The following is a 57,671-nucleotide window of genomic DNA, read 5'->3' on the forward strand; positions in this document are numbered from 1 at the left end:
GGTCTGACCAGTTTTTTTTCAACAATTCTCTAAAAGCCTCTTGACAAAAGACTTACAGTCTTAACTTGTCACCAATGGCCTGGACACGGCAGAGCTGTGTCCCTACAATTAATCCGTGTAGGGACACAGCACTGCTGTGTCCTCTATATAATTCCGGTGCAACCGGAAACGAGATCATAGGATTGTGGGGATAAAGAAGCAACCAAATTTATTGCCCACCGATTTTAATTAGCTACATTACTCAAAGAAATTTCTTCTTGTCGTTGAAATAATTTAATCGATTGCAGACTATCTGAAGCAGCGTCCCAAAGAATGAATTGGAAGCAGTCAGGAATATCGCGAATTGTCAGTGATTTTGAATTAACCAGCAGGTGAATATTAGCATTGTGACAAGCCCGAAGATTATAGTTAGGTATTCGCTCAGAGAGATGATGAATATTGTGGTAAGCAATATCAGCCGAAAACCAATTAAGAATAGTTGGTAGTTTCAGATAACTGCTGCCTTCTATTGCGCCCAGCAGATAGTCCCAGCCCTCTGTTTTGTGGGCGTAGGAACCGTCAAAATTATGCTGAACAAAGAAAATACAGATAAATATCGCTGCAGAACAAGTCATGACAATTGAGTAAACACTCCAGAAAAAGCCAAACCCCAGTAAGTTGCTCAGATAAATCCAGCTACCAACAACACAAATATTGTTGAACAGTAAATCCCAAAATTCAGCCGTCGTATACCAATGTTTGGATTTATAAGAAGCAAGGATTGCAGATAAACCCATGCCAAAATCTTGCTTGAGACAAGCAAAAATATGTCGGATAAAACCCGTAATTCCCAAGATGAGCGCGAGTCTTGGCTTAATAATTAGATAGAAAAAACCACCGGGAAACAGCATCAATGGGTGTCTGAGTAACTGATAAATCTTTTGACTAAATGGGCTTAGCGCCGCAAATTTTTCGGTGGATATCAACGCCGAAGGGCCTCGGTACATATCCCAATTACCATTATGTTTGTGGTGATAAGCGTGTCCCCTCGACCAGGGGTACTGAGGAATCGCATTGATGATACCTAGCATAAAACCCATAATGCGATTGACTTTTTTGGAGCTAAAAAGAGAATAGTGTCCGCAATCGTGCATCAAAGAGAAACAACGTCCTGAAAAAAGTGTCATCAACACCATTATCGGCGGCAGCAGGAATACAGAAATGGCAGCCGCTTTAAAGGCTAAAAACCATAAAAATGTATAAGGAATCACTGTATTGAATATTTGGCAACTAGCTTTCAAGTTGTTGCTCTTCATATAAGGAGCTAGCACAAAATCCGACTTTTTGATCGCGTTTTTCATTCAGTATGTCTATGGTGTGTGGATCAGTGCTTAGCTTACCATCAGGAGATGCTGGCTATTTTTGGAATTGTTTTCTTGCAGGTAATTGGGTGAATCGCGGTTGAAAATTGACCCAGAGTTTACAAAACTGCTGATAATATTTAGTTCATTAGCTCGTCCTTTTGGTGGTTTCGCTAAGCTAAAATTAATCCCAGCATTGACGTAGTTCCTCATAACAAACGGCCAGAGTAATTTCTAATTGTTGCAGAAAATCGATTTCTATTTGACCGTCATTTGTTAGCAGAATAATTTCTTGGGTGGGATGGTATGTCGCAATGATTTGAAGCAAAATTGAGATAGCGGATGGCTCTCTTGACAGTCGTTACAGATAATCTGTTAGCGATAATTCAGTTAGGAATTGCAAGTGATGCGGAACCGTAGAGACTGTATAATCTCATTACATTTGCGGGACAGGGGCGGATTTACGCCGAACTTTCCCCGTTTCTTCCAAAGGTTTTTTTGTTGGAACCGATTTTTGCACATTTATGAGGTTATCACAACTCTGCTTTGTTTACAGAAAAAACTGTGAAGCCTGTCAACAGCCGAACAAATCGCTGCACCGGAAGGCATGAATATCATTGGTTGGTTGCACGCCATTCAGTAATTTATGCCACTATTTTTGCTTGCATCGTCTGTGCCACACTTTACTGTACCGGGTTCTAGCCCAACTCGATCGCACGCTCAAAAGTTGGGAGACTGGCGAAAAATTTGTATTGGCGGGCTATAAGGGCGATCGACAAACCGCCCGCCCCGGAAACCAAAGCTGACACAACATCCACAACCGCAGAGGATTTTGGCTAAAGTCCTTGAGAACAGAATTTAAGGAGCGATCGCAATTGCCTGCGTTTTTTGTGCTCGGAGATAGCTCGGATTTGCTACAATCTAATCGCACACGCGACTAGAAGGGATTATGACCGAACTATTAGATGAGGCACTTTCTATTGAAATGGCCGCTCGCATCAAAAGCAACCGTAAAAACTGCTTTGACAACGCTTGTAAAGCAGCGTTAGCCACCGAGGGCGCGATTTATGTTCAAGGCTTTTTAGCCGTGCCGGGAGTGCCATATAAACCCATCGAATATAGCTGGATTGAACTCGACGAGCGAATTATTGACCCCACATTTCCCCATCTCGGTTTCATCGCTCAAGACATTCATTACTTCCCAGTCCAGCGCTTCAGCGTCAAGAAACTCAAAGCAATCCTAGAAGAATCAAAAGAAGATTATCCTGAAGACGACCCGCTGCCGATTTATGGCAATCAACCTTATGAATATTACGGCGATTTGATGTTAGGCGGTAGCGATTACCAAAATGCTTACGATTTAGCTGCAGCTAAATGCCGGGAATTAAACCAACCCAAAAAACAGGATGCAAACTAATTCAACACTTACAAAAAAATGGTTAGGCGCGCTACTTACAGCGGTACTTTAGCCACTGTTGTGTTGATTAATATACTTCATCATGACTTTCCAAATCTACAAACACGGCTTTTCCGTCTTCTGTAAAGTAGAAAAGTACCCTTTCGTCGTAATCTACGCTAAAGCTCCAAAAATCCTTGAGCCTACCGGACAATTTATGAGTTTTTAAGCTTGGTTCAAACGGCTCTCTGATGAACTGTTCCAGCTTTTGCCAAAACCTAGCCTCCAAATCAGCATCGCCTTTGATCCGCTTTTTGAAAGCACGCTTGAATGAAGAACTGAAACTGACTTCCACGATTATTCCTCTATCATTACTCTAAGTTCATTGATGTTAGCGGAAAATTTCAGTTCACCTTTTTGTTGTTCAATCTGCGCTGACTTAAAGTTTTGATATATCTCTTCGCGACGTTCTTCCCGGAGATATTGCTTCAACAACAGTTGAAGCTCTTGCTTTTCGTCAGTAGAAAGATTCTTGATCGTCTCGACCACATCACTGAAAGTCATAACTTACAAAACCCTATTGTGCTGATTAGATTATAGCAAAAAATATCCTTTTGGTTGACTTTCGTTTCTCGTTATGCGCCTCTGCCTAGTCTTAAAAAAAGCAACAAATCTCACTATTTACCATTCTCAACCTTCCAAGATTCAGGAAACCTCGAATAATGAAAAGCAGCCAATAACGGATCTAACTTTTGCTCCCACATCAAATCCGCCAATAATTTAGCCGTCACCGGAGCCAACAAAATGCCGTTGCGGTAATGCCCCGTAGCCCATGTCAAATTCTCCCAAGCACTACCACCCAAAATCGGCAACTCATCAGGAGTAGCCGGCCGAAATCCCCACCAAAACTCCAAAATCGGATAATTTTGTAATTCGGGATATAACTTAATCGCTCCTGCTAGCAAAGTTTGGATTCCCGCAGGGGTATTTCCCGGCGTGAAATCCACATTTTCGCTAGTTGCACCAATAATAATTCGGCCATCTTGACGCGGCACAATATAAATGCCCGTCCCGAATAGAACGGTTTGCAGGGGCTGGATAACTCCCCAATCTTCTGGTACACATACTGACAGCATTTGTCCCTTTCTTGGAAAAACCGGAACATTCAATAACTGCTCAGACCAAGCACCCGCAGCCAAAACATAACGGTCTGCTTGCAATTTTCCTGCTGTTGTTTCAATGCCAAAAACTCGGTTTCCCTGCCGAATAATTTCCCCTGCATTGCCTTGAATAATCTCAATCTTTAATTCTTTAGTTGCGGCCTGAAGCGTCCGAAATAAAGCGCGGTTGTCAACTTGAGCGTCGTCAGGATACCACCAACCGCCAATTACTTCTTTACCTAATCCAAACTGGTGCTGGCGAACTGCATCTCTGTCCAACCATTGATAATTAAGGTTTGACAAAAGTGGCTTTTCTTGAAGCTCATTTTGACAAACTGGTGCGAGAATTCCCGATCGCCAATATCCCGTTTTCAATCCGGTAATATCTTCTAGCTGTTCCACCCAGGCGGGATACAGTGCGCGGCTTTGCAAGCACAAATCCAGCATCGGACTGGGGGGAATTCGTTCGGCTTGCGGGGCAAGCATTCCAGCAGCAGCCCGCGCCGTCGGTTGTTTAGAATCGGCGGTGATAACCGCGACAGATGCCCCTCGCAATTTCAGTTCTACTGCTAGCGAAAGGCCGATTATTCCGCCGCCAATAATCAGAATATCTTTAGATGAATTCATTAACTTTTATATGGACTTTCTGGGTTTTTTAACCGAAAGCATCTAGGATACAAGCCCCCGGATTCATCCGTGGAGAAATAAATAAAAAACGTGTATCCGAGAAACTTGCCCCCCGAATTTATCCGTGGGGTCAATGCTTCAATCTAAAATCTAAAATCTAAAATCTAAAATCGATAGATCTCTCGGATTTCTTTATGGTAAGATGCCGCGTGTGCACCTTACAGTTAGAATTCTTGCACAAGTCTTACAGATTATCTGGCAAGGCGATCGTCCTATCTGCCTTCCTTAACAAAAAATCTATGCTTGGGGTTTCCAGACAGTTTCAGAACCTTGACCCCAGAAACCGTCATATTTTGTCACCTTAATATCGCCTAAAACCTTGGTTTGGCAGGACAAACGGCGGTTGGAGGTGGAAGAATGGGGAGGAACCGAAAGTCGGGCTTTTTCGCGCCACTGGGGCTCGGAAACTTCGCCCTCGACGGTGACGGCGCAGGTGCCGCAAGTGCCGAGGCCGTGGCAGTTGATGACTTTGGCATTGCCGTTGTAGAGATCAATGCCGTTTTTGAGCAAAACTTCACGGAGATTGGCTCCGCGATCGCACTCAAATGTTTTTCCTTGCGCTTGTACCTTGACCACAGTAATTTACCCCAGTTAGATTTATGTTAATTTTCCTATATATTATCGCATTAAATTCAAATAAATTCATCTAATATGGTAAGTGATATATTACCAATTTCTCGATCGCAATTTCCCATGACAAATCGGCTCTGGATCTACGATACCACGCTGCGAGACGGTGCTCAGTGCGAGGGACTCTCCTTATCTCTCGAAGACAAACTGCGAATTGCTCGACAGTTAGACAGTTTAGGAATTCCCTTTATTGAAGGCGGCTGGCCGGGGGCGAATCCTAAAGACGTACAATTTTTTTGGCGTCTCAAAGAACAGCCCCTAACTCAAGCAGAAGTTGTAGCTTTTTGTTCGACTAGGCGGCCGGGAACTACGGCAGCTAATGATGAAATGTTGCAGGCTATTTTGTCCGCCGGTACTCGCTGGGTGACGCTGTTTGGCAAGTCGTGGGATTTGCACGTTATTGAAAGTTTGAAGACCACGCTAGAAGAAAATCTGGCGATGATTCGAGATACAATTGAATATTTGCGGAGTCAGGGCAGGCGCGTTATTTACGATGCCGAACACTGGTTTGACGGCTACAAACACAATCGAGATTATGCTATTAAAACTTTAGAAGTAGCCGCGGATGCCGGTGCAGAATGGCTGGTGCTTTGCGATACTAACGGCGGTACTTTGCCTCACGAAGTCAGTCAGGTTGTTCGCGATGTTTTAGAATCTTTAGGAACTAATCGACAAAAATTTTTACAATTAGGAATTCACACTCACAACGACTCCGGAGTTGCGGTTGCTAATGCTTTGGCTGCTGTGCGGGAAGGAGTGAGGATGGTACAGGGAACTATTAACGGTTACGGCGAACGCTGCGGCAATGCCGATTTATGTTCCTTGATTCCTAATTTTCAGCTAAAGCTGGGTCATAATTGCATTGAAGACGAGCAATTAGTTAAATTAACTCAAGTAAGTCGATCAATTAGTGAAATTGTCAATCTAGCTCCCGATGATCATGCTCCTTTTGTCGGTCTTTCGGCTTTTGCTCACAAAGGCGGAATTCACGTATCGGCTGTTGAAAAAAATCCGTTAACTTACGAACATTTGGAACCGGAAAAAATTGGCAACAGGCGGCGAATTGTGATTTCCGATCAAGCGGGTTTGAGCAATGTTTTGGCGAAGGCGCGCACTTTTGGCATGGATCTCGATCGCAAAAATCCTGCTTGCCGCCAAATTCTGGAAAAATTGAAAGATTTAGAAAGCCAGGGATATCAATTTGAGGGGGCTGAGGCTTCTTTTGAATTGTTAATGCGGGAGGCTTTGGGAAAGCGCAAGCGTTTATTTGAAATCAAAGGTTTTCAAGTTCACTGCGATAAAGGTAGGGAGGAAACAGTTAATTCTTTAGCAACGGTGAAAGTGACTGTTAACGGTCAAGATATTCTGGAATGCGCGGAAGGAAACGGGCCTGTTTCGGCACTTGATGCGGCTTTGCGGAAGGCTTTGCGGAATTTTTACCCGGCAATTACTGATTTTAACTTAACCGATTATAAGGTGCGAATTCTGGACGGATGTGCGGGAACTTCTGCTAAAACTCGCGTGTTGGTTGAGTTTAGCAACGGTCAAGACCGCTGGACGACTGTTGGGGTTTCTGGTAATATTTTGGATGCTTCTTATCAGGCGGTTGTTGAGGGTTTGGAGTATGGTTTGGTGTTGGGAGATAGGGAGGCGATCGTTTTAACTGTGTCGAGTTATTAGGTTGACGGCGAAGAGAAGTTGCCTGAATATCGATGTTTAAATAGATATCAGGCGATTTCAAGAGAGGGTTAGCCAATTTAAAAAAGGTGAAACCTAAAATTTTGCATCATTCTTAATAAGGATTTTATGGGCTGTGAGTTATCCTAGTTGTTTAACCCAATTCATAATTGTCGTATGATGTACACCTTTGACTCTTTCAATCTCCCTAAAACCCATGCCATTAACATACATTTGTAGGCATTCGTCTTTCACTTCTTGAGCATAACCTCTGTGCTGTTCATAGCAGTCTATAAATTGTCTACCACAGGTAACACACAGGTAGTTCTGCTTGCCTTTTTTTCGCCCATTTTTATTGATATGAGTTGACTTACATTCAGGACATTTCATAGAATATAACTTGTGTTAAATTGTTTTTTGTGAATTGCTCTCATAATCAATTATATCTTAATTCAGCAACGCCGATTATTTAATAATGTGGTGCGTGATGACACAATCATTTTTGCTATTCATGGTAACTCTGTATGAGGAGTTTCATCCCTCATACAGAGTTACCAGTCTCTTTCAATGGCTCATTCTAGCTAAGACTGCTTTTTCACGTCATTATTATTACCTTCCCCAACGATTGATCGCATTCCTTCGAGCGTAGCGGGAATGCTGCGCGGGTCCATAAACATCACCTTGCTGCTGCCACTGGTGCCAATTTTTAGACCCATATCCAGATAGTTTTGAGCTAACAAAAATTGTAAAGCTTCCCGCGCAGTGGGGTCATTTTGCAGAGTTTTGGCGATAATTTGCAAGGCCTCAGAAGTAGCTTGAGCTTTCAAAACCTGACTTTGGCGTTCTGCTTGAGCTTTCAAGACGATCGCCTTTTGTTGAGCTTCCGCTTCTAAAATAGTCGCTTTTTGGCGCGCTTCTGCATCCAAAACTTGCGCTTCTGCTTTACCTTTGGCGCTGTTAACTGCTGACTCGCGTTCGCCCTCGGATGTCAGAATTGCCGCCCGCTTGCGTCGATCGGCTGCCATCTGCAATTCCATCGATTCCTGTACAGTTTTAGAAGGGATAATATCCCGCAATTCTACCCGTGTTACTTTCACTCCCCAAGGATCGGTAACAATATCTAAATCTCTGAGCAATATTTCATTAATTTGAGAACGAGCAGTAAAGGTTTGTTCGAGATCCAGTTGACCCATTTCGGCGCGAATTTGAGTCAGCACCATATTTACCATTGCAGACTGGAGATTTTCTACTTTGTAACAAGCTTTTTCCAAGTCTACAATGCGCCAGTAAACCACAGCATCAACGGTGATGGAAACGTTATCGCGGGTAATACAAGCTTGCGGAGGAATATCTAAGACTTTTTCCCGAATTGTTTGTTCGTAAACGACCCGATCGAGAAACGGCTTGACAAAATTCAAACCTGGTTCGAGTCTCCTGCCACTGTATTTACCTAAAGTTTCCACCAGCGCTTCATTTCCCTGATTGATAATCTTGACGGAACCTGCGAGGGCTGAGCCGCCAAGTGCTAAAAATACAAGTAAAAAAAATTGTTCCACGGTTGCCTCCTATAAATGTTGACTTTTGACTAAAAACTAATGACTGATGACTTTTGACTAAAAACTGATGACTGATGACTAATGACTGATGACTAACTACTAATTGTCTGTGATTAATTCCACATTTTGTTTAAGAATGCAAGAGATTTTCGGGCAAAACTATCAGAGTAGTGCCTTTCCGTCCGACGACAATTACGTTTTGGTTGGGGGGGATAGTGGCCTTCGTGTCTTCGCAGCGAGCTTGCCAAGAATTCCCCTCATAAATGACTCGGCCGGCTTCTCCGGGGGGAATTTCTGTTAAAGTTTTGGCTTCCTGAGAATCTGCGATCGCCCTTGCGGTGCCTTTTGGTATCAACCGCCGAGACACCAGCACAAAAACTGTCGAAAATACCATCCACAGGAATATTTGTAAATTAACGTAAGGTAGAACTAGAGAGCATCCAGCTACCGCGAAGGCGCTCAGTCCCATCATAAAAGCGACAAAAGCAGTCGGGAGAAATAGCTCTGCCAAACAGAGCAAAGACCCAGCTATCAGCCAAAGGAGCGTAGGAGTCAAGATCATAAAAAGAATAGGTGATACTATTTAGATCTTAGATTGGAAATTTAAGATTTAAGAATTGCCAACAACTGACTATGCAAGGGTTTGCGACTTGCAGCCCCTCAGAGCGATTTTTCGCGCAGCAGTACCAGGTTGAGGCTTCCATCGTACTCCAAGTCTGAGTTTAGTAACTTAAATTACAATTTAAGCCGGTGCAGACTGGCAGAAACTACAATTTCTAGGGGCCCAAAGGCAGTTAAGAAATTGATAGGGGCTAAAATCAGTTTATTCTCAAGCTCATGAATTTGGGCTGGCGAATCATATATCTTCAGAATCTTTTTACACAAACTATTTCGATATGATCAGCAGTTTCTCCGAACCCATTTATTGCCCGAATCTTAGCTGTCCCGATCCCCGCAATACCTTTGGCCGCCAGCACTGTGCAGCGTGCGAAACGGATTTAATTTATCGCTATGTGTGGGTGGTGGGGCAAGCAGCCGAGGAAGTGCCGACGGGTAAGGTAATAGCCGATCGATACTTTGTCATTGCACCCCAAATCTGGCTCGACAGCCGTCCAGCTTTGCCTCCGAGCGTCCCGGAACAACTGCCGGATACGATTATGCCTTACCTGCATTTGTATCCCCAACGGCTGCATACGCCGGAAGTATACGGTTTTTGTTCCCTAGGGGAAGCACCGGAAGCGACAGAGGTGCTGTTGTTGGAAAATGTGCCCATCAATAATTTCGGTCGCCTGTATCCTTCTATTTTAGAAGCTTGGTCTGGGACAACCGCCGCGCGCCAAGTTTACTGGCTGTGGCAAATGCTCCAACTGTGGGCGCGACTATCGGAACAGGGAGTCGCTTCGAGTTTGCTGGTACCGGAAAATTTGCGGGTGGAAGGTTGGCGGGTACGCCTGCTGGAACTGCACCGGGGCAATTTTGTACCGACGCTACGGGATTTGGGAGATGTGTGGTCAGGCTTGGTGGAATCAGCGCAACCCGAGGTGCAGTCGAAACTCGGAGAAATTTGTCAGTTTATGCGCCGCAGCAGCATGAATTTCGACGCGATCGCCCTGGAACTAAACGATTTACTATTAGAACAAGCCGCTCAATTGCCTCTGCACTTAGAAGTAGTCGGCATGACTGATACCGGGCCACAGCGCTCCCAAAATGAAGACAGTTGCTATCCGGTTGCTGCTGATTTTCAATTTAGCAAAACTTCAGGGGGCGAGAAATTAATTCCTTACTTAACAATGGTTTGCGACGGGGTTGGAGGCCACGAAGGAGGAGAAGTTGCCAGTCAATTAGCCGTGCAATCCCTGAAAGCTTTAATCCAAAATTTGCTCGCAGAAATTGCTCAACAAGAAGAGTTGATGACGCCAACAATGGTGATCAAGCAACTCGAAGAAATAGTCCGAGTTGTGAATAATGTGATTTCTGCTCAAAATAATGAGCAGGGAAAAGAGTTGCGGCAACGGATGGGGACGACTTTGGTGATGGCCCTCCAGTTGCCTCAAAAAGTGAAAAATTCCGAGGATTTGCCCTCAAATAACAGCCACGAACTTTATTTAGTCAATGTTGGAGACAGCCGCGCTTATTGGATTGGCAGAAATTACTGTCACCGGCTGACTGTGGACGACGACGTAGCCTCAAGGGAAGTCCAGCTAGGACATTGTTTATATTGGGAGACTCAACTGCGATCGGATGCAGGAGCCCTGACTCAAGCTTTGGGCACGCGGGATGCCGATTTCCTGCGCCCGACGATTCAGCGATTTATTGTCGAAGAGGAAGGCTTACTGCTGCTGTGTTCCGACGGTTTGAGCGACAACGACTGGGTAGAGAAATCTTGGGAGAATTATGGCCCAGAGGTGCTTGAGGGCAAAATGTCTTTGGAAGCGGCAGTTCAGTCTTGGATTCGTCTCGCCAACGAGAAAAATGGTTATGACAACACCTCCGTGGTAGCGACTCACTGTCGGATGTCGCCGGAGAGATTGGTACTGTTTGATCCGGCGGTGGCCTCAGCGCCGGCGTCAGCGCCAGTGTCAGCCTCGGTGTCGCTGCCGCCTTCCCTCGTCGCTGCGTCCCTCCAGAAGTCCGGGAGGGTTCCAGAATCTCAGCTTTCAGAATCGTCCAAACAGTTGTTGTACCCCGAAACTTCCCCCGCCCCGGAACCAGTTCAAAAACGGCGCTCCAAGCTGCCGCTGCCCCTACTGGGGGTGTTGGGGCTGATATTAGCCGGCGGCGGTTTAGGTTTGTGGGTGCAAAGCCTCCAAAGCCCGCAGCCAGATCCCGCACAACTTCCACCACCGCCGGAAACTCCCGCCCCAAGTCCTTCGGAGAGTCCCTCGCCCGGGGCCGAGAGTCCCTCGCCGTCGCCGGAATCGACTCCTGCGGAAATTCCGCCGCCCGGGGCCGAGAGTCCCTCGCCGTCGCCGGAATCGACTCCTGCGGAAATTCCGCCGCCCGATAGCGAGAGTCTCTCGCCGTCGCCGGAATCGACTCCTGCGGAAATTCCGCCGGAAGAAGCGGAAACTCCTTTGCCATCAGCAGAGTAAGCGAGAGTCTCTCGCCGTCGCCCGAATCCACTTTGAGCTTACAAAACAATGCTTCGAGAGTCGCAGCTCTCTACTATCCAAATTCGGGAAAACTTTCCCAGTGTAAATGGAATGATTTCTGCTAGAGGTCGTTGATTTACAGCATATTCCATGTAGATGTAGATCGCGAGAAACCGGGTTTTTTGAACAGAATCAGTAAGGATGCGAGAACTGTAAAGAAACCTGGTTTTGCGCGGTGTGCTTTATAAACCTGGAATACGCTGTATATAAATCACACTTCATACCAATTTAATGTGAAGTTGCACATATCTCGATCCCCCTAAATCCTCCTGGTTGTTGGGGGACTTTGAGAACAATCTTGTCCCCCCCTTATTAAGGGGGGCGCCAGGGTGATCGGATTCTATGCAACCTCATAAAAAATTGGTATCACAGGGGAGCATCTCACTTTTGCAGCCAAGCTAGAAATTGGAGTTTTGAGCCAGAAGAAGTGTTTTTACAAATATGAGATGCTTCCATCACAGTTAATGATTTTGTATCATAGTCCGCTTGCAGAAACAAGATGGCTAAAAAGTCAGCCATCACTACAAAAAGTAGTTAAAAATGCTTAATAATTTCCGTGCAGCTAACAATTAGCGATTAGCAACTAACAAGATAAGCTTTTTTTATCTTGACGGCGCACAATTTATTAACTATAATTACCAGGCTAAAAATAACAAAAATCTTACGCCTAACAGTTTTTCTCAAATAACCGTTAAACTATTCTAACGTTTGCGCGTACCCAACCTCGCAGGCACAACCTATATCTGTTAAGGATTCGTCCTGATTCACAGGAGCAAGATTTTAAAATATGCATCTCAGCGAACTGACTCACCCAAACCAATTACACGGCCTCTCGATTCATCAACTCGAACAAATTGCCCGACAAATTCGAGAAAAGCATTTAGAAACTGTAGCCGCTAGCGGCGGCCACCTCGGCCCAGGATTGGGTGTAGTCGAACTGACCTTAGCACTCTACCAAACACTCGACCTCGATCGCGACAAAGTTACTTGGGATGTCGGCCACCAAGCTTATCCTCACAAATTAATCACCGGCCGCTACAACCAATTCCACACCCTACGCCAAAAAGACGGCGTTGCAGGCTATCTCAAGCGCTGCGAGAGCAAATTTGACCACTTCGGCGCAGGTCACGCTTCCACAAGCATTTCCGCAGCGTTAGGAATGGCAATGGCGCGCGACCTCAAGGGGGAAAACTTTAAAACTGTAGCAGTCATCGGCGACGGCGCATTGACTGGCGGCATGGCACTCGAAGCCATCAACCACGCGGGCCATATGCCGAAAACCAATTTGTTAGTTGTGCTCAACGACAACGAGATGTCAATCTCGCCCAACGTCGGTGCAATTACGCGGTATTTGAACAAGATGCGATTGTCGCCACCGGTGCAGTTTCTCAAAGATAACTTAGAGGAACAATTCAAACACATTCCCTTTGTCGGTGAAACTTTTACTCCAGAAATGGAGCGCCTCAAAGAAGGAATGAAACGCTTGGCTGTCTCGAAAGTTGGAGCAGTAATTGAAGAATTGGGCTTTACTTACATGGGCCCGGTAGATGGACACAATTTGGAAGAGTTAATTGCCACTTTCAAACAAGCTCATACCATCCAAGGGCCGGTGTTGGTTCACGTTGTGACGGTGAAAGGCAAAGGATATGCGATCGCCGAAAAAGACCAAGTAGGATATCACGCCCAAAATCCCTTTAACTTAGCCACCGGCAAAGGCATTCCATCCACTAAACCCAAGCCTCCAGCTTACTCGAAAGTCTTTGCCCACGCCCTGGTCAAGCTAGCAGAAGATAATCCCAAAATTGTCGGCATTACTGCTGCAATGGCAACCGGAACAGGCCTGGATAAACTTCATGAAAAACTGCCTAAACAGTACATTGATGTCGGGATTGCTGAACAGCACGCCGTGACTTTATCCGCTGGTTTAGCCTGCGAAGGAATGCGCCCGGTTGTGGCAATTTACTCGACATTTGTGCAGCGAGGCTATGACCAAATAATTCACGATGTTTGCATCCAAAATTTGCCAGTTTTCTTCTGTTTGGATCGCGCAGGCATTGTCGGTGCTGACGGCCCCACTCACCAAGGAATGTACGACATTGCCTTCTTGCGCTGCCTGCCAAATATGGTAGTTATGGCACCAAAAGATGAGGCAGAATTGCAGCGGATGATAGTCACGGGAATCAACCACACCAGCGGCCCGATCACGATGCGTTACCCGCGTGGCAACGGTTACGGCGTACCTTTGATGGAGGAAGGTTGGGAAGAATTGCCGATCGGCAAAGCCGAAATTCTCCGCAACGGCGACGATGTGCTGATCTTGGGTTACGGTTCAATGGTTTATCCGGCAATGCAAACTGCCGAGATGCTGAGCGAACACGGTATTGAAGCAACTGTGATCAATGCGCGTTTTGTCAAGCCTTTGGACACCGAATTAATCTTGCCTTTAGCACAGCGAATCGGCAAAGTTGTCACAATGGAAGAAGGCTGTTTGATGGGTGGCTTCGGTTCCGCAGTTGCTGAATCTTTGCTCGACAATAATGTTCTCGTGCCACTGATGCGGCTGGGCGTACCGGATACATTAGTAGATCATGCAACACCAGAGCAATCATTTGCAAGTTTAGGATTAACTCCATCGCAAATGTGCGATCGTATCTTAGCAACATTCAGCCGCAAACAGGCTCCTGTTAGCGTGTAAATAGCTAGAATTGTAGGGTGTGCCTAGCGCACCTTACTCTTCGACATCCGATCTATGACAGTGAAAGAGGAGCATGATTGAAGGAAGATTTGAGGATAAGGGAGAAAAAACAATGACTAACGTGAAACCAAATCGTACCGTGCGGCGGGGAAGATTGTTCCCCGAAATTCAGTGGTCAGAAGAAAAAAAAGCCCAGTGGCGAGCTGAAAGAGAAGCATTTTATCAGCGCTGCAAACCAATTTTCGATCGCCTCAAACCAGAATTGATTAAAACCCACTACAACTGGTACATGGCGGTTGAACCTGATAGCGGGGAATATTTTATCGACAAGGATGATATGCAAGTTGCAAACATAGCCCATGAAAAATACCCGAAAGCTAAATTGCAGGTTTTTCGGATCAATGAAACCGGAGTTTGTGGCACAATATGATTCAAGGAAGATTTGGTGATGAGGACGAGCTATTTTTTGAACTTGAACTGATTGCTGATAACGGCTTAGAATTACCTGTTGATGCTCTGCTTGATACAGGTTTTTCTGGCTGGTTAGCAATGGACAGTCAGGATTTAGATGGACTGGATTGGACATATGTGAAACAAGAAAAAATGCGAACAGCCAAGGGAGAATTTGATTTTGAACTTTATGTAGGAAAAGTGCGTATTGATTACCTAGAATTTGACATTCCCGTTCATGTGGGTGACGGAGTACCGGAAATTTTAATAGGTCGCCAGTGGCTGAAAACTCGGCGGTTAGTAGTTGATATGCCTGCGGGTATTTTGACATTGGAAGCGAGTTAAAAGCAAAATGAATTTAAAAAGTTTTGACATAGTAATAGTCGGAGCAGGCCCAGCAGGCGGTCACTGCGCGAGAATCCTAGCCCAATCCGGTCACAAAGTCTTGCTGGCAGAGCAAAACGACAATTTTTATAAAAATGACTTTTCTAGCGCCGCTACACCTCTAGAAACTCTCTCTAAATTCGATTTACCTAAATCCGTTATCGGCAGTTTTTGGCACAAACTTACTATTGAAACTAGCAAAGTCAGTCAAACTTGGGAGTCTCCCGAAAGCTTGGGAGTTGTTCTCAATTTTGCTAAATTTAGAGCATTTTTGGCCAGCGAAGTTGAGCGATTTGGCGGTGAAGTTTGGCTTGGTTATCGCTACACCGGACATTCACAAAGCAAGAGCGAAACAACAGTCGAGTTTAAACAGTTATCCGACGGTCAACTTATCAAAGTTAGCACTAAAGTATTGGTTGATGCTACTGGCTTTGCTAGGGCGATCATGTACGAAAAAGAGAATGATAAGCCTGATTTTTTGTCGGGAACCGGCATCGAATATTTGATTGAAGTAGAGCCAGAAGTTTACAATAAATACAGCGGTGATTTAATCTTATTTGTGGGCGATAAATGGATGCCTAAAGGTTATTCTTGGATATTTCCCATGGAACAAAATAGGCTGAAAGTTGGTGCTGCCCGCATTTTTTTAGATCAGAAAACACTGAGGCATTTGTCACCGCTGAAAAAATATATTGATTTACTGATTGATGAATATCTAAAGTCTAAAAATTATAAAATTCTTGACAAACACGGTTCCATGCTGAAGTATAGTCGTGGTTTGAAGGATATTTATTGCAAGCATAATATAATTGCGATCGGCGATAGTGTTTCGACAGTAAATTTTTTGGGTGGCGAAGGGATTAGACACGGGATGGATGGTGCCCAAATCGCGGGGAAATATATTCAAAGGTATTTGGAGGGGAAAATCTCAGATTTTCGGGATTATGAGACGGAAATGCACCGCAAGTTTGATCGGAAATGGAATATTTCGGAACGGTTGGCGGTGAGAAAGTATATCGATGATGTTAATGATGAACTGACCGATAAAATAATTTCTTATTTAAAGTATATGAAAACTGAAGATGTGATGGATATTTTATTTTATTATAAATTTGAGAAAATTTCCAGAGGGTTAGGCGGTTATTTGCAGAGAAAAATCAAGGAATTGATTAATAAATTTCACTTGTAAGGTGCGTCCGTTGAGAGATTGTTAGTTGAGGGAAAAATCTCGCTGATTGACTAAGCTAATTTTAAGGCATTTTCTGCGGTGACTTGAATGCGCGGCAGCGACAATAAAGAATCTTCAAAACTGCTCAAATTTAATGTATATGATACACCAAAAGTATATCCACTCGCTCCAATTAAATGCGCTACAATTGGATCAACATCGCCGTAAGGATAGGCAAAACATTTAACAGGTTTCTCTAATTCCCGTTCCAAGATAGCACGGGATTTGCCTGCCTCCCGCACAATTTCTGTCGGCGACAATGGAGTCAAAGGTTGATGAGTGGCAGACATAGAACCAAATTCAATCCCTGCATCCCTCAGTTGCAAAATTTCCGACCATCCCATTAACGGCACTTCTTCAAATTCCGCTTTTTCCCAACTATTTGTCTTTCCTATTGACTCCGCTACGAGAAAAACAGTTGCTGTAAAATCAAACCGTTTTAGTAGAGGCCAAGCATATTGGAAAAAGTCGAGATAGCCGCCGTCAAATGTCATCAATACAGCTTTACCGGGTAAAGGAGTTTTAGCCAGTTTCGCGCTTCGCCAATTTTCCCAACTCGCACTGTAATAACCCAGATTTTTGAGATTGTGTAACTGTTGTTCAAAAATTTGGGGAGTAACTGCGTCTAAACCGTCAGGAGAAATGTGGCGGTAGGAGAGAATCGGGAGTTTTTGTGTAACGCTATGGTTGTCCAAAAGTTGAGGTTTCACGGAGTGAGAAACTTCCCGATAAGAAGATTTTGAGCCAATGATTTCCGGTGCGTAAAATACTTGCTTTGGAAACTTATTTTCTTGGGGAATTTGCATTGTCGGTTCCCCAGCGATTGCTGCGACTGACTCGATTTCCGGCAGCGCCGCCGCCGGGAGTGAGGCGCGGCGGCTGACACTCGTCCCGATCGCACCCGATCGCCTGCCGAACATCACCGCATTTTGGGGGTAAATGCCCCCTGCACCCGGTGCATTCAACCAGTCGGGCAAATTAGACCTTTGTTGAGCACAAGAGGCTAAGCGCGATCGTAGCCATTGCTTGCCGTTGAGTGGTTTTCCCAGCAAAGCTTCTCGCACGGTGGCGATGCACAACTCAAAACCCATATTTCGATTAATTGTCGATCGCAATTTTTGAGCCGAAACAAAATTATTTTCCACCGCAACAGTGACAATACCGACAGCAACGCCGCCTACTTTCACCAGCACATTTATTTCAGAAAGCTCAACTTTTATATTAGCAAATTCCTCGCTAACTTCTACAGAAATCAAATCTTTTTCGAGGGTAATTGTTGGGACTTTCTCAGCTATTTCAGGCTTGTAGAAATCCTCCAAATGCCAATGCGGACGCCCCCATAATTCTTGCATAAATAGCGTCCAGTCATGTTTAGGGTGCAATGGTTCCAGCAAATTTTCCCACAATTTATTGCCTTTTTCGCAGCGATTGCGTTGAAAGAAGCGATCGAGAATTTGCCAAGCAAACTGGGCTGCAACCGCATCCGCCAAAACCGCAGCCGCCACCATGCCATCGCAAATAGGCAATTCAATAATACCGAGTTGAATTCCTTCTAGTTGGATCGTACAGCACAGGCGATCGCATATTTGCAAAGCGTAAATATCCGAAATTGGTTCGCTCACTTCCACCGTAACTTTCCACGCCATTTCACCCTGGACTCGCTGAATTTTCTCTAAAATATATCTAATTTCATTTCGCGTGAAAATTTTATGATATTTGTGAACGTTACTACTTTTGACATCTCTCTCAATTCCTTTATGCCAAGGTAGATTTAAACTTAGCTTGGCTGCTTTTTCTTGATAATTAACGAGCATTGTATCGTCATATTCAATGCCCATAAAATTACAAATTTGTCCTAAAATTAGTGTTTTGTTATCTAAAAGTTCCTCATATTTAACTAATATATGATTGGATTTATTAATGTATTTGTGGCTAGTTAACATCGCGTGTTCCCACCGATAGATACAGTGGTTTAAATCCCAACCAGCGCCCCACAATTCGTTAAAACTCCTAGTAGCATCATACATAGAAGCTATTGTATCCATACCGTTTCGCAAAATATGTATAAATTTCGCATCCGGCAAAAAGCGCTCTATGTCATCAATAAAATATATGTGTTCCGGCGTTTTTTCCAACCAAATGCTTTTTTTTTGTTCAGCAGCCAAACCATCCAAAACTCTCACAAACCAACTAGCTTTAGCTTCCACAGTTTGGCTGTCATCAAAATCTTTCAAAAGTTCAGGACGTTTAATCTCATCCTTAAAAAAAGCTTCCATTCTACCTGGCAACTTTCCCGCAAACTGATCGTATAGCAAATAGTGAAAAAACTTAGATTCTGGAAAAGAAATAACTTCGGGATGAGCAGCTAATAAGCTTTGAAGAATTGTCGTGCCACTGCGAGGCGAGCCTAGGAGAAATATGCGTTTCATAACATTTTGCAATTATTATAATTAACTCTAGATTTTGAGGTGGGTTGGGTTTCGTTCTCGGAACCCAACCTGCCAATTCTAACTCCAAGTAAAATCCTGTTTTAACAAATCAGATAGTTCCTGATTATAAGGCTTGAAATAATCTGTTAGTTGTTGTTCGATTGCTGCTGGTATTTTGCTGTACTCCTCGATCGCATTAATCTCATATTGTTTACTTGCGATCGCACTAATATCCAAGAAATCTAACACTTCCGAAAAAACTTTATCGGTATTTGCCTCAAAATCTTCGCTTTTGAGAATTAGCAACTGTTCCCTCGGAAAATAATCAAGCCAATTCCTGATTTGTTCAACATAAATTCCTCGCGACAAATACGAATAATGTTGGTGGTTGAAACTGTAATAACTTTGATCGGTTTTAATTTTTTCAATTTCACCTTTTAGGCGATCGGGTTCGGAAGTAATCGCCTTTTCAAAATCCAGCTTTTCGCAGCCGATCGCCACTTCTAAATGATAGTGCAGCCAAGCTCGTTTGACCGGGTTTCGCAGCATTACAATCAGCTTAACATCCGGGAAACACTTGTAAACCCGCTCTGCCACCAACGGATGATAAATATAGTAAGGAGTCATTTCCCACAGCAACACCTTTTCATCCGCCACACTGCGCGTCAACTGCTTGCTGTACCAATCAACGCCCCGCTCAAAATTCAAATCAAAAAAGTGAATGTTGCGGGAACCATCTTTGATAATTTGCAAGTGATTTGCGAGATAGCCGGATAGAGGTTCCGTGCCGCACTTTTGAGCGCCAATAATTAAAAAGTCTGGTTCCTGCTTATTTTTCAACTGAGTCGAAATCTTGGCATAGGCGGGATTATCCTTATTCAATGCGTGAACTTTCTCGGCTGGTTCTGGTAAATCCGCAACCTGCATTTTGCCATCAAATTCCCAGCGGTAGGGCGGACAAAGAATCGTTTTTTGGTTGACAGTCGATCGCACATACAGCGGATAAAGGTGCCAATGATAATCGTAGGCGTAAGCAAAACTCTTCTCGTAAACCCCAGGATTCACATAATACTGACCGTTGCCTAAATCCAGCCTGTCTACGTGCAGGCGGATTGTGCCTTTCCCTTCCGCCAGTGGCAGCAATCTGCCCATTTGATTAGTATTAGTTTCAAAACAACTTTGACCGTCTTCCCGGCTAATTGTCACGCCAAAAATAGCAGCCGAAATTGGCTTCGGTACAGAATAATGAATTTCCACAGTAATAGAATCGCCACTGTTTATCTCATCATCCGGCAACACTTTAACATCCGTAATTTCTACTTCCAAAGAACCGAAGCGATTGTCATTGATTCGCAGTTGTGAACCCATACTCGTCACTTCAGGAGGACGCATGGGAGTGCGTTGTTCGGTTGCTGGGCGCATTTCCGACAAATACTGACCGACTACCACTTCCGGTTCCCCGTAAGCCACGATTTCACCTGATTTCAGCCACAAAGCCCGATCGCACAGTTTATGAATTTGCGCCGCGTTGTGAGAAATCAAAACAATCGCACATCCTTGATTCTTAAACTCGGTGATTCTGTTCAAACATTTATTTTGAAAAGCCACATCACCAACCGACAAATGTTCATCAACTAACAGCACTTCTGGATCGGTGTGAACCGCCACCGAAAAAGCCAGCCGCATTTGCATCCCGGTACTGTAAGTCCGCATCGGACTATCAATAAACTGTTGCAATTCCGCAAATTCAACAATATCATCAAACCGGCGCGCAGCTTCCCGACGAGTCAAACCGGCCACCACTGCACCCACAAACACATTTTCTCTGCCCGTTAAATCCGAGTGAAAACCCGCACCCAAATCCAACAAACCGCCAATTCTGCCATTAACTTCAATAGTTCCTTCTTGAGCATGGCCGATACCGCCAACAAGTTGCAGCAGCGTCGATTTTCCCGCGCCATTCTTGCCGAGAATTCCCAGCATTTCGCCGGGAGAAACAGTGAAATTGATATCCCGCAGTGCCCAAAAACGCGCCTGCGGTTTCATCTGCCGAAAACCCGCCAAAGCGGCCTGCATAATCGTATAAGGTCGATCGGCAGAGTAGCGGTTGAAACGTTTCCCCAAACCCTTGACAACAATAGCTTGACGCATTTACAATTCCTCCACAAAAGTATTGCTTTGCCGTCTAAAAATTCCCAGTCCGATCGGCAAAAGAGCAGCCACAACCAAGCTAACAATTAACAGCGCCAGCCAATCCGGCTGCGTACCTTTGAGCAGTATGGCGCGGTAAGCTCCAAGCAGTGGCACCATAGGATTTAACTGATACAAAGGCTGAAATTGTTTCGGGACGCTGTTGAGGTCGTAGAAAATCGGAGTCAGGTAAAACAGCATCTGCAAAACTACGCCCAAAGTATGCTGAGTATCGCGAAAAGTGACATTCAAAGCGGCGAGGGGATAAGCCAAACTGACTGTCAAAATAAACTGAATAACCATCAGCAGCGGCAACACAAACAGCACAGCACTCGGCTGAACGCCATCAATTGCCAGAAAGATAATTAACACCGGCAAAGCTAACAGAAAGTGAATTAGCCCAGTCATAGTAGTGACTACCGGCAAAATTGCCGTGGGAAAATTAGGCTGTCTGATTAGCGCTTTATTGTTGGTAATTAATCCCGTTGCTTGAAATAATGCGGTTTGAGACCAACTCCAGATTAACAAACCGCTGAAAGCAAAGGAAGAAAATTGCGGAATGTTAATCGGTATAACAGAACGAAACACAAAGGAAAATACAGCTAACTGCAACAGCGGATTGATTAAAGTCCAAGCAATCCCCAAAGCCGATCGCTTGTAAAGTAATTTCATATCGCGATCGACCAACACCCGCAGCAAATCGAAGAAATGAGCAATTTTGCGCCTGTCAATCAGCTTTGGAACACTTCTCATCGCACACCTCCGGCAACTTCCTGCGGTTCAGATTGTAGTTGCTCTTCCGGCTCAATCTCAGCTAACTGCTGCGCCTGCAACTGCGCTTTTCTGTAAGCAAAAGGACTGTCGAGAGCTCCCAGCAACTCGCTGACTACCAACTTGCGCGGCAGCCAACCCGGAGACCCCAAGCGGCGCACCAGCCACCAACCAAGCCACTGAAACATAGCAAATTTCCAAATTTCCCAGCGCGGCACAGTCCGGTTGCGATAGCACGTGAGTACATAAGCCCCAAAACCGCGCCCGTTATCCTGCAACTGTCGGCTCAAAGCATCGGCGCTGCGCCGGTGCAAGTGCCACACAAAAGCTCTCGGCTCATAAAAAGTCGAGTATCCCTTAGCCAAAATCCGATGAAACATCTCAATATCCCCACCACCGCGAGTCGCAGTCCCCACATCGAGAGCAACATCAAAATTGCCCACAGCCTCGAAAACTTGCCGCCGGAAAGCCATATTCGCTCCCACGCCGTATTTGCTAGCCCACAGCAACTCCCGCACAGAAAGTTTGCTACCGTCGGTTTTGTGGCGGTCGAGGTTTTGCAGCATTCCGCCATATATCAGTTCAAATTGCTGTTGTGGCAAGGTTTCCAGTTCGGCTGCCGCCACTAAACCGCTCACGGCCATAATTTCTGGGTCAGCAAACGCCGAAGCAATACCCCGCAGCCAACCGCGATCGGGCCGCACGTCGTCGTCAGTAAAAGCAATAATCTCATGCCGCGCTTCCGCGATCCCGCGATTGCGCGCCCAGTCCAATCCTGGCCGTTCTTCCTTGACGTAGCGTACCGGCAATCGCGCGACTAATTCAGCGGTGCTGCTGCTTGCAGGAGCGTTGTCTATAACGATAATTTCGCGCTGGGGATAGTCGAGGGCGAGCAGAGCTTCCAGAGCGCCTTTGAGCAAATCTGTGCGATCGCGCGTGCAGATGACAACACTAATTGACGGCAGGTCGCCATCCGCCACTGCTTCAGAAACAGCGCCGAACTGCTCTCCTAAAGTCGATCGCACCAACTCTTTTCCTAACTGATCCACAATTGTTTGTCGCACTCGCTCAGCGGAAATTGTTTGTTCCCAGGGATTGTTACTAACATAAGCCCAGCCCAGAGGCCGTCCCCGGTAGCGAACTAAAATCCGAACTCCTTCGTATTGTTCGAGTTGCCTAATCGGATTAATCTGTTCGGCAAACTCAATCTCCATAACTTTTATTGCCATAACTTGCTCCTGAAAATTTTGCAGCGGGCACTAGATAGAAAAGTTTTCACTTGGGGCTTTTAAGTTTGGGGTGGCAATTTTCCAATTTCCCAACTTTTGAGGTTTGAGTTTTTGGTTTAACTTCCCCGAATTCAGTAGATATGCACGAAAAAAAATATCTTCTAGGGGCTAGTTTAGCTAAGCATAACGAGATATAAGCGAGAAGATGAAGGCACTCACCTGCCCGAATCCTGTAATCTTTATTTGCACCTATTTACTTAGCTATTAATGGCTAACTCGTAAGTTTCAAAAGCAACTAAAGATTTTTCTTCAAGCGTTTCAGCACTGCGGGGCATACCGTTAACCGCGATCGCCCCAGCCAGCGGTTGAGCAAAGTGAAGCGCCAGAATCGATCGCAAGTGAGCGCCCCGCAGCGGTTCCGCCCCCGCTTGCGGAAAAATATGGCCGACTGTTAGTTGGTCGTAATACAGGTAAACCCCAGCCGGTCGTTCCGCGTCCAGTAGACTTTCTGCCGCTTCCCAACCTTGCTGCAAATCAATGTTAATTTCATGTCCGCCCAAATCAGAACGGGCCGGGCCCCCTTGCATAAAACTAGAAATAGCAGAGCGACTTTTTAGCTCATCAATCACACCCCGCAAATACCAATAACCGCGCAATTTTGCCCGCAACCACCGCCAAGTTTCCCGCATCCCCAAGCTTTCGAGCAAATCCAGAGATTTCCTGCCTCCCACAGCCAGCCAATCCATAACCGCCGGCCAGAAAAACGTGAGCGCCACCACAATCTTATCTACCAAAAAATAAGGAGTTTCGTAGTCTTTTATGTGCAGCGTCGGTCTGAGTTCCGGGTGTCGGCGGCCGATCAAAACATCCGATCGCCCTTCCTGACGAGACCGGCGGAAAGAGCGATCGAGATTGTTTGTTTCGTGTTCGTAATGATAGCCCACAGCATCCTGCGCTAAAGCAAAAGGTACATCAGCTTTCAGCAAACGCAGCCCAAACTCGTAATCTTCCCCGCCGCAGTTCCCGAAAGCCGAATCAAAGCCTTCGAGACGAGCAAACAGTTCTGCATCCAAAGAAATGTTGCCGCTGAGCAAATCTTGATAAGTAAATCGGTGACCAGGTTGGCTCATCTGATAAAACTTCTCTTCCCACCACGATCGCACTTCCACGTCAAAAAACCTAGTTGCTCCGTGCAACTTAGGCGGATAGGGCCCCATGACAGCCGCTCCTGGACGCTCTCGGTGAACCCGTGCGTGGCTTTCCACCAAAGGCGGCAGCGCTTCGATATCGTCGTCGAGAAACAGCAGCAATTTCCCGGTAGCCGAAGCCGCTCCTGTATTGCGGGCGATGGCAGCACTTCGGCAATTTACCTCGATCACCTGCAGTTTAAACGGAGGTTTGTAGTCTTGTAGCATTGCCAAAGTATCGTCAATGCAGCTATCTGCCACTACAATAACTTCCAGCAGGTCGAGCGGATAAGTCTGCGAGTGCACAGCATCAAGAGCGCGCCGCAGCGAAGAACTGCGATTGTGGCTCGGAATAATTATGCTAATTGTTGGATTTTCCCTATTCATATTAGATTGGTATGTGGTAATTAGTAGTTGTTCTTTGGGATTGGGGAATTAATATTTGGTATTTGGTATTTGGGGATTTATAAGTTGTGATTAAAATTTCAAACACTCTTACTTCTTCCCTATCCCCTCAATATCCATCTGTTAAATCCCTTAAATCCATTACACAATCCGTTGCCGGACTTCCCTTTTCCTCCTGACTAATGACTAATCCCCAAAGCTTAGAACTTAGTTTCATTTCCCAGATTCATCATGTGAGTAAATCTAAAATCTAAAATCTAAAATCTAAAATCGATTGACTTCCCCTTTAACTTCCTGCAACCGCTTGCGAGAAGAAAAATAAGCCATCGGCCCGCTAATGCACCCCCGCATTTGAGCCAAAAGTAAATCACTAGGAATACAGTCCGGTTGCTTTCGCAAAGAAGCAAATAACTCAGGAATTTGCTTGTAATACAGCCATCCCCAAGCTAATAGAGGTACACTAAATTCTTTGTTGATTACAAACATCCGCGTCCAGAAAGCATAGACTCCGATTCCGTAGCATCGGAGCAAGTTGCGTAGTTCTTCCCAGGTGCGTCGGTGGCGGTGCCAACTCAAGGCCCTCGGTTCGTAGACGATGCGGTAGCCCGATCGCAAAATGCGGGCAAACTGTGCGCTGTCTGAACCGGCCTTAGCAGGCGTACCCACGCCCAAAGCTTCGTCAAACAGCCCGATGCAGTCGATCGAACTTTTCCGCAAAGCCATACTCCCCGAAACCCCCAGTGGAGCTACAATCAGCGGATTGCAGTGCGCCCCGTCAAAAACTCGGCGCTCGAAGCCCTGCCCGTAGGGGCTGTAGAACTCAAACAATTCTTGCGCTTCGGTTTCCAGTTCTAGGGGCATCAGTAGCCCCGTGACACACATAACTCGCGGATCTCTGAAATTTCGCAACAGCGATCGCAGCCAGTTCGGATCGGGCGCAGCATCGTCATCTGTAAATGCTACGAATTCATGTTTAGCTTCGCGTAAAGCTCGGTTGCGGGCGGCGCTTTCGCCTGCTACATCTTCGCGCACATAGCGGATTTTTGGGTAATTTTTGACCAATTCACTGCTGGCCTCGGTGGCGGGACAATTGTCAATTACCAGGTATTCCTGACCATCATCAGGCAGCAGCATCAGCGCGTCTAGACAGCGCCGCAAATCTTCCGGGCGATCGCGCGTGCAAACTGCTACTGTGGCGATCGGCAATGCCTCCACCGGCCCCCGCTCATCCCATTCTAGAGTGTCGTAGAGCCAGTTTTTCCACAAGTTGTCACCCGCAGCATTCATCAGTTTTTCCCGTAATTCGTCACCGCCAAAGCGGCCTCCGACTACGGGCAAAAGAGCTTGACCGATCGGTTTTCCGTGCAGTCGAATTAAAATCAAGGCTTTACTGTAACGCTCCTCAACCGTAATTTCTGGCGGGAGTTTGGATATTTCCAGGTCAAGAATAGCTGTTGCCATTTTAGATTTTAGATTTTAGATTGGGAAAAAATCCTAGATACTCCCTATATTACCGGAGGTATTTTAGCAGAAATTGTTTTAGGGGATAGCAACTTCTCAATGCCATACTTGCCGATTGCTGATCGCGAATCAAAGATAAAGCCTCATTGTTTTTATTGCTTTTATTTATTTTTACTTTCAATTACCCGCTGATGTCAAGTTTTTTCCCAACACAACTTTTACCACCGGCAACGATCTCTCGTCGAGGCTTGTGTCAATTGCAGGTGTTATTGGCAGCCGACCGCCACCAAGCCTCGCCATTAATGCCACCTCTAAAAACCAGATTTTTTGACAAAACCCGGTTTTTGCGATCGTTCCTCATTTCCGCTTTAATTGCGATCGGGTACTATTCAAGGGAAATATACCAAACCATTAAGCACTCTCGCAATTCCAACTTTTGCAATTAGGTAGTTATACAGCAATCCCAAACCCGTTGTGAGAATAGAAACCAAGCCCATGAAATACTCTTTTTTGACAATCAAGCCCAATGCTAAGTATAACGGCACAAAAAACCATAATATCTTGTAGGGTCTTGTAGGGGTCACTTGAGCTAAGAATAACTCCTATAAGTAACCCCACAAAATTAATTACATAAAGATTCCTTGCTAGGTAATGGTTTCAGTAGAAATATTGTGTAATTAATTCTGGACTACTACTTACAACCCAGTTTATGAGTGATCTCACCCGCCTGACCCACATTTTCGCGATTGCCCAAATCAGCACGCGCCAGGCCTCCGTGCATAAAACTGAGATGCACCCTTGGTATTTGGTATTTGGTAATTTATAAGTGGTGATTAAAATTTCAAACACTCTTACTTCTTCCTTGTCCCCTCAATATCCATCTGTTAAATCCCTTAAATTTATTACACCATCCGTTGCCGAACCTCTTTGTTCCTCCTGACTAATGACTAATCCAAAAAGCTTTAGACCTTAGTTTAATTTCCTCGATTCATCTGTGGAGTAAATCTAAAACCTAAAATCTAAAATCTAAAATCTATTGACTTCCCCCTTAACTTCCCGCAACCGCTTGCGAGAATAAAAATAAGCCATCGGCCCGCTAATGCACCCCCGCAGTTGAGCCAAAAGTAAATCACTAGGAATACAGCCCGGTTGCTTTCGCCAAGAAGCAATTAATTCAGGAATTTGCTTATACCGCAGCCATCCCCAAGCTAATAGAGGCACACTGAATTCTCTGTTGATTACAAACATCCGCGTCCAGAAAGCATAGACTCCGATGCCGTAGCCTTGGAGCGTTTTTCGCAATTCTTCCCAAGTGCGCCGATGGCGGTGCCAGCTCAATGCTCTCGGCTCGTAGACAATGCAGTAGCCAGCGCGCAAAATGCGGGCAAAAAGTTCACAGTCTTCGCCGCCCACCGTAGGTGTTCCCGCCCCCAAAGCTTCATCAAACAGGCCAATGTAGTCGATCGAACTTTTCCGCAAAGCCATACTCGCCGAAACTCCCACAAGATGCACAATCAGAGGATTGCAGTGCGCCCCGTCAACTACTCGGCGCTCAAATCCCCGCCCGTGGGGGCTGTAGCACTCAAACCATTCTTGCGCTTCGGTTTCCAGTTCCAAGGGCATCACCAGCCCTGTAACGCACATCACTCGGGGATCGCTAAAATTCCACAAGAGCGATCGCAGCCAGTTCGGATCGGGGGCAGCATCGTCATCTGTAAAGGCTACGAATTCATGTTTAGCTTCGCATAAAGCTCGGTTACGGGCAGCGCTGGAGCCTGCTAAGTCTTCGCGCACATAGCGGACTTGTGGATAATTTTTGACCAGTTCCTTGGTAGCGTCTGTGGCGGGACAATTGTCAATTACTAAGTATTCCTGACCATCATCAGGCAGCAGCATCAGCGCGTCTAGACAGCGCCGCAAATCTTCCGGGCGATCGCGCGTGCAAACTGCTACTGTGGCGATCGGCAATACCTCAACCGACCCCCGCTCATCCCATTCTAGAGTGTCGTAGAGCAAGTTTTTCCACAAGTTGTCACCAGCACAATTCCTCAGTGTTTTCCGTAATTCGTCACCGCCAATGTGGCCTCCGACTACGTGAAAAAGAGCTTGACCGATCGGTTTTCCGTGCAGTCGAATTAAAATCAAGGCTTTGCTGTAACGCTCCTCAACCGTAATTTCTGGCGGGAGTTTGGATATTTCCAGCTCAAGAATAGCTGTTGCCATTTTAGATTTTAGATTTTAGATTGCGAAAAAATCCTCGATACTCCGTATATTACCGGATGTATTTTAGCAGAAATTGTTTTAGGGGTAGCAACTTCTCAATGCCATACTTGCCGATCGCGAATCAAACATAAAGCCTCATTTTGTTATGGCTATTATTTATTTTTACTTTCAATTACGTGCTGATGTCAAGTTTTTTTGCTACATCATAATATTTTTTATCAAAAACCTTCGCACCTCCAGGCAGGTGTCAATTGCAGGTGTTATTGGCGGTCGGCGCGGTCTCCAGTCTCCCCCTTAATACCAAATCTAAAAACCAGATTTTTTGATCAAACCGGGTTTGTGCGATCGCTCCTCATTTCAGCTTTAATTGCGCTCTGATAATATTCAAGGGCAACATACCAAACAATTAAACACTCTCGCCCTTCAAACTTTCGCGATTAAGCCGCGCACGGATTAGGTGAAGAACACTCCCAAACTCAACCCTAAATCAGATCTAGCAATGATAAAAAAAACAGGAGATTACAGGCTGGTTGGAGACTCATCGAGCTGAGATTACTTCTGGCAAGTTAGTGGTATTTTTACAGGATGAATATCATCTATTGTCTGGGGATTTATGTGGCTATGTTTGAGGTTCAACAAAAAAAGGCATCGTTTTGCCCCCTAGTCAATGAGCGGAGTAAACAGACCTATTATGGGGCAGTCAGTCGATTTTAGATTTTAGATTTTAGATTTTAGATTTTAGATTTTAGAATTGAAGTATTGACCCCCCGGATAAATTCGGGGGCGACTTTATCGGATACAGGTTTTTTATTTCTGGACGGATGAATCCAGGGGCTTGTATCCTGGATGTTTTCGGTCAAAAAGCCATTTAAACTCTCTCCTCGATAGCCACAACGTTTGCTTAGAAGAATGTATCAAACTTTTACAAAGAAACCGAGCAAACTCATAAAGTCTCTCTCTGCCCTGACAAAAGCAGTTAGCTAGCACGATGCTGGCTCTCCGTTTTTCAGATTGGACTATACACGGCCCTCACACCCCTAAAAATGAAGAATTGTAAAGTTTTATCAAGATGTTTGGACATCTGAATTAAAATCTTCTCATAAAAAAGACTAGCTTTTAGCAGGCGCAAATTGTGAAAAAAGGTTTAAAACTCAGAATATGAGATCGAGCTCGCTGCTCTTACATGGTGCAATAAAATGTAACTTTTGATGCAAGAACCAGTAGCCTGAACTTTGTCCAAGACCGAATTCCCGTCCGGCCAATGCCTTCGGAAAATCGCTTTCTGGGCGCTGCATCAAATCTTAAGTGCAATTACTTTCCTTGCACGAGAGCCGGAGCCTTCGAGCAAACATTTAACTCCAGGGCTTACGCACCACAACTTTAGATAAACCGGGTTTTTTTACCGGGAGCGAGGGCGGCAACAAAGTGTTTTCGTTCATCAAACCCGGTTTCAGCGTCCGAGACTGAACTTGATCGAATGAATGCAGTCGCAACCAATGTTTAAATGTTGCGATACTGCAAGTTGCGTGCAAAGCAGGGAGCTAACCGCAGTGATGGATCTCGATTGTTTACCTTACGGCGCAGGCCACGCACAGGAAGGGGTCTGTCTGCTAGTCCGAATGGGGCCGCACCGCATTTTACTCGACTGCGGTATAGAGGATATTGCACCGCTGTCAGCGACACAAAATCGATCGCTGCCAGCCGATTTTGTGGTGTGTACCCACGCCCACTCTGATCATGCCAGAGGTTTGCTAGCACTCCATCAATCTTTCCCCCACTTGCCAATTTATGCCAGCGAAGTGACAGCGCGACTGCTACCGCTCAACTGGCCAGAACTGGCTCAGCAGCCAGAGTCTCGGTTCTGTCAGGGACTGCCCTGGCAGTCGCCACTCGAAGTGCGCCCAGGACTCAGCGTGCAGTTGTTCCCGTCGGGCCATTTGCCCGGAGCGGCGACTGTGCTGCTGACTTATGCAGCCCCGCACCGCACCTACACCGTGGTTTACACCGGCGACTTTTTCCTGTCTAATTCTCGTTTGGTGGAAGGTTTGCCCCTGGGAGAACTCAGGGGCATGAAGCCGGATGTATTAATTTTGGAAGGCAGTTACGGCACGGCGCGCCACCCTCACCGCCGACAACTAGAAAATCAGTTAGCCGATCGCATCCACCGCGCCATCACCGACGGGTACTCGGTACTTCTGCCCGCGCCGGCCCTCGGTTTGGGCCAAGAACTGCTGATGCTGCTCCGCAGCCACCACTATTTCACTGGCCGCGACTTGGATATTTGGGTAGACGGCACTGTCGCCGACGGGTGCGACGCTTATCTGGAACTGTTACCCCAATTTCCCACCGCCGTCCAAAATTTTGCTCTGCACCAACCTTTGTTTTGGGACGAAAGGGTGAAACCCCGCGTCCGCCGGCTGTCTGCCGAACAACGCCCCGGATTGGGAGCCACGCCCTGTATTGTAATTACAGACAAGTTAGCTGATTTGGCTTTGTATGTTGCCGATGGCACACATCCTTGGATTTTGCTCGCCCCTCAAAAACCAGGATATCCCGTCAGCGACTGGCTGGGCAACAGGCCCGAATCTGGAGTCACAAGTGTCGAAACTTATCTGCTAGCCGAACACTGCGACGGGCCGGGGACGACCCAACTCATCCACAATTTGCGTCCCCAGCACGTAATTTTAGTCCACGGTTCCCCTGCATATTTGGCTGACTTGGCTAACTTGGACGAGCTGCGAAACCGCTACCAGTTGCATACTCCGGCGGCCGGAACACTTGTCGAATTGCCGATCGGGGAAATGTTTTTGCAGCCCGCTATCCCGGAAACTAACTATGAGGGAGAACTCAGCGAATTGGGGACAGAGGTAGCAATTAGCTTGCCGAGTCCGATTACAGCCGATCCTCGGTGGGCCAATTTTGCCGATACCGGTTTGGTAGAAGCGCGCTGGCAAGGCGAAGAACTGGTACTGCGCGGCATCTCCCAGCGGGAACTCCTTTTTCAAGGCAGCGCCGTTCAGGCCAACCTTGAATGCTGTGGCAATTGCCAGCACTACCGCAGCCAGCGCTGTTGGAACCAGTCCAGTGCTTTGTTTGGCTTTAAAGTAACCCCCGACGGTTTCTGTCCGGTGTTTAAAGCGATACCGGAGTCGGAACTTTTCCTAGATGGGGAAACAGAGGGCGAATAAGCTGTCGGGCACCGAGAAACCAGCCGGCAGGCAAAGACAACAAAAAAACAGTCCTGGACGAACCCAGACAAAAAACCCGGTTTCAGCAGGGGTAAGCTGTCGGGTATTTAATTTTTAAACTACTGTGTACTTACGCTGTTGTGGGGTGGGTAGGAGATTCCGCCATCAAGCTTAAATTTAAAGGCAAAATAGCTTATGTGGTCACAACCCAGAATATGTTTGGCCTAAACCGGGTTTTTTGCATAATTTCTCCACAAAAAAGGGAGAAAAGTCGTTTTCTTTTCCCCCAAGTTTTCCTTGTGCCTCAAGCGCGAGCTCAAAACTATTCCAAATTCGAGTCTGGGTAGTGATTGCGAATTTGTTCGGCTTCGGGACAATCGTCAGAAACTAGGGGTTCGCAGTTAGTTCGGGATACCGAAGCCAACTTCTGGGATACAGCTCCAATACTTTCAAGACGCACCATTTCTTCCCAGGAGCTGATTTCGTCTTCTTCGTCGGTTTCGTAGCGCAGCGTGACTAGATCCCCTTCAATATCTAGGATACGAGCGCGCTCTATCCAACGTTGCTGATCTCGAAGAAAAATAGAAACCTCACGACCATCACAACAGAGTTGATAGATTTTGCGCTGTAGCATTTGTCAGTTCTCCTGCGCAGTGTAACTTGCTTAAAATATGGTCTGTTTACCGTAACGTACTTTGGGTTTTACATCGGAAGGCACAGCCGTATGGACTGGCCAGTTTCACGTTTTCCGCAACTTTTGTACCGATGGGAGTTACCAAATTCGATTTTACCACCAAATCTATCTAGTACGCCATTTATCCAATTACAGGTTTTGCAGTCAGTGGCATCCCTCGTGAGAGGCATTTGCCAGCATAGATCGAAGCATTAGGACTTGACGACGGCACGCGATTAACAGCGACAATAACAACAGACTCTGCCTCAGAAATCTCGCTCTCTTTGGCCTCAAGTCCCCCAGAAACCTCTGGTTTCGACGTTTGTTCGATCGTCCACTAACGCAGTCAAGGCTCAATCTAAAATCTAAAATCTCGAAGCGAAATCTCTAAAGCGACAATAAAACAGCGACAATAAAAACAGACTCTGCCTCAGAAATCTCCCTCTTTTCTGCCTCAAGTCCCCCATAAACCTTTTGTTGCGACGTTTGTTTGATCGTCCACTAACGCAGTCAAGGCTCAATCTAAAATCTAAAATCTAAAATCTAAAATCGATGGACCGGAGTGTGATAAAAATCACTGACAGCAGGCAGCCCCTAAATGTAGAAAATGGTGGCGGCCAACAACTAGCTTCAAAACGGGCAGCGGAACCTGTGGCGGTTAAGCTAAAAGAATTGCGGTTCCGTTCAAAACAAATTGGAGTCATTGCTCGTGCGTATTAAGGAGGCTAATTGATGGTGTACGCAGAAAATTGGTCGCAGCCGTCTATCTTGGAGCTAGCGCGATCGGGCAACTTTCAAGCCCTGAATTACTGGATTGACAGCTTGCTGCGCCCCGAAGGGATTTATGCCCGCGTCGAACAGGCTCAGGCCGGCTGCGTCCAAATCCTCGTAGAATTCCAGCGCGAATTTGCGCCAGATACGACATTACTCGGGAGCACTCTCCGGGAAGGCTTAGTCAAATTTATTTGCCACCAACTCTGGAGACTTAACTCGCCAGCAGTAGAAGGAGTGCGAATTCACGCGCGCTTGGCTGGGGATGCAGACCTTCTCTGGAAACAGTCAGTGCGAATTGTCACTCCGGCAAACCGCCAGCGACGGCGTTACCGTTCCCTACCGATCGTCGATTGGGTTAAATTTAAAACGTATCGTTCTGTGCTGCTAGTGGGCTCGGCACTTGCCTCTTTTATTTTAGGGTGTTGGGTCAGTTATCACGAGGCTCTGACCCTGCAGTTAGTATCTCCAGTATCCGGCTACCAGCAAGCTGCTGTAATTTCGGGGCCGCCTCCAAAACGTGCGGATACGGTGCAAGCGGCATTAGAAGTGGTACCAGTAGTACAGCAAAAGCAAGTTGCTAATCCTTACGACCCAACAGTAACGCTGATGTTCGGAGGAAATGTGAATCTATCGGATGCGCTCGGAGCATCTGCTGCCAACGATCACCAATGGGCTTTCGCCAATATGGACGAGTATCGACAAGCAGATGTGGCGATGGTTAACCTAGAAAACTCCCTGACTCGCTCTACATTGGGCTCTGCCAAAAAACAATTAAATTTTAAAGCCGATCCAGAATCGGTGAAAGTATTAACAGCCGGAGGAGTGGATATTGTCAATCTGGCAAATAGCCGCGCTATGGATTACGAGGAACCGGGGCTGGTGGAGACTATGAATACTCTAGATAATAGTGGGATTCAACACCTGGGAGCCGGCAGAGATATTAAAGAAGCGAGGCGTCCAGATATTATTGAAGTTAAGGGTCAGCGAATTGCCTACCTCGGTTATTACGATGCCGAGCTTAACATCGCCGACCAAGGGAAAGCGGGAACTAACCCCCGCCGCAACAATCGCGTGGCGGAGGATATTCGAGCTCTTAGGGGTCAGGTAGACTGGATTATTGTTAATTACCACTGGGGAGTCGAATTGGCAGATTATCCAGGGGACTGGCAGATTGATTTGGCTCGGTTCACGATCGACCAAGGAGCTGATTTGGTAGTGGGACACCATCCCCAGGTACTGCAAGGTGCAGAAATTTACAAGGGCCGCCCGATAGTTTACTCGCTGGGTAATTTTATATTCGGCCCGAATGCTCGCAGGGATTACGATACCGCAGTCCTGAAAGTATCGCTCAAAGACAGGAATATGAAGGTAGAGTTTCTGCCTGTGGAGGTAAAAAAGTTGCAGCCGAAGGTGGTGAAGGGAGCCTCAGCCGATCGCATCCTCAAACGCGTCGAGCAAATTTCTAGTATTTTCGATCGACCGATGGGATCTTCTGTAGTTCTCGATGCCCTAGTCCAGCCAGGAGCCACATCAAAAACTGCAAATTCTCCATTGCCACGAGCAGCAAAGAGCGGTACATACCAGCCGGGGCGAGGTTCCGGGGCAACCTCCGGTGAAAGCAATCAGCAAGGCCTCGGACAACCCAAACCTACTTTGATTTTGCCGGCTTTGCCGGCTGCGCCCCAACAGCCGGACAACTCCTCATTTTTCCCGAACGGGACAGGGCCTGCAATTGAATCAAACCCATCTCCGAATCAAAATTTGCCGCCGCGCATCTACCCCACTCAACCTCAAAATCCCAGCCGGGAACCAGAGCCGTTTACAAAAGAGCCATTCATCAAAGAGCCGTTTATTTCGCCCCCGTCTCCCAATCAAGGAGCAGTGCCGAGTCCCCAAAGCTATCTTCCACGCACTCGGAGTGTATCTTTTGAAGTCGCACTCAAAGAGCAGCCGGCCTCCGCGATCGTTCCAGCTAACAGCAGCAACCGCTCCAAGCACCGGATCGCCCTTCCTCCTATAGCTAGGAGCATTGGTTAGCCGGTGGGGGCCGGAGCGAGGATGCAGGGGGAGGATAGGGGCGGTAATGGGTGAACATCAAGATAATAGCGACCAATTATTAACGATCGATTTACTGACAACCAATGATCAATGACCTACTACCGATGACAAATGTGTTTGCGATCGCGCTCAAGCAAAAGCAGTACAAAACCTATATCCTCTCCGACGAAACGGCTAACTCTACTCTAGAAGTTGTGCCGGAACGGGGCGGTATTGCCACTAGCTGGCTGGTTGAAGGCAAAGAAATCTTCTATTTGGACGCCGAACGGTTCGCCAATCCCGATCTGACTGTACGTGGCGGGATTCCCATCCTGTTTCCCATCTGCAGCAATCTCCCCGACAATACTTACACCCACAAGGGAGTGGAGCGTCACCTCAAACAGCACGGCTTTGCTCGAGACTTGCCTTGGACAGTAGGCGAACAAGTTACGGAGGGTTGCGCCGCTCTGACGCTGATTCTCGACAGCAGCGACAAGACGCTGGCTGTTTATCCCTTTGATTTCCAACTAGCCTTCACTTATCAGATTAAAGGCAATTCTTTGGAAATTTTTCAGCGATACACGAATCTGTCTGACGAACCCATGCCGTTTTCTAGTGGTTTGCATCCCTACTTTTTGGCGACGGACAAATCTCAGCTCCGCTTTGAGATTCCGGGGATGCAGTACAGAGATCACAACACCCACCAAAAGGGTTATTTCACAGGGGTTTTTGACCCGACGCTGGATGAAATTGATGTTTCCTTTGACGAGCTTACTGGTCTTGCTGCTACTGTCACTGACGCGGCGAGCGGCTTGCGACTCACCCTCAGTTACAACTCCAGCTATGGGAAGTTGGTTTTCTGGATGGTGAAGGGCAAGGATTTTTACTGTTTGGAACCTTGGACTGCTCCTCGAAATGCCCTCAACACTGGTGAACACTTGATTTATTTGCCCCCTGGCGCGACTTGCGAGATGCTGGTTCGCATGACTGCAAATTTTATTTAAAAAACACTTGCTATTTCAAATGAGGGGTGCTACTGTTAGAAATTGTGTGCGGTAACAATGTTTTCGCGGGTCGCTAGCTCAGCGGTAGAGCATTCGGCTTTTAACCGATTGGTCTCGGGTTCAAATCCCGGGCGACCCATAAAAAATTTGTGAGTTAAGAATTTTGAGTTTTGAGCTAAATGCTCGGAACTCAAAATTTTGTTTTTTGAACTTTTAAGTAAATCTGGAAAGATAGTGCGCGATCGGTGGCAAATTGTCTTAATATTATCGTAAGAATTGAGCTTGTCCAAAATTCACTGCCCAAAAATCACAAATAATTAGGAGGAATATCTATGGCGCTTGTACCTATGCGATTGCTGCTCGACCACGCGGCTGAAAATGGTTACGGCCTACCGGCTTACAACGTCAACAACATGGAGCAAATCCAAGCGATCATGCGCGCTGCTGACGAAACCAACAGCCCTGTGATTCTGCAAGCTTCTCGCGGCGCTCGCTCCTACGCTGGCGAAAATTTCCTGCGCCACTTGATTTTGGCAGCAGTTGAAACCTATCCTCACATTCCCATTTCCATGCACCAAGACCACGGCAATGCCCCCGGCACTTGCTATTCTGCCATGCGCCAAGGTTTCACCAGCGTGATGATGGACGGTTCTCTGGAAGCGGATGCTAAGACTCCCGCCAGCTACGAGTACAACGTTCAAGTTACTCGCGATGTGGTGAATGTTGCTCATTCGATCGGCGTTAGCGTTGAAGGCGAACTGGGTTGTTTGGGATCTCTGGAAACAGGGATGGGCGAAGCAGAAGATGGCCACGGTTTTGAAGGTGCGCTTTCTCACGATCAGTTGCTGACAGATCCTGAACAAGCTGTGGATTTCGTTGAGCAAACCGGCGTTGATGCTCTAGCAGTCGCGATCGGCACTTCTCACGGCGCTTACAAGTTCACTCGCAAGCCGACTGGCGAAATTTTGGCAATCAGCCGCATTGAAGAAATTCACCGCCGCTTGCCGAATACTCACTTGGTAATGCACGGTTCTTCTTCTGTGCCCCAAGAATTGCTGGAAATCATCAACAGCAACGGTGGCAAAATCCGCGAAACCTACGGCGTACCTGTGGAAGAAATCCAAAAGGGTATCAAGTGCGGCGTTCGCAAGATCAATATCGATACTGACAACCGTTTGGCGATTACTGCTGCGGTGCGCGAAGCTTTGTTTGCCAAGCCCGATGAGTTTGATCCCCGCCACTTCTTGAAGCCGTCGATCAAGTATATGCAGAAGGTTTGTAGCGATCGCTATAATTCTTTCGGTTGCGCTGGTCACGGTACAAAGATTAAGCAAGTGTCTTTGGACGATTTTGCAGCTAAGTATGCTAAGGGCGAATTGAGCTCTTCTGCTAAGAAGACTGTGGCTGTTTAAGAATTTTACGTTTTAGATTTTAGATTTGTCTGAGGTCTAAAGTTAGGATTGCCGGGTAGCTGTGGAGTTGCCCGGTTTTTGTTTTTGGACACAAACCCATAGAAGTGATATTGAAAACTGCGATCGCTATAGCAGTATCCCTACTTTTTCTTACAATGAAGCTAATGTTCGTGGGAAATTCAACGGTTTGAATCAAAGGTGAACGAATGGCAAAGATTATTGCAGTTACAGAAGCTATTAAAAGCCAAGAGGAGGCTGAATCAAGGTTGAATTTGAGCCGAACTGAGGATGAGGCTTTTTTTACAGAGTGGCAAACCCAATTGCCAAGTCTCAGCGATTCTGAACAGACTGCTTTGGATACGCTACGACACAGATTGCTATATCATAGAGCCGATGGAGAATTGTTAGAAGGGGCAGTGACTTTGCTGGTGGCATCACCTTTGTTAGAACTGGCGGGATTCTACGATCCACCTTTCAGGATGAAGGCTGAAGCTGCGATTGAAATTGCGATCGCTGATGGGGAAGAAACCCTGCGCGGACGAATTGATATTTTGATTTTGCAGAATCAGCTTTGGGTAATGGTTTTGGAGTGTAAGAAGACTACGATTTCGACGCGATCGGCATTACCCCAAGCATTAGCATACATGATGGCAAATCCTGATTTGGATAAACCGAGATTTGGTATGTTGACGAATGGCGATGATCTGTTGTTTGTGAAACTCAGGGCTGAACCTACACCGGAATACGGGTTATCGCGGGCATTTTCGATTTATACTGTGCGAAGTGAATTGCGATCGGCTTTTCAAGTCTTGAAGCATTTAGGGCAAGGCATCAGTGCCGTCTAAGTTACTGTCAAGGGCGCACAACACGAATCAGTTTACCTTGCAAAGATTCTTCTGCTGTAATAGCCGCGTTGATTCGGTTAGCCAGCGCTTCCCAATTGCGATCGTTCGTACAGGCGATAATGCCAGCATGAAGGGGCTGTATGCGGTGCAGCCGAAAGAAATATTTACGATTTTCGGTAAGGACGGCACGTTTTTCGCTAGTAGCAAAAGCTAAAACATCCGGGTCAGGAATTTTCTGATTCGCTCTGCCTGCTTCTTGAACAGTCAAAACATCGTGTCCTAAAGCTCTCAGTAATTCTACAACAGGATAGGGGTATTGCTCATCGGCATAGAGACGTGCCATCTGCTACAAATTCTCGTCCATCACTTCATTGTTTTCCCGAATTTCTGTTTCAATTTCATCGGAGAAAGCTTCGGCGTATGCCCAAGCATTAGCAATATCAGTCGCAGATAGCGATAGATAGCTTGTGAGTAAATCAGCTTCGCTGTAGCCAATGCGACGAGCTTCTACAAGTCCCCAAACGGTGATGCGAGTTCCAGCTATGCACGCACTCCCGCCACAAACACCAGGCGTTTTTTCTATACGGCGCCAAGGAGTGATTTTGCCTTGGGATAGGAGTTGAACGACTTGAGCTTTTTCGTCGTCAGAGAGTGCCCGCAGTTGAGGCTCTAATTCTTTCAGCGTCATGACAAACAATGGAATTGCTACTACCAATTATTCTATCGAACCGATCGCCCTATTTACCCGATCGCCCATTGCCACTCCTAGTAATTTGGGTGAAGCCCCAGAATGCAAGCAATGGTTGTATCAATTACACCGCCTGGGCGATCGCATATTGCCTCAGTACAGGTGAAATCGTGTAAAAATTTGCTTGTTGTTCTATCAAGCAGCGCCGCGATAGAGATTGCAGCGCATTTAGCAAATCTGAAGCCGGAATTCGGTCATTTTCTAGCAATTTGGCCCGGTTGATTGGCTGGCTTTCTTTCGCTAACAAGGAGATGACTTGTTTTTCTAGTTCGGATAGGCGATCGAACTGCTGCTGTAAAACATCTTTCAAATCTTCCGGCAACAATATGGTATCATTTGGTAATAACTCTGTCACGCCTCCTCCCAAGTCTTGAATCAGATTCGCGACGCTTTTTAACCATAGGGGATTGCCTTGGTAACGATGAATGAGTGCTTCACTGTTGTCGCTTTCTGCTAATCCATAATCTCTGAGTAGTTCCCGTGCGGCTGCAATTTCTAAACCTTTGAGTTGTAAGGTGCGAATAGAAGTATTTTGGCTTTTAATTTGAGCCACTTCTCTCGGTTGTTCCCAACCGATTAACAGAAAGCAGCTTTGATGGGATAATTTTTCTATTTGTTTGAATAAAGAGCGATATTCTTCGGATTCTGGTTTATATTTCCCTGCCAATTCGCCGCTACAGAAAAGGTTGTGAACGTCATCTAAGACTACTAAACAGCGATGTTTTTGTAAATACTTAATCAGCGGTAAGCGTTTCTGGTTGGTTGGGGATGAATCTTGTTTTTCTGAATTTGAAAAAAGCTGTATTAGGTTATATTGAAATTTTTCTATGGTGGGGAATTCGTCTAGTGTGTACCAAACTGTGTACTCAAACTCGTCTTTGATTTGTTGTACGAGTTGCACTGCTAGGGTGGTTTTGCCGATACCGCTGATGCCGGTGAGGGTGATGAGGCGACAGCGTTGTTGTAAAATCCAGGTGGTGAGGGTGTGGAGTTCGAGGGGGCGATCGAAGAAATCACCCAACTCCGGCATTTCGCTTAAATCTTGATGCGAAGTTTTGGTTTGTTTTGAGTTAGATGTTTCTTGATGATGTGGGTGTGGATTTGGTATCTCTGGCGGGTGTCTAGCGTCTCCACAGGTGTTAATGCTACCCACTCCGACATAATCTTGTACAACATTTGAAAATATGGAGACTTGCAATCTCTCCATTGCAGATCGAACATTAGATTTACTAACATCTTCTCCCAACTCTTCTGAAAGTATCTGCCATAATTGCGAACCAACTTGCTTCACACTACTTTCAGAACAGTCAAAGTTTTTGGCTATGTGTTTGTATGTCTCGCGTTGTAGAGTTCCTCGCAGTACCGCTTCTTGTAAATCATCAAGGTGCTGACCCGTTTTCTCGAAGACTATGCGATCGGCGAGGGTTAACACTTCTTTAAGATTCATCTGGCTAGGGAGATGGGATAGTTTGATCTATTGTAGCTCACCTTTGCCTGCTTTTTAGCACTTTTTTGTACATATTTATACAAAAACAGATCTAAGAGAATGAAATAGGGAAAAATTTCTCGACAAAATTGAACTTTTTTGGACTCGACAAAGCTTTGATTTATTAAGGATAATGGGAAAAGTCAGGCTACAGTCCATAAGTGTGCTTCAACCAGTATATGTTCATTTAACTCGACCAGGCAGAGGAGAAGAAATGAGAGAAGGTGAAGTACGATCGTTCAACAGTTCCAATGTTAATTCAGCACCTGATGCGGGTGGCATTTACGCAATCTATGATGAAACCGTAGGGGATATTCTTGCCTATATTGGAAGATCAAACAATATCCGTCGTAGACTGAAAGAGCACTTGAGTGGTCGTGGCAGTAAGTCGATTGATATGTTGATTGGGCAGGGGCATGATTTGTGGTTCTCGTTTGGTTACTCAGACAACCCACATGGTGCGGAAGCAGCGGAACTGGCGAGGCTGTCTCCTGCTGGCAATAGAAAACGCGAAATCAAATATCTGGAAGACTAGGAAATTTTTCTTAGTGCGATCGCGTCTATTGTAAGTTGGGTTGACCCAAGCCAACCCAATATTTTGAACAAATACAATTGTGCAGATGGAAAAAGTAAAGTAATGTCAGAAGAAAACCTCCTATTAAAGTCGGCCAATACTCTGCTCCTCGAAGCAGAAAATACGGGACGAACCTGTCCAGAATCAGCGCAAATAGCCGCATTGACTGCTATTGGTAAAGCACTTGTGGCAACGGCTTATCAGCTTTCTACCATTTCTCAACAGCTTGCCGCCGCTAATCAACATCTTAGGAACGACTAAAGGTTAGTGTTATCGCAGCTCTTGTAGGTTGGGTTTCCTTGCGTCAACCCAACCTCTTTATTCACTCACAATCTTATCTCTTTCCACCATTCTCATGGGATGATTGCACGGAGAGCGATCGCCTCACCAATCATAAAGAGCGATCGCCCCTCGCACCAAATACTAAACAGTGCGATGATTGTACGGATAGCGATCGCTTGAGTTAAACAAAAGATCGATCGCCCTATGGACAAAGATTTCTGCTAAAGTATAGCGCGTACTTGAATCAAAAAGCCTACACTTGTGGAAAGAATTCCAAACGAGGCCTTAGTAGTTCGTGGCGGTCGCAATCGTCCTGAAGATATTAAACGCAGCACGGCAACTCACCCCAGCGGCATCACGGGAATTTCTGTAGAATGTGCAGTAGGATTATCTGTAGCAGAGTTAGCAGTGACAATCCCTCATGGACAAGTTGGTGTGACGACAGTGGGTGAGGTTCGATCGTCCGATAGAGATGTCATCCGTACTTCTGGCCGAAGTCCAAATCATGCAACATTAACTGGCTTAACACCAGAACAAGCAAGTCTGCTGCTGACACCAACGATTCCTAATCCATCACAACAATCATCCTAAGTAAAGTGAAAATATGAAATTTCCCAGAATCTTTGCAGATTTTCATAATGCGGATGAGCAGGGTCGCCTTCGCCTAAATTGCGTGGGTACGATTGAAGATTTGAGTCACCAAAATATTAAGTTGCAAGATGGTCAATTGCTAGCATTGTATGACGAAGAGTTAGAAGTCGATGGCGTAGTGCAATATTCAGAAGAGGAAAGTCTTTGGGTTGCAGTAATTGATTGGAAGCAAATTAGGCAGGTAGAGGATATGCTTGTTCAAGCAACAGTTTAGTGCGATCGCTAGCTAAATGCGGGTATCGAGTAAAAGTTTCATTCTAAAACTTCCCACTGTTCGGCGACAGGAGCAATTAAATCTCCTAATATTTCACCGCTTCCTTTCATGGCACCAAAGGTGGGGCGTAGATATTGGGTGGTCGCAGGATAAATAACCACTAATGCTTTTCCTTCATGGATGACGGTTAAAGGGGTTTTGGTACGTTCGACCTCTATAAATAGAGTCTGGAGGGTTTGAGGTAATTCAGTTGTGGTAATTTGTGCCATTTGTTGACCGTTCACAATCTTATTCTATTTCTACTATGATAATGCGAGGATTAGACGGAAAGCGATGCTTGAGTGAAAAAAGATCGATCGCCCCTCGCACCAAATACCAAACACTGCGATTATTCTACGGAGTGAGATCGCCACTTTCTTATACTCCGAAGGTTTAGGTTTTGCCGATAGTAAACCGGGTCGAGGTCAATAAGGGGCGATCGACACTCGTTATAATCAAAGTATCAATTCTCTACCAGATGCCGCGATGACCATCAAAGAACTCCTCATCCAAGAAATCGATAGCACCCCTGACGAACTGCTCGCAGATATTCTTAGCTTGGTACGATCGCTAAAATCCACTCCAAACCCCCAACTTAATACCTACGAACAACTGCTAGAGCGCATCGACTACCTCGAAGCCATCATCGGCATCCGCAAAGGCCTCGAAAGCTTCGATCGAGGTGAAGGTATTCCAGCCGAGAGAGCCATGACAGCGCTACAGCAGCAGTTCAACATCCCTCCTCGTCTATGAGTTATCAAGTCATAATCCAACCACCCGCCTTTCAAGAAATTGAAAACGCCTACCGTTGGATGTGCGATTATCTGAGTGCTGATGCCGCAAATCAGTGGTACTACGACCTCCAAGATGCGATCGCATCCCTGCAACAGTTTCCTTACCGTTGCTCAGTTGCCCCCGAAGCTGCGATCATTGGTCGGGAAATTCGACAACTTTGGGTTGGTAAAAGAAGAACCTATCGGATTCTGTTTGTGGTGGAGGGCGATACCATTGCGATATTACATATTCGTCACCGCCGTCAAGCCCCTCTCGATACTGAACCGCCAGAGTAATCGCCTCAAATAGTCAATAAAGGGCGATCGCCCTTCGCACCAAATACCAAACACTGGGATGATTCTACGGAGTGCGATCGCACATAATCATCATCCCTAATTGGCTATCGACCTCCCGCATCAATTCTCCACAAACCATCCGGCTGAGGTTCCTTATCTGCATCCAAGCACACAGTAGCATTGTCGCCCAATTCCACCCCAGCCAACCTCTAATTTGATTGTGTTGTTCGCCGTGACTTCTGAATCTTACCGATAATGCCACATAAAATATTTTTTCAATCTATTCTATTCAGTTAGCGATAAAAATTTAAGTAAACATCGCATCGCAAGGGCGAGTTCCCTAGGAGTTTACTCCATTCCGATCTAGATTTAAAAAAAAAGCCGCTCCTTGTATTTTCTTCTCCTTCTTCCTTCGCGTCCTTCGCGTCTTCGCGGTTCGTTTCTAACACAAATACCCAATCCAAGTTGGCAAAACCTCCGGCGAACCGTACCACTTCCCCGGAGAACGAGGCGAATGCCAAACCCCCTCCAACACCAAATTTTCGGCCCCATCCAAAACAGCAGCTTCCACCGGCGTAATTCCATCTCCCCAAGTTTCGCCCTTCCCCACAGTCAACTCGTAACTTTTATAAGCCAGCCAAGTCCCTAAACCACGCTTGCCAAAAACAGCCTTCCCAGCAGCGCACACGTAGCGCACCTGCGGGTGAAAAGCCCCCGGATAGTGAATTTTGACAAAATCTAGATTTTTGCGCGTCCAGCGCTCTTGAGAGACGTGCGGCGTGCCTAAAGTGATTAAAGTATTTACATAAGGGTGAGCTTCCCACAAACCCGCGTCCTCAAGCACGTCGCCGTGAATCGTGTAAGGCTTTTCGCCCAAATAGATGCGAGAAATCCAGCCGCCGGCGGAATGACCGACGAGATTGATCTGGGGAACGCCGTATTGCTGTAACATTTGTTTGACAGTGCGATCGAGCTGTCGCAAAATAGGCACCATCGACCGCCCGCCAAAAGTCGGCAACCAATCTCCCTTGCCCAGAGGCACTGTTACTGTTGGGAAACCTCGATCGACCAGAGACTTTTCTAATTCGCGATAGTCGGAAGCAGCAGCAAAATATCCTGGTAAAATCACGGTTGGTAATGGCATTGTCAATTTTAGATTTTAGATTTTAAATTTTAGATTTTGCGGCCGGAGTGCTACGATCTGTTTTTCAAGTTCAAAGACACTTGCCGAAGCATCCTTTGGATTGCTAACATCTGCCGCTCGTTAAACCTTTTGCTTAGGGAATATCTACTTCTATGGCTCGCGAGCCGATTCAAACATGGTATTTTACCCTAGTTGTCGTTCACTTAGAAGACCGTTTTCTACTGGTACAAGAGCGCAAGTACGAGCAGCAGTGGTATCTCCCAGCAGGGCGAGTGGAAAAAGGGGAAACTTTGCTCGAAGCTGCTATGCGTAATACCCTCGAAGAAGCGGGCATTTCCATCATCGTTGAGGGAATTCTCCGGGTAGAGCACACAGTGATGCCTAGGGGCAATGTGCGCCTCCGAGTCATTTTTGTGGCTCGTCCACAAGATAAGACGCCACCCAAGAGTAAGCCGGATGAGCATACTTTGTGCGCGGGCTGGTATTCTCTCAAGGAATTAGACCAGTTGTCGTTGCGGGGAGAGGAAGTTCGGGAAATGTTTCAATACATGGCAAGCGGCGCTCCAATTTATCCCATCGACTTGCTCACCATTGAGGGAGCTCCTTTTAAAAATTACCGCTATCGCTGGTGAATCCATCGATTTTGGATTTTGGATTTTGGATTTTGGATTGAGTCATTACTGCCACGGATGAATCCGGTTGTGTAACCGAATTGGAAACAGGGGTCCATCCGTTTGCTCGATCGTGTTTAATAAATTAGGGGCGATCCAGATCCCGGAAAAAGACGGTATAGCAGCGGCGCAGTCTGTTTTTTGCTCGCCTCAGTCCGGCCCGCCTGACGCCCCGCTCACCATTCTCAACAATATCTGAGAAACCGCGTATAGGATTCGGCCAAAGGCAGTAGGCAAGAAAAACAATGGTTTCAGCAATTAACAACGTCCTCACCCTATTAGCGGCTGCTATACAAGCGTTGAACCAGCCCAAAAACCCGGTTTCTCGGCTTGAGTGCTGGATGTGAGGGTCGCGAAATCTCAATAAAAGTCGATCACGCAATTTCGATACCGACCGTGCTACAATTATACCTTTGAATTCCCCAACCTCTCCTCATTAAAACGAATTCACACTCAATCACAACCACAACAATATAAATTACAAATCCCCCAATCACTCAATCCCCCAATCCCCCAATCCCCCAATCTAAAATCTAACCATCTCCCAATCCCCCAATCTAAAATCTAACCATCTCCCAATCCCCCAATCTAAAATCTAAAATCTAAAATTTAAATGACTGACTCTTCCTCCCTAGCAAACACCCTTTCCGAACCGCTGCGCCAGCCTTTTTGGTGGGCAGCCCTAGCTTCTGTGGGCCTGCACGGAGTCCTCGGAGCAACCGCCCCGACGCTCTCAAACATACTTTATGGTGGAAATTCCTCAAAAAATATCCCCGGTTCTGTCGGCTTAGTAGAACTAACTCCCGCAGAAGCCGGCCGCCTGCCACAAACCATACCACCGAAACCGTCTAATACGCGATTTACGCCATTTTCGATCGCACCAGTTCCTCTTCGACCAGGGCCAAAGTTAGCTCCGCCCTTGCCCCCCCCACCTGATACCATCAACTTGCCCGCCATGCCGCCGGGAATGCCACCTCCTGGATTCTTTTCCCCTCTGCCTCCTTCCCCTCTCCCGCCCTTCACGGCCCCAACAGCCCCGCCACCTCCCAAGACTCCATCCCCAACAGTCAGAGCCCCCTCTCAGCCAATACCCACTTTCGTCCCACCCGTACCTCCCAGCGGTTTCCTTTTCCCTCCCTTACCAGGTAATTTTGATCGCAATATCCCGCCACCACCATCGCTGCCAGAAGCGCCGCAGTTTCCCGGCGGCGGCTCGGAAGATGAAGCAGAGGCGCTCAAAAAGATCATAGCCAGTAGAGGCGGACTTCCACTATTTCCAGACGGAGCTCCAGTCTTTACCCCAGAATTCCCAATTGCCGGCAGGAATGTGGGGCCCGATGGAGTACCAAAATTGACTCAAAAAGATCCCAATAAAAGGAATCTCATCGCAGAAACTCCCGAAGAAAGAATCAGGAGGCAACAATTTGAAGAAGGACAGCGACAGCTAGGACAGCTCGGACAACCCGGTTCAAACTCATCCACCGACACAGGGGCACAGCAAACTGCGTTTGTAACTAACTATCGTGCTTTGTTTGACAGATTCCAAAAGGCTTATCCTGACTTGCAAATGACGGGATCGACTCCTGTGAATGTCCCTTATCCCGTAACAGCTTGCTCGCAAAAACTCCAAGGAACGGCAGTTTTTGGAGCAGTTGTCAGCCCTCAAGGCTTGCTCAAGGCAGAGCCTCAGCCGATCGTCCCCACGGGTTACGGTATTCTCGATAATGCGGCTAAAATTGCGATTATTAGCCCTTCTCTAACATTTGAAGCAGCCAGCACGCACAAGCTTTACCAACTGGCTGTCGAGTTTAAGTACGACGAAAAAGTTTGCAGTGGCATTCCTGTCACCCCAACCAGGCCCAACCCACCAGGCCAGCAGCAGCCAGCGCCCGCCCCCACAGCGCCCAGCAGACCAACAGGCCAGCCGCCCTCCCCAGCGCCTACAGAAGTGAAACCGCAGTTTGAGAAGCCGCCGGCCCCCTCAAACAAACCGCAGCCAGGGGCCCAACCGTCGTCGCCCGCACCCAAGCCCACAGCTCAACCGTCGCCCTCGCCTGAACCGAAACCAGCCGCGGAACAGTCGCCTTCTCCTCAACCGCAACCGGCCGAAGAGTCTCCGCAGCCCGCCGAAGCAGCGCCATCTCCTGCCGCCGAAGAGTCTCCGCAGCCCGAAGCTGCACCATCTCCTGCTGCCGAAGAGTCCCCGCAGCCCGAAGTGTCGCCATCTCCTGCCCCGGAAGCAGCGCCATCTCCTGCCCCGGAAGTGTCGCCGTCACCATCGCCGGAAGCAACGCCATCTCCTGCGGCTACCGAAAATTAATTGGGCGTCGGTAATTGGCAATCCGCTATGGGAATAGGTAATATCCAATCTGCTTGCTTCACTATTGTGAGTTAGTAGTTAGTAGGGTGCGTCAGCTTGAATATTTGTTGCTTTTCAAACTAATTTGTACTTGCTGACTTACCCTACTTTATCAACTTCTAAGAATGAAGTTGTTTGTCGTCGGTCAGGCCATGGTTTGGATGATTGAATTTTTGAGTAAAAAGCTAATTACCTATTCCCCTTAACCTCTCAATTGTATTGAACTTTATACATTTGAAATAAGTCGCCACTTTGCTTTTTTACTACCTTAGCGCCCGCAGCTTTAATCATTTTCTCCCAATCTTCTATTGTCTCTAAAAATACTTCCCCGGCTCGATAAGTTTCCAAAATTGCCCAATCTTCTGCTAAAGGAGCATTGGGGTTGAGGACATCAAAAACAAAATGACCACCCGGTTTTAATACCCGCTTTACTTCTCCCATGACAATACTCCAATAGTCTATAGGATAGTAACAGCTAAAGCCTGTAGCGAGGCATAAATCGAACTGAGCCTCCTCGTAATTTAACTGGTGAGCGGGAGCCCATTCTACACCTTTGAACAGCTTAGAATTGAGCTGAGGGCCGCGAGCGTTTAAGGCGTCTCGCGCTGCGCTGCTGATTTCTTGACCGTAAAAATATGCCTCCCAATCCCGCCAAGGGTAGATGAGAAAGCTGACTCCGCAGCCAATGTCTAAACAGCGCTGATTTTTTTGAGGTTTGGCAATTTTCCAAAAGGGAGAAACTGTTTTTGCTTGGAGAGTTCCTGCAACAGATTCTAGGAAAATCGGCATTGCTTCGACTTCTTCGGGTAAAGCGAAAGCTTCTCCGCGGTATTCGCGATCAAATCGAGAAGCGACTTGCGACAGTAAAACTTGCCAGCTATCTGATTTTCCTTTAGCAAACCAAGTCTGCTCCTGACCCGCTACTGGGCGATCGGACTTTTTAGACATTCTTGAATTACCTTTTAGAAGCTTTGAGAGCTTTTGTAAAGTTTTGGCGGTAAGGCTTATTAAAAATTAACGCCGGCCAGAGCAGCGCGAGCTTCAGGCGATTTGTAAAACTTCTGTCGAAGTTAGTGCGATCGAAACCATTCCAAAATTTCCAAATACCGCCACCGTAGGCGATCAGCAATGCCAAGCTAATTAACGTACTCATTTAAAAAACCCCTAAGCAATGGATAGGATTTTGGGTCAGCTAGTCAAAGCGCTACCCTTAATCTATCATTTATCAGACGCCAAGGCGCACCGATAGCTGTAGTAATTCCACCTTCAGAAAGAGACTGCAAAATGCCCGCTGGCGACAAACTTAAAAATAACACCCCCGAAATAGCTTTCACCGAGCAAGCAAGAAGGGACTTCTGCCAAAAGTCGATGGTTCTGAGGACTTATAAGATTGAATAAGTGAAGAATTCAAGAATTGGGAATGGCTGATGATATAAGGGTTTGGAGCACGGGCCTACAGTTGCATTCTTTTTTTTAACTGGTATTATCCAACATCCCCTACCAATCCGAGCTCGACCGGGGGATAGGTGCAATGTCGCAAGTTCTAATTCGGTTGAAATCGGTTGCTGTTGGGGGACGGCCAGGCCGAACGGGATTTCCCAGACGTGTCACTACTCGAAGATATTTAAGTAAGAACTGATTGCTGGTGGCCCACGAATTACAGCAGGCAAACTTTTTCTAGCGGACAATGACGGTAGAGAGCTTTCTAAGCAAGGAGGATTTTATGCGTGCAGTGCTAATGGCTGGGGGGTCGGGAACGAGGCTCAGACCCTTGACCTGCGATTTGCCCAAACCGATGGTGCCGATTCTCAATCGCCCGATCGCAGAACACATTATTAATTTGCTAAAAAGGCATCAGATTACGGAAATTATTGCGACGCTGCACTACCTTCCCGATGTCATGCGCGAATATTTTACTGACGGGACAGAGTTTGGCGTTCAAATGACTTACGCTGTGGAGGAAGACCAACCGCTGGGTACGGCTGGTTGCGTCAAAAATATTGCTGAATTGCTCGATCGCACTTTTCTGGTCATCAGCGGCGACAGCATCACAGACTTCGACTTGACGGCAGCGATCAAATTTCACCGTAGCCAGCAATCCAAAGCCACGTTAATTTTAACTCGCGTTCCCAACCCGATGGAATTCGGGGTCGTGATTACTGAGGAAAATTACCGCATCAGTCGCTTTCTGGAAAAGCCTTCTAGCAGCGAAATTTTCTCCGATACTATCAATACCGGCATTTATATTTTAGAACCCGAAGTCTTGGATTACCTGCCGGTAAATCAGGAGTGCGACTTCTCGAAAGACTTGTTTCCCCTGCTACTGGAAAAAAACGAGCCGATGTACGGCTACATCGCCGAGGGTTACTGGTGCGATGTCGGCCAGCTAGATGTTTACCGGGAATCTCAGTACGACGCGCTGCGGGGAAAGGTCAAACTGGATTTGAGCTACTACAACGAAGTTCGATCGGGACTTTGGGTAGGTCAGAATACTTTTATTGACGATAGCGCGATCGTCGAAGTACCGACGATGATCGGCAGCAATTGTCGGATTGGAGCCCGAGTTAAAATCGATGCCGGTACAGTGATCGGAGATAACGTGACTGTCGGGGCGGACGCAAACCTCAAACGTCCCATCGTCTGGAACGGAGCAATTGTCGGCGAAGACGCTCATCTTAGGGCGTGCGTGATTTGCCGGAGCACGCGCGTAGACAGGCGCGCTCACGTCCTCGAAGGTGCTGTCGTCGGTTCAATGTCCATCGTGGGAGAAGAAGCACAAGTGGGGCCAAGCGTGCGCGTCTGGCCGAGCAAAAATATTGAATCCGGCGCTCTGTTAAATCAAAATTTAATTTGGGGAGAACAAGCTAAGCGGAATTTGTTCGGTCAGCGTGGCGTTCAAGGACTGGCAAATGTGGATGTTACTCCGGAATTTGCAGTGAAATTGGGCGCGGCTTATGGCTCGACTTTGAAACCGGGGACTGCGGTATCGGTTTCTCGTGACCAGCGGAGCATTTCGCGGATGGTTTCGAGGTCTTTGATTGCGGGTTTGATGTCGGTGGGAATAAATGTGGTCAATTTGGAATCGACGGCAATTCCGATCGCGCGCACGGTTTCGTCTACGCTGTCGATTGCTGGCGGCATTCATGTTCGCATTTCACCCGATCGCTCCGACCACATTTTAATTGAATTCTTCGATATCAAAGGCATCAATATTACTAAAGGAGCTGAGAAAAAAATCGAGGGGGCTTATTTTAAGGAAGATTTGCGGCGAGCTCTAATTCCCGAAATTGGAGAGATGACGTACTTTAACCAAGCTCTCGATGTTTACAACCGCATTTTTGAGCGGCAGATGAATGTTGAGGCGATACGCTACAGCAATTCTAAGGTGGTAATCGATTACGTTTACGCGGTTTCTGGAGCAATTCTGCCCCAAATGCTCGCCAAGTTCGGCTGCGATGCGGTGGTTCTCAATGCTAGTCTCAAGCAGACTTCTCTAAGCAACGGGGAACGGGAATATTTGCTCGACCAACTTGGCCGGGTGGTGAAAGCACTCAGCGCTAATTTTGGAGTGCAGGTATCGGCTAACGGCGAACAGCTCATTTTGGTAGATGAGTCTGGGATAGCGATTCGCGGGGAAATGCTGACGGCGTTGATGGTAAATTTGATGCTGACTTCTCATCCCAAAGGTACAGTAGTAGTGCCGGTGCATGCGTCTTCTGCGGTGGAGGCGATCGCCCGACGCTATCAAAGCAAGGTAATCCGCACGAAGGCGAACCCAACTGCTTTGATGGAAGCCGCTAACAGGAACCCGAATGTGGTTTTGGGTGGCAGCGGCCTTATGGGTTTTATTTTCCCGCAGTTGCATCCCGGATTTGACGGAATGTTCTGCATTGCTAAAGTGATAGAAATGATGACGATTCAGGAGCGATCGCTCGGACAGATCAAGGCGGAACTTCCCCGCATCACCCACCGCAGTTACAGCGTCCGCTGTCCTTGGACTATCAAGGGTTCGCTAATGCGACATTTAGTAGAAACTCATTCGCCCGATCGTTTAGAATTATTAGATGGAGTGAAGATTTTTAACTACAGCGATGACAATTGGGTATTAGTTTTACCCGATGCTAGTGAACCGACCGTTCATATCTTCGCCAACAGTGAGGATCGAGATTGGGTATCTGAAACGTTGAAGGAGTACCGCGCCCTCGTTCACGATTTTGTCAGTCAAGCCGAGGCGGCGGTTCTCCAAGATAAATTTGGTAATGTGTAATCCGTAATCGGTGACAACTAATAGCGAATAGCGCCTAAAAATCAGTAATCACCAATTACCAATTTGCAGGCAATTCCCAAAAGCAAGACGCACAAGTCATCGGTACACGGATAGCTATTTTTTCCTTCTTCCTTCTTCTTTCTTCCTTCTTTCTTCAACATCCAATTCCCAATTACGCACAGATAACAGATGAATAGCTGCATTTTGATGGCGGAAATAATTCAACAACCGCAACTACGTTATACTCCTGACAATCAACTTCAAATCGCTGAGATGTTGGTGCAGTTTCCCGGCCCAAAACCCGAAGATCCACCCGAACATTTGAAAGTGATAGGATGGGGAAATTTTGCTCAAGAAATTCACGAGAAATATCACGAGGGCGATCGCGTGATTATTGAAGGACGGCTGAGCATGAATACGATCGAAAGAGATGGTATTAAAGAAAAGCGCGCTGAACTGACAGCTCAAAGGATTTACAGTGTCGGCGCCGATGCCATGAGTTCGGCTCCCGCAGGTAGAACCGCCCCCGAACCTGCTCAAATTCGCGACAGCGCCCCGGCTAATGTGCCTAGCAATGTAGTACCTTTAGGCTCGCGGAACCGCAGTTCTAACAGCGCTCCAAGCGGCCCTAACCGCACGTCTAGTTCGGATTGGAACTCGCATCAGTCTTCAAGTTCTGAGTCCGATCGCCCGTCGGGTTCGTCTAACGAACCGGAAAATCCCGATTACGATCCGATTCCATTTTAAAAATTAGGGTGCATCACTTTACGAGCGATCGCAAAACTGCGCCGTTCGATCAAAAGTGACGCACCTTCATTTAAGAGCGATTCCCTACGGGATAACTTCGCACGCGCGTACTTCATTCAGGAAAAAAAGGGCGATCCTCTTCGAGGGCTGCGCTAACGAATTTGGCCCAACTACGAGCTCTCATTGCAAATTTTACAGCTTGATCGTCACAACTTTTTTCTTGCTTTTTTCGTCGCGCAGCACGACGGTATTGTAGGGTGATGTATCCGTCCCCAGCGGAATTGGCAGCTTAAAGCTGCTGCTTTTATGCTTAACTTCGCCTAAATCAATGCTTTTCGTTATATTGCCATCTGTTGCCAGATAAGCGGTAAGTTCGCCTTTATAATCTTCAATCAAAAAGTCTCTGAAGAAAACGACTTCCCCAGCCTCGGCATCGATAGCAAGGATGACCGTACCGCTAAACGTTGCGCCTTTTTCTTCTTCATCAACCGTCGCCATTTTAATTTCCGAGGGGTCTTGACCGGACATATCTGGCATAAATTTTTTCTCCTGAGCAAAGCGCAATAATTACAGCGGATTCCAGGTTTATGAAGTACACCCCAGAAACCCGGTTTCTTCTGGATTTCTCGCCAGAAATCGGTTTTATTCAAGAAACCTGGTTTCTCTGTACTTCACTTACCTGGAAAGTGCTGTAACAAGAAGCTTACCTCACGCTAGGGGCGATCGCAAAACTCTTAGGACGTATTTGTGCATCGGTCTTGCTTCTCTCTAAGGTTAGAGAAGCCCGCGATCGCGCATTAAGCTGTGGAGCATTTAAACCAGTAACGAGGCTAGTAGGGTGCGTCAGCTAGAACCCTTACGCTGAAACGGAAAACCTTAGATGCTGACGCACCTTACGCAAGTCCTTTAAATGCCGAACAGCTTATACCACCAATTATCTCAATTCTTGAATCAGTAAGGAATGAGAATTAAATAACTTCCACTCTTGAAAGTGGGATGGGCCTAAGATCCCGTCCAAAAAGGACGGGATCTTAGGCCCATCCCACAATAACAATTAAAATTGTAAGTTATTTAATTCGCGCTTCTAAGTACAGACTGTTAAAATTATCTCTAGAATACCCCCAAGTCTCGCAGACACCGCCGCGTTAATTCGATTCGATATTTAGCATCCTTACGGTTGAGTTTTTAAGTGATTGGGTGGAGAATTAAGCCTGATGTTTTTGAGAATTTAAGAGCGATCGCACTTTGCTCAATAAAGGGCGATCGCCCTAAAAAATTATTCTTTCCAGTAACGGGTTAAAATCCGCATTACTTCACCTGCTAGAGGGGACGGTAAAGGCGGGCTCCATTCACCAACTTCTGCAAAACCCAAAACGTGCAGCAGATTGATGATGCTTTCTACTCCTTTGGGAATCCCGCAAATCAACAATCGGATCGGTTGCTTTCCGATGGGTGCGTCGGGAATGTCTTCGCGAAGGATTTCGGGAACTGACTTTGGCTGTGATATCATGAGTTTTAACTACAAAATAGTCGGATAGCGATCGCCCTTGAGTTTTCGAGGCAAAGGGGCGATCGCTTTTCCGTTTGTACATCCTCAGCATAGTTCATTTTCTGAATTAGTCAACTGCCAAGCTCAAATAATTTACCGTAGCGGTTAATTAAAGGATAGTGAAGGTTGCGGGATGGTAACATCAGCTTGCAAAGTCCAGGCTATTAATTGAGCATCAACAGTGGTCATCCGTTGGAAATTGGCAGTTGTAATGGCCGAGCGAAATATCAGCAACAAAGAGTTGGCTGCTTTGGTGGGGATGCACCCAACTTCGTTTTCGAGACTCAAAACCCGCCGTCGCCTCACGAGAATTGACGAATCCACTCTCAATGCTCTGTGCAAAGCGCTAAACTGCCAACCGGGCGATTTAATGGTGTATGAGGAAGACGAGCCCGATCGCACTTAAAAAACCGACTGCGATAGTTAGTAGTGTTGACAGCGACGCACCCTACAGATTCGTGAAGCGAAGCTATCCCGTAGGGAATCGCACAATTTCCACTGCAAAAACGCGAGCAAACTCAGCGACAAGGATCGATCGCACTCGATCGACCTCAATTCCGGGAATAAACTGCTCTAAACTGCCAACAGGTCGATCGGGAATCCCGCAAGGTACAATTTGCCCAAAACCAGCGAGATCGGGACAAACATTTAAAGCAAAACCGTGCATCGTAATCCAGCGACTGACTTTAATGCCGATCGCACCTAGCTTGCACCCATCCACCCAAACCCCAGTCATACCGGGAACCCGCGAACCCTTCAACCCCAAAACTTCCAGCACCCCCAGCAGCACTTCCTCCAACTGCCGCAAATACCAGTGCAAATCTTGTTGGTGACGGCGCAAATTTAAAATCGGATAGCCAACCAATTGACCCGGACAGTGGTAAGTCACCTCGCCGCCCCGCTCAACTCGGTGCAGTTCCGGCTGAGTTTGGCTTGGGTCAAATTTCAGAAATTCCAGCTTTGATCCCAGTCCCAAAGTGTAAACCGGCGGATGTTCCAGCAAAATCAGGACATCTGGCAAATCTGGCCTGTCGCGCCGTTCTTGCACGAGTTTTTGCTGGATTTCCCAAGCTTGGGAGTAGGGAACTTGTCCCCAATCGAGGAGCAAGCAGGGTTGTGCATTTAGTGGTTGATGGATTAGAGGAGAAACCATGCAAAAAATCAATAGTATTTTTACGGAATATTGGCCCAGCTTAAATCAAGAATTGTCAACATATAATAAAAGATTTGGAAGATAAGTGTTTTCGAGAATACATAGTGCTACTGTATAAAATATACCGAAGTTACAGAAGGGAGGGAGCTCTATGAAGCTTGTTATCCAGGGTAAAAATATAGAAATCACCGATGCGATTCGCGAGTACGTCAATCAAAAGGTGGAAAAGGCAGTTAGCCATTTTCAAACTTTGACGACTGAAGTGGACATACATCTATCGGTGGCTCGTAACCCCAGGATCAATCCTAAGCAGACTGCTGAGGTGACAATTTATGCTAACGGCAGCGTGATTCGGGCTGAGGAAAGCACGGAAAGCCTATATGCAAGCATAGATTTGGTTGCCGACAAGATAGCTCGTCAACTGCGGAAATTTAAGGAAAAACGTCACGACAACAAAATCCAGAGTAGTGCCAAAACGGTTACGGTAGTTGATGAACATCCTGTAGTAGCGGATCTGATTGGCGATCGAACTCCCGAACTTCCTGCTGAGGTTGTACGGACTAAGTATTTTGCTATGCCTCCAATGACTGTGCAACAAGCTTTGGAACAATTGCAGATTATCGATCACGATTTCTATATGTTCCGTAATGCGGAAACAGACGAAATTAACGTACTCTACGAACGCAAGACTCACGGTGGCTATGGAGTTATCCAACCCCGCCACAGCAACGGTAACGGTAATAGCAAAAATGGCAAAACTGCCGAAAGCGCTACATCTGAAAAATCGAGTGTTGCAAAAAGCTAGATAATTGCTGAGTGCTAATTGTTAATGGCTGCAAGTCGTTAGCAAAAAAGGACTAAAGTCCTTACTACGAACCACGAGTTTTTAGTAAGGACTTTAGTCCTTTCTTGGTTTTTTAATATCATGATTCGTAGTCAGGACTTGGCGGATATTTTCTAGAGAAAATGGATGAACAATTATGCTATTGGAGTTAAGACAATTGAAGATTCAGCCGGGTCAGCAATTACTGGTTGAGGATGTTAACTGGCAACAATTTGAAAGTATTTTGGCGGAATTGGGAGAACGTCGTGCTTCCCGACTTTCCTATAGTAACGGACGGTTAGAAATTATGGTTCCTCTGCCCGAACATGAAAAAGCCAAAGAAATTATTGGCGACATGGTAAAAATTTTGTTAGAAACACGACAAATAGCATTTGAGTCATTAGGTTCGACAACGTTGAAAAATGAACGCATGAGTCAGGCTGTCGAACCGGATACCTGTTTTTACATTCAAAATCAAGCAGCCGTTATAGGTAAAACTCGCCTCGATATGAGTGTTGATCCACCTCCCGACTTAGCTATAGAAATTGATCTTACCTCTCGCACGCAGTTGGATAATTATCAAATTCTAGGAGTGCCGGAACTTTGGCGATATGCACGGCGAGGGCTACAAATCAACGTCTTGCAAGCCGAAAAATATATTGAGTCTGATGTTAGTCCCACTTTCCCCAATATCCCGATTGTCGAACTGGTGAATCAGTACACTCAGCAGAGTCAAGTTGCTGGTAGAACCCACGCTATTCAAGCTTTTAAAAATTGGTTACGGGAAAATCTCTAGTCTGAGAATTTCGGTTCTCACTAAAAACCTTTAGTTCGCAGTCAGGAATTTAGTTTGTTCTTGGTTTTTTAGACAATGAGGGATGAGGACTTTCGTCCTCACTACCAACAATATATTTAAGCAAATCCATCTAACTTTTGATGGTTTCTAAAGTTTTGAGTGCTTCTGCAACGTGTGCTTTAAAGTCTAACATGGAGTCAAAAATATGCTTGACAACGCCTTCTTTGTCAATGACATAAGTTACTCTACCGGGCATAATCCACAGGGTAGCTGGAACTCCATATAATTGCCGAACTTTGTTGCCAGTATCGCTCAGCAGTGTAAAGGGTAGCTGATATTTGGTGGCAAATTGTTGGTGCGATTGTTGGGTATCTTCGCTAATTCCTATGACTTCTGCACCTGCGTCTTTGAAGACTTCGTAGCTATCTCGAAAAGCGCAAGCTTGGGTGGTGCATCCGGGTGTGTCGTCTTTGGGGTAAAAGTAGACTATGACGTTTTTTTTACCTTTAAAATCTTTGAGGCTGACTGATGTGCCAGTTTGAGATGGTAAGGTAAAATCGGGGGCGGTGTCTCCTACTTTGACGGTCATGTTTTTTTAACTTAGTAGATGTGTTGGCGTGAAATTTTAACTTTTGTTATTGTACAGTTTTTTTGAGCAATAGTTCGCAGTTGCGATCGCCCGATTCGGTATTATCCCATTTTTGCTTTCTCGCAATCCTAAAAAAAACCCTTTTTACCAAATCTGGATGCAGCCGACGATTAGCAGTTACGCGGATTAATTCGAGAGGCTTTTTTGAACCGCAGATGCACGCGGATTAACGAAGATTCTTATTAACAAGGGGAGGTGCGACGCTGAAACGTTACTACTGAGATGTTTCACCATTCTCAATAAGCCTTTTATGAACAGGCTTTCCG

54 protein-coding genes, 1 tRNA gene and 1 pseudogene are annotated in these 57,671 nt (G+C 46.4%); 28 read left to right on the top strand and 28 right to left on the bottom strand.

The window, feature by feature from the left end; genetic code table 11:
• Window positions 1-224 precede the first annotated feature (224 nt).
• The gene (locus Q5691_RS07375) at window positions 225-1,340 is read right to left on the bottom strand and encodes a fatty acid desaturase (protein WP_333344300.1); all 1,116 of its coding nucleotides are present in this window, start codon (window positions 1,338-1,340) and stop codon (window positions 225-227) included.
• Between the two features lie 949 nt (window positions 1,341-2,289).
• On the opposite strand from Q5691_RS07375, the gene Q5691_RS07380 reads away from it, so the two are divergent.
• Window positions 2,290-2,757, top strand: coding sequence for a hypothetical protein (locus Q5691_RS07380; protein WP_333311769.1), 468 nt, complete (start codon window positions 2,290-2,292; stop codon window positions 2,755-2,757).
• A gap of 67 nt (window positions 2,758-2,824) precedes the next feature.
• Here the strand turns inward: Q5691_RS07380 and Q5691_RS07385 are convergent, their stop codons facing one another.
• The 4 genes from Q5691_RS07385 to Q5691_RS07400 all read right to left on the bottom strand — a co-directional run bounded on the left by Q5691_RS07385 (window position 2,825) and on the right by Q5691_RS07400 (window position 5,159).
• Window positions 2,825-3,091, bottom strand: a complete 267-nt coding sequence (locus Q5691_RS07385) for a type II toxin-antitoxin system YafQ family toxin (protein WP_333311770.1) — start codon at window positions 3,089-3,091, stop codon at window positions 2,825-2,827.
• A 2-nt stretch (window positions 3,092-3,093) separates the two neighbouring features.
• The gene (locus tag Q5691_RS07390) at window positions 3,094-3,300 is read right to left on the bottom strand and encodes a hypothetical protein (RefSeq protein WP_333148050.1); all 207 of its coding nucleotides are present in this window, start codon (window positions 3,298-3,300) and stop codon (window positions 3,094-3,096) included.
• 113 nt (window positions 3,301-3,413) lie between these two features.
• Window positions 3,414-4,523, bottom strand: a complete 1,110-nt coding sequence (thiO, locus tag Q5691_RS07395; protein WP_333344302.1) for a glycine oxidase ThiO — start codon at window positions 4,521-4,523, stop codon at window positions 3,414-3,416.
• A 297-nt stretch (window positions 4,524-4,820) separates the two neighbouring features.
• Window positions 4,821-5,159: a 2Fe-2S iron-sulfur cluster-binding protein gene (locus tag Q5691_RS07400; protein WP_333084631.1), complete on the bottom strand. Its 339-nt coding sequence runs from the start codon at window positions 5,157-5,159 to the stop codon at window positions 4,821-4,823.
• Window positions 5,160-5,234: 75 nt separating this feature from the next.
• On the opposite strand from Q5691_RS07400, the gene cimA reads away from it, so the two are divergent.
• Window positions 5,235-6,893, top strand: coding sequence for a citramalate synthase (cimA, locus tag Q5691_RS07405; protein WP_445304806.1), 1,659 nt, complete (start codon window positions 5,235-5,237; stop codon window positions 6,891-6,893).
• 141 nt (window positions 6,894-7,034) lie between these two features.
• Here the strand turns inward: cimA and Q5691_RS07410 are convergent.
• The 3 genes and pseudogenes from Q5691_RS07410 to Q5691_RS07420 all read right to left on the bottom strand — a co-directional run.
• Window positions 7,035-7,280 (bottom strand): annotated as a pseudogene (locus tag Q5691_RS07410) (IS1/IS1595 family N-terminal zinc-binding domain-containing protein); the annotation flags it as partial.
• A 191-nt stretch (window positions 7,281-7,471) separates the two neighbouring features.
• Window positions 7,472-8,446 carry an SPFH domain-containing protein gene (locus Q5691_RS07415; protein ID WP_333208876.1) on the bottom strand — a complete coding sequence of 325 codons (975 nt, stop codon included), beginning with the start codon at window positions 8,444-8,446 and terminating at the stop codon, window positions 7,472-7,474.
• Between the two features lie 130 nt (window positions 8,447-8,576).
• Window positions 8,577-9,008, bottom strand: coding sequence for an NfeD family protein (locus tag Q5691_RS07420; protein WP_333208874.1), 432 nt, complete (start codon window positions 9,006-9,008; stop codon window positions 8,577-8,579).
• A 334-nt stretch (window positions 9,009-9,342) separates the two neighbouring features.
• Between Q5691_RS07420 and Q5691_RS07425 the strand changes: the two genes are divergently transcribed.
• From Q5691_RS07425 to Q5691_RS07445, 5 genes are all read left to right on the top strand, one after another.
• Window positions 9,343-11,538 (top strand): protein phosphatase 2C domain-containing protein, encoded by a 2,196-nt coding sequence (locus Q5691_RS07425; protein ID WP_333344304.1) that lies wholly within the window; start codon window positions 9,343-9,345, stop codon window positions 11,536-11,538.
• A gap of 847 nt (window positions 11,539-12,385) precedes the next feature.
• Complete coding sequence (gene dxs, locus Q5691_RS07430; protein WP_333311773.1) at window positions 12,386-14,293, top strand: 1-deoxy-D-xylulose-5-phosphate synthase; 1,908 nt, start codon at window positions 12,386-12,388, stop codon at window positions 14,291-14,293.
• 73 nt (window positions 14,294-14,366) lie between these two features.
• Window positions 14,367-14,723, top strand: coding sequence for a hypothetical protein (locus Q5691_RS07435; protein ID WP_445242589.1), 357 nt, complete (start codon window positions 14,367-14,369; stop codon window positions 14,721-14,723).
• Window positions 14,720-15,088, top strand: coding sequence for an aspartyl protease (locus Q5691_RS07440; RefSeq protein WP_333208869.1), 369 nt, complete (start codon window positions 14,720-14,722; stop codon window positions 15,086-15,088). The genes Q5691_RS07435 and Q5691_RS07440 overlap by 4 nt, the downstream gene beginning before the upstream one ends.
• A gap of 7 nt (window positions 15,089-15,095) precedes the next feature.
• Complete coding sequence (locus Q5691_RS07445; RefSeq protein WP_333208868.1) at window positions 15,096-16,316, top strand: NAD(P)/FAD-dependent oxidoreductase; 1,221 nt, start codon at window positions 15,096-15,098, stop codon at window positions 16,314-16,316.
• Window positions 16,317-16,366: 50 nt separating this feature from the next.
• Here the strand turns inward: Q5691_RS07445 and Q5691_RS07450 are convergent, their stop codons facing one another.
• The 7 genes from Q5691_RS07450 to Q5691_RS07480 form a co-directional block, all read right to left on the bottom strand.
• The gene (locus Q5691_RS07450; RefSeq protein ID WP_333311774.1) at window positions 16,367-18,784 is read right to left on the bottom strand and encodes a sulfotransferase; all 2,418 of its coding nucleotides are present in this window, start codon (window positions 18,782-18,784) and stop codon (window positions 16,367-16,369) included.
• Between the two features lie 78 nt (window positions 18,785-18,862).
• Window positions 18,863-20,935, bottom strand: coding sequence for a Wzt carbohydrate-binding domain-containing protein (locus Q5691_RS07455; protein ID WP_333344306.1), 2,073 nt, complete (start codon window positions 20,933-20,935; stop codon window positions 18,863-18,865).
• Window positions 20,936-21,727, bottom strand: coding sequence for an ABC transporter permease (locus Q5691_RS07460; RefSeq protein WP_333208862.1), 792 nt, complete (start codon window positions 21,725-21,727; stop codon window positions 20,936-20,938).
• The gene (locus Q5691_RS07465) at window positions 21,724-22,974 is read right to left on the bottom strand and encodes a glycosyltransferase (protein WP_333208861.1); all 1,251 of its coding nucleotides are present in this window, start codon (window positions 22,972-22,974) and stop codon (window positions 21,724-21,726) included. Before Q5691_RS07465 ends, Q5691_RS07460 begins: the two co-directional genes overlap by 4 nt.
• Window positions 22,975-23,231: 257 nt before the next feature.
• On the bottom strand, window positions 23,232-24,548 hold the full coding sequence (locus tag Q5691_RS07470) for a glycosyltransferase family 2 protein (RefSeq protein ID WP_333208859.1): 1,317 nt from the start codon (window positions 24,546-24,548) through the stop codon (window positions 23,232-23,234).
• Window positions 24,549-24,830: 282 nt separating this feature from the next.
• Window positions 24,831-26,027, bottom strand: a complete 1,197-nt coding sequence (locus Q5691_RS07475) for a glycosyltransferase (RefSeq protein WP_333208857.1) — start codon at window positions 26,025-26,027, stop codon at window positions 24,831-24,833.
• A gap of 1,026 nt (window positions 26,028-27,053) precedes the next feature.
• Window positions 27,054-28,250: a glycosyltransferase gene (locus Q5691_RS07480; RefSeq protein ID WP_333208854.1), complete on the bottom strand. Its 1,197-nt coding sequence runs from the start codon at window positions 28,248-28,250 to the stop codon at window positions 27,054-27,056.
• 1,553 nt (window positions 28,251-29,803) lie between these two features.
• Between Q5691_RS07480 and Q5691_RS07485 the strand changes: the two genes are divergently transcribed.
• Window positions 29,804-31,438 (top strand): MBL fold metallo-hydrolase, encoded by a 1,635-nt coding sequence (locus Q5691_RS07485; RefSeq protein ID WP_333312244.1) that lies wholly within the window; start codon window positions 29,804-29,806, stop codon window positions 31,436-31,438.
• A 322-nt stretch (window positions 31,439-31,760) separates the two neighbouring features.
• Here Q5691_RS07485 and Q5691_RS07490 read toward each other — a convergent pair whose 3' ends face one another.
• A complete protein-coding gene (locus tag Q5691_RS07490) occupies window positions 31,761-32,072 on the bottom strand; it encodes a DUF6679 family protein (RefSeq protein ID WP_006633466.1) in 312 nt (103 codons plus the stop codon).
• A gap of 603 nt (window positions 32,073-32,675) precedes the next feature.
• Between Q5691_RS07490 and Q5691_RS07495 the strand changes: the two genes are divergently transcribed.
• The 6 genes from Q5691_RS07495 (at window position 32,676) to Q5691_RS07520 (ending at window position 38,183) form a co-directional block, all read left to right on the top strand.
• Window positions 32,676-32,831, top strand: coding sequence for a hypothetical protein (locus tag Q5691_RS07495; protein WP_158307982.1), 156 nt, complete (start codon window positions 32,676-32,678; stop codon window positions 32,829-32,831).
• A 12-nt stretch (window positions 32,832-32,843) separates the two neighbouring features.
• Window positions 32,844-34,922: a CapA family protein gene (locus Q5691_RS07500; protein ID WP_333208852.1), complete on the top strand. Its 2,079-nt coding sequence runs from the start codon at window positions 32,844-32,846 to the stop codon at window positions 34,920-34,922.
• A 134-nt stretch (window positions 34,923-35,056) separates the two neighbouring features.
• Window positions 35,057-35,926, top strand: a complete 870-nt coding sequence (locus Q5691_RS07505) for an aldose epimerase family protein (RefSeq protein WP_445304818.1) — start codon at window positions 35,057-35,059, stop codon at window positions 35,924-35,926.
• Window positions 35,927-35,993: 67 nt separating this feature from the next.
• Window positions 35,994-36,065: transfer RNA gene (locus Q5691_RS07510), tRNA-Lys, on the top strand.
• A 193-nt stretch (window positions 36,066-36,258) separates the two neighbouring features.
• Entirely contained in the window at window positions 36,259-37,338 is a 1,080-nt protein-coding gene (fba, locus tag Q5691_RS07515; RefSeq protein WP_006633469.1) for a class II fructose-bisphosphate aldolase, read from the top strand.
• Window positions 37,339-37,544: 206 nt separating this feature from the next.
• Window positions 37,545-38,183: a type I restriction endonuclease gene (locus Q5691_RS07520; protein ID WP_333344308.1), complete on the top strand. Its 639-nt coding sequence runs from the start codon at window positions 37,545-37,547 to the stop codon at window positions 38,181-38,183.
• Between the two features lie 7 nt (window positions 38,184-38,190).
• On the opposite strand, the gene Q5691_RS07525 is transcribed toward Q5691_RS07520, so the two are convergent.
• The 3 genes from Q5691_RS07525 to Q5691_RS07535 form a co-directional block, all read right to left on the bottom strand.
• Complete coding sequence (locus tag Q5691_RS07525) at window positions 38,191-38,526, bottom strand: DUF5615 family PIN-like protein (protein ID WP_333344311.1); 336 nt, start codon at window positions 38,524-38,526, stop codon at window positions 38,191-38,193.
• A gap of 3 nt (window positions 38,527-38,529) precedes the next feature.
• Window positions 38,530-38,871: a DUF433 domain-containing protein gene (locus tag Q5691_RS07530; RefSeq protein WP_333344366.1), complete on the bottom strand. Its 342-nt coding sequence runs from the start codon at window positions 38,869-38,871 to the stop codon at window positions 38,530-38,532.
• Window positions 38,872-38,995: 124 nt separating this feature from the next.
• On the bottom strand, window positions 38,996-40,378 hold the full coding sequence (locus Q5691_RS07535; protein WP_333344314.1) for an NB-ARC domain-containing protein: 1,383 nt from the start codon (window positions 40,376-40,378) through the stop codon (window positions 38,996-38,998).
• Window positions 40,379-40,631: 253 nt separating this feature from the next.
• Here Q5691_RS07535 and Q5691_RS07540 point away from each other — a divergent pair, with 253 nt between their 5' ends.
• From Q5691_RS07540 to Q5691_RS07560, 5 genes are all read left to right on the top strand, one after another.
• Window positions 40,632-40,952 carry a GIY-YIG nuclease family protein gene (locus Q5691_RS07540; protein WP_333344316.1) on the top strand — a complete coding sequence of 107 codons (321 nt, stop codon included), beginning with the start codon at window positions 40,632-40,634 and terminating at the stop codon, window positions 40,950-40,952.
• Between the two features lie 102 nt (window positions 40,953-41,054).
• The gene (locus Q5691_RS07545; protein WP_333344317.1) at window positions 41,055-41,252 is read left to right on the top strand and encodes a hypothetical protein; all 198 of its coding nucleotides are present in this window, start codon (window positions 41,055-41,057) and stop codon (window positions 41,250-41,252) included.
• Between the two features lie 38 nt (window positions 41,253-41,290).
• On the top strand, window positions 41,291-41,458 hold the full coding sequence (locus tag Q5691_RS07550) for a hypothetical protein (RefSeq protein WP_333344319.1): 168 nt from the start codon (window positions 41,291-41,293) through the stop codon (window positions 41,456-41,458).
• A gap of 76 nt (window positions 41,459-41,534) precedes the next feature.
• Window positions 41,535-41,864 carry a flavoredoxin gene (locus tag Q5691_RS07555; protein ID WP_333344321.1) on the top strand — a complete coding sequence of 110 codons (330 nt, stop codon included), beginning with the start codon at window positions 41,535-41,537 and terminating at the stop codon, window positions 41,862-41,864.
• Between the two features lie 13 nt (window positions 41,865-41,877).
• Window positions 41,878-42,138 carry a hypothetical protein gene (locus tag Q5691_RS07560; protein ID WP_333311747.1) on the top strand — a complete coding sequence of 87 codons (261 nt, stop codon included), beginning with the start codon at window positions 41,878-41,880 and terminating at the stop codon, window positions 42,136-42,138.
• 38 nt (window positions 42,139-42,176) lie between these two features.
• Here the strand turns inward: Q5691_RS07560 and Q5691_RS07565 are convergent, their stop codons facing one another.
• Complete coding sequence (locus Q5691_RS07565) at window positions 42,177-42,422, bottom strand: type II toxin-antitoxin system Phd/YefM family antitoxin (RefSeq protein WP_333311748.1); 246 nt, start codon at window positions 42,420-42,422, stop codon at window positions 42,177-42,179.
• 241 nt (window positions 42,423-42,663) lie between these two features.
• Here Q5691_RS07565 and Q5691_RS07570 point away from each other — a divergent pair, with 241 nt between their 5' ends.
• Both Q5691_RS07570 and Q5691_RS07575 read left to right on the top strand, forming a co-directional pair.
• Window positions 42,664-42,930 (top strand): hypothetical protein, encoded by a 267-nt coding sequence (locus Q5691_RS07570; RefSeq protein WP_333162363.1) that lies wholly within the window; start codon window positions 42,664-42,666, stop codon window positions 42,928-42,930.
• Entirely contained in the window at window positions 42,927-43,247 is a 321-nt protein-coding gene (locus Q5691_RS07575) for a type II toxin-antitoxin system RelE/ParE family toxin (protein ID WP_333208839.1), read from the top strand. The genes Q5691_RS07570 and Q5691_RS07575 overlap by 4 nt, the downstream gene beginning before the upstream one ends.
• Before the next feature lie 64 nt (window positions 43,248-43,311).
• On the opposite strand, the gene Q5691_RS07580 is transcribed toward Q5691_RS07575, so the two are convergent.
• Together Q5691_RS07580 and Q5691_RS07585 are read right to left on the bottom strand one after the other, a co-directional pair.
• Window positions 43,312-43,509 carry a hypothetical protein gene (locus tag Q5691_RS07580; protein WP_333208837.1) on the bottom strand — a complete coding sequence of 66 codons (198 nt, stop codon included), beginning with the start codon at window positions 43,507-43,509 and terminating at the stop codon, window positions 43,312-43,314.
• A gap of 180 nt (window positions 43,510-43,689) precedes the next feature.
• On the bottom strand, window positions 43,690-44,391 hold the full coding sequence (locus Q5691_RS07585; protein WP_333344323.1) for an alpha/beta fold hydrolase: 702 nt from the start codon (window positions 44,389-44,391) through the stop codon (window positions 43,690-43,692).
• Window positions 44,392-44,543: 152 nt separating this feature from the next.
• Between Q5691_RS07585 and Q5691_RS07590 the strand changes: the two genes are divergently transcribed.
• Entirely contained in the window at window positions 44,544-45,023 is a 480-nt protein-coding gene (locus Q5691_RS07590; protein ID WP_006633478.1) for an NUDIX domain-containing protein, read from the top strand.
• 652 nt (window positions 45,024-45,675) lie between these two features.
• Window positions 45,676-47,382, top strand: a complete 1,707-nt coding sequence (locus Q5691_RS07595; protein WP_333344325.1) for a hypothetical protein — start codon at window positions 45,676-45,678, stop codon at window positions 47,380-47,382.
• A gap of 249 nt (window positions 47,383-47,631) precedes the next feature.
• Here the strand turns inward: Q5691_RS07595 and Q5691_RS07600 are convergent, their stop codons facing one another.
• Together Q5691_RS07600 and Q5691_RS07605 are read right to left on the bottom strand one after the other, a co-directional pair.
• Window positions 47,632-48,369: a class I SAM-dependent methyltransferase gene (locus Q5691_RS07600; RefSeq protein ID WP_333208832.1), complete on the bottom strand. Its 738-nt coding sequence runs from the start codon at window positions 48,367-48,369 to the stop codon at window positions 47,632-47,634.
• A gap of 7 nt (window positions 48,370-48,376) precedes the next feature.
• On the bottom strand, window positions 48,377-48,574 hold the full coding sequence (locus Q5691_RS07605; protein WP_333208830.1) for a hypothetical protein: 198 nt from the start codon (window positions 48,572-48,574) through the stop codon (window positions 48,377-48,379).
• Window positions 48,575-49,144: 570 nt separating this feature from the next.
• On the opposite strand from Q5691_RS07605, the gene Q5691_RS07610 reads away from it, so the two are divergent.
• Together Q5691_RS07610 and Q5691_RS07615 are read left to right on the top strand one after the other, a co-directional pair.
• A complete protein-coding gene (locus Q5691_RS07610) occupies window positions 49,145-51,688 on the top strand; it encodes a mannose-1-phosphate guanyltransferase (RefSeq protein WP_333344327.1) in 2,544 nt (847 codons plus the stop codon).
• 189 nt (window positions 51,689-51,877) lie between these two features.
• On the top strand, window positions 51,878-52,435 hold the full coding sequence (locus tag Q5691_RS07615) for a single-stranded DNA-binding protein (RefSeq protein WP_333208824.1): 558 nt from the start codon (window positions 51,878-51,880) through the stop codon (window positions 52,433-52,435).
• 192 nt (window positions 52,436-52,627) lie between these two features.
• Here Q5691_RS07615 and Q5691_RS07620 read toward each other — a convergent pair whose 3' ends face one another.
• Window positions 52,628-52,972, bottom strand: coding sequence for a hypothetical protein (locus Q5691_RS07620; protein ID WP_333228954.1), 345 nt, complete (start codon window positions 52,970-52,972; stop codon window positions 52,628-52,630).
• 739 nt (window positions 52,973-53,711) lie between these two features.
• Complete coding sequence (locus Q5691_RS07625; protein WP_333311755.1) at window positions 53,712-53,945, bottom strand: hypothetical protein; 234 nt, start codon at window positions 53,943-53,945, stop codon at window positions 53,712-53,714.
• Between the two features lie 220 nt (window positions 53,946-54,165).
• On the opposite strand from Q5691_RS07625, the gene Q5691_RS07630 reads away from it, so the two are divergent.
• Window positions 54,166-54,390, top strand: a complete 225-nt coding sequence (locus Q5691_RS07630) for a helix-turn-helix domain-containing protein (RefSeq protein ID WP_333107432.1) — start codon at window positions 54,166-54,168, stop codon at window positions 54,388-54,390.
• 63 nt (window positions 54,391-54,453) lie between these two features.
• Here Q5691_RS07630 and lipB read toward each other — a convergent pair whose 3' ends face one another.
• On the bottom strand, window positions 54,454-55,137 hold the full coding sequence (gene lipB / locus Q5691_RS07635) for a lipoyl(octanoyl) transferase LipB (protein ID WP_333228959.1): 684 nt from the start codon (window positions 55,135-55,137) through the stop codon (window positions 54,454-54,456).
• A gap of 151 nt (window positions 55,138-55,288) precedes the next feature.
• Here lipB and hpf point away from each other — a divergent pair, with 151 nt between their 5' ends.
• Together hpf and Q5691_RS07645 are read left to right on the top strand one after the other, a co-directional pair.
• Window positions 55,289-55,942, top strand: coding sequence for a ribosome hibernation-promoting factor, HPF/YfiA family (gene hpf, locus Q5691_RS07640; RefSeq protein WP_333208818.1), 654 nt, complete (start codon window positions 55,289-55,291; stop codon window positions 55,940-55,942).
• Window positions 55,943-56,117: 175 nt separating this feature from the next.
• Window positions 56,118-56,756, top strand: coding sequence for a Uma2 family endonuclease (locus tag Q5691_RS07645; RefSeq protein WP_333344330.1), 639 nt, complete (start codon window positions 56,118-56,120; stop codon window positions 56,754-56,756).
• A 130-nt stretch (window positions 56,757-56,886) separates the two neighbouring features.
• Here Q5691_RS07645 and Q5691_RS07650 read toward each other — a convergent pair whose 3' ends face one another.
• The gene (locus Q5691_RS07650) at window positions 56,887-57,345 is read right to left on the bottom strand and encodes a peroxiredoxin (RefSeq protein WP_333208814.1); all 459 of its coding nucleotides are present in this window, start codon (window positions 57,343-57,345) and stop codon (window positions 56,887-56,889) included.
• Window positions 57,346-57,671 lie beyond the last annotated feature (326 nt).

This window comes from Microcoleus sp. w1-18aA5 (assembly GCF_036701705.1).
Lineage (GTDB): Bacteria > Cyanobacteriota > Cyanobacteriia > Cyanobacteriales > Microcoleaceae > Microcoleus.

Excerpts from the sequence above, each read along its gene's own strand:
- Q5691_RS07595 (WP_333344325.1), top strand. The coding sequence starts at position 45,676 with ATGACTGACTCTTCCTCCCTAGCAAACACCCTTTCCGAACCGCTGCGC.
- fba (WP_006633469.1), top strand. The coding sequence starts at position 36,259 with ATGGCGCTTGTACCTATGCGATTGCTGCTCGACCACGCGGCTGAAAAT.
- Q5691_RS07520 (WP_333344308.1), top strand. The coding sequence starts at position 37,545 with ATGGCAAAGATTATTGCAGTTACAGAAGCTATTAAAAGCCAAGAGGAG.
- Q5691_RS07600 (WP_333208832.1), bottom strand. The coding sequence starts at position 48,369 with ATGTCTAAAAAGTCCGATCGCCCAGTAGCGGGTCAGGAGCAGACTTGG.
- Q5691_RS07380 (WP_333311769.1), top strand. The coding sequence starts at position 2,290 with ATGACCGAACTATTAGATGAGGCACTTTCTATTGAAATGGCCGCTCGC.
- hpf (WP_333208818.1), top strand. The coding sequence starts at position 55,289 with ATGAAGCTTGTTATCCAGGGTAAAAATATAGAAATCACCGATGCGATT.
- Q5691_RS07435 (WP_445242589.1), top strand. The coding sequence starts at position 14,367 with ATGATTGAAGGAAGATTTGAGGATAAGGGAGAAAAAACAATGACTAAC.
- Q5691_RS07460 (WP_333208862.1), bottom strand. The coding sequence starts at position 21,727 with ATGAGAAGTGTTCCAAAGCTGATTGACAGGCGCAAAATTGCTCATTTC.
- Q5691_RS07450 (WP_333311774.1), bottom strand. The coding sequence starts at position 18,784 with ATGAAACGCATATTTCTCCTAGGCTCGCCTCGCAGTGGCACGACAATT.
- Q5691_RS07625 (WP_333311755.1), bottom strand. The coding sequence starts at position 53,945 with ATGATATCACAGCCAAAGTCAGTTCCCGAAATCCTTCGCGAAGACATT.
- Q5691_RS07620 (WP_333228954.1), bottom strand. The coding sequence starts at position 52,972 with ATGCCAGATATGTCCGGTCAAGACCCCTCGGAAATTAAAATGGCGACG.
- Q5691_RS07570 (WP_333162363.1), top strand. The coding sequence starts at position 42,664 with ATGACCATCAAAGAACTCCTCATCCAAGAAATCGATAGCACCCCTGAC.
- Q5691_RS07500 (WP_333208852.1), top strand. The coding sequence starts at position 32,844 with ATGGTGTACGCAGAAAATTGGTCGCAGCCGTCTATCTTGGAGCTAGCG.
- Q5691_RS07455 (WP_333344306.1), bottom strand. The coding sequence starts at position 20,935 with ATGCGTCAAGCTATTGTTGTCAAGGGTTTGGGGAAACGTTTCAACCGC.
- Q5691_RS07605 (WP_333208830.1), bottom strand. The coding sequence starts at position 48,574 with ATGAGTACGTTAATTAGCTTGGCATTGCTGATCGCCTACGGTGGCGGT.
- Q5691_RS07615 (WP_333208824.1), top strand. The coding sequence starts at position 51,878 with ATGAATAGCTGCATTTTGATGGCGGAAATAATTCAACAACCGCAACTA.
- Q5691_RS07490 (WP_006633466.1), bottom strand. The coding sequence starts at position 32,072 with ATGCTACAGCGCAAAATCTATCAACTCTGTTGTGATGGTCGTGAGGTT.
- Q5691_RS07610 (WP_333344327.1), top strand. The coding sequence starts at position 49,145 with ATGCGTGCAGTGCTAATGGCTGGGGGGTCGGGAACGAGGCTCAGACCC.
- Q5691_RS07590 (WP_006633478.1), top strand. The coding sequence starts at position 44,544 with ATGGCTCGCGAGCCGATTCAAACATGGTATTTTACCCTAGTTGTCGTT.
- Q5691_RS07440 (WP_333208869.1), top strand. The coding sequence starts at position 14,720 with ATGATTCAAGGAAGATTTGGTGATGAGGACGAGCTATTTTTTGAACTT.
- cimA (WP_445304806.1), top strand. The coding sequence starts at position 5,235 with ATGGTAAGTGATATATTACCAATTTCTCGATCGCAATTTCCCATGACA.
- Q5691_RS07420 (WP_333208874.1), bottom strand. The coding sequence starts at position 9,008 with ATGATCTTGACTCCTACGCTCCTTTGGCTGATAGCTGGGTCTTTGCTC.
- Q5691_RS07645 (WP_333344330.1), top strand. The coding sequence starts at position 56,118 with ATGCTATTGGAGTTAAGACAATTGAAGATTCAGCCGGGTCAGCAATTA.
- dxs (WP_333311773.1), top strand. The coding sequence starts at position 12,386 with ATGCATCTCAGCGAACTGACTCACCCAAACCAATTACACGGCCTCTCG.
- lipB (WP_333228959.1), bottom strand. The coding sequence starts at position 55,137 with ATGGTTTCTCCTCTAATCCATCAACCACTAAATGCACAACCCTGCTTG.
- Q5691_RS07465 (WP_333208861.1), bottom strand. The coding sequence starts at position 22,974 with ATGGCAATAAAAGTTATGGAGATTGAGTTTGCCGAACAGATTAATCCG.
- Q5691_RS07485 (WP_333312244.1), top strand. The coding sequence starts at position 29,804 with ATGGATCTCGATTGTTTACCTTACGGCGCAGGCCACGCACAGGAAGGG.
- Q5691_RS07540 (WP_333344316.1), top strand. The coding sequence starts at position 40,632 with ATGAGAGAAGGTGAAGTACGATCGTTCAACAGTTCCAATGTTAATTCA.
- Q5691_RS07585 (WP_333344323.1), bottom strand. The coding sequence starts at position 44,391 with ATGCCATTACCAACCGTGATTTTACCAGGATATTTTGCTGCTGCTTCC.
- thiO (WP_333344302.1), bottom strand. The coding sequence starts at position 4,523 with ATGAATTCATCTAAAGATATTCTGATTATTGGCGGCGGAATAATCGGC.
- Q5691_RS07375 (WP_333344300.1), bottom strand. The coding sequence starts at position 1,340 with ATGAAAAACGCGATCAAAAAGTCGGATTTTGTGCTAGCTCCTTATATG.
- Q5691_RS07650 (WP_333208814.1), bottom strand. The coding sequence starts at position 57,345 with ATGACCGTCAAAGTAGGAGACACCGCCCCCGATTTTACCTTACCATCT.
- Q5691_RS07445 (WP_333208868.1), top strand. The coding sequence starts at position 15,096 with ATGAATTTAAAAAGTTTTGACATAGTAATAGTCGGAGCAGGCCCAGCA.
- Q5691_RS07390 (WP_333148050.1), bottom strand. The coding sequence starts at position 3,300 with ATGACTTTCAGTGATGTGGTCGAGACGATCAAGAATCTTTCTACTGAC.
- Q5691_RS07535 (WP_333344314.1), bottom strand. The coding sequence starts at position 40,378 with ATGAATCTTAAAGAAGTGTTAACCCTCGCCGATCGCATAGTCTTCGAG.
- Q5691_RS07545 (WP_333344317.1), top strand. The coding sequence starts at position 41,055 with ATGTCAGAAGAAAACCTCCTATTAAAGTCGGCCAATACTCTGCTCCTC.
- Q5691_RS07575 (WP_333208839.1), top strand. The coding sequence starts at position 42,927 with ATGAGTTATCAAGTCATAATCCAACCACCCGCCTTTCAAGAAATTGAA.
- Q5691_RS07470 (WP_333208859.1), bottom strand. The coding sequence starts at position 24,548 with ATGAATAGGGAAAATCCAACAATTAGCATAATTATTCCGAGCCACAAT.
- Q5691_RS07475 (WP_333208857.1), bottom strand. The coding sequence starts at position 26,027 with ATGGCAACAGCTATTCTTGACCTGGAAATATCCAAACTCCCGCCAGAA.
- Q5691_RS07425 (WP_333344304.1), top strand. The coding sequence starts at position 9,343 with ATGATCAGCAGTTTCTCCGAACCCATTTATTGCCCGAATCTTAGCTGT.
- Q5691_RS07480 (WP_333208854.1), bottom strand. The coding sequence starts at position 28,250 with ATGGCAACAGCTATTCTTGAGCTGGAAATATCCAAACTCCCGCCAGAA.
- Q5691_RS07560 (WP_333311747.1), top strand. The coding sequence starts at position 41,878 with ATGAAATTTCCCAGAATCTTTGCAGATTTTCATAATGCGGATGAGCAG.
- Q5691_RS07525 (WP_333344311.1), bottom strand. The coding sequence starts at position 38,526 with ATGGCACGTCTCTATGCCGATGAGCAATACCCCTATCCTGTTGTAGAA.
- Q5691_RS07530 (WP_333344366.1), bottom strand. The coding sequence starts at position 38,871 with ATGACGCTGAAAGAATTAGAGCCTCAACTGCGGGCACTCTCTGACGAC.